Genomic DNA, 55910 nt, shown 5'->3' with positions numbered 1-55910 from the left:
CTCGCTTGTTGCAACTATGATATCGTTTCGCCCCAGATACTCGTCCCGCCGATCGAAGTCCCCTGTGGCAATACTGACCCGGAGCCCTTTACCCGAGAACTCCTCAAACTTCTCGCTTGCCAGAGCCCGGAGGGGGACGATGTAGAGGCATTTACCGCCCTTTGCCACCTGTTGGTGCATCGCCATCTCGGCCACCAGGGTCTTGCCGCTTGCCGTGGGTATGGCGATGAGGAGATTTTTGCCCGAAAAAAGCCCTGCCTCGACGCAGGCCGCCTGCGGCGGGTATAACTCCCTGATCCCGCGTTCGATGTAAATGGCCGCAAGTTGCCCCGGGAGAGGGAGGTCGGCTATCTCCATGTGTACCCCTTCATTTCCACTGCAAACGGTATAATTTCCCGTATCGTTACAACCCCGGACGGAGACGGGTCATCCACACCCCATCATCATGAGTAGTACTCCAGCATCGCCTGCCGGGCTTCCTTCTTCTTCCGATCGAGGAAATTATAGACATTCTCGTGAGGCACGCCCTGGATCAGCATCTCCACCGCTTTCCTCGCGATCTCAACCTGTTCTGGAGGCCCGATAATCGCCACCGTCTTGCCGTAGACCGAGATCTCTGTCCCGGTCATATCCTCGATCTGGGCGCGGGAGGTGCCAGACTTCCCTATGATCCGGCCCCGCAACCGTTCGAGGTGTCGGGTTGTTTCCGCCATGTCAGTGAGGTCGATGAGATCGAGGATCATATCTTCATCGTCGAGGAGCTTGAATGCGCGCTCAGGTGAGAAGCCCCGGCCGATCGCGGCGACAACGTTCGTTGCCGTCATTACCCCGACCGGGTCATCCCCCTCGATCTTCACCAACCCCTCCTCGCTGTCGATCAGGAGTGTTATTCCGGTTCTCTCCTCTATCTCACGTTTCGTGGACCCCCCCTTGCCGATGAGCGCACCGATCCTTGATGTTGAAACTTTTATCTCCTGTGTTGCCATGGTATCAATCCGTCCTCAGGTCTTCACACCTCTTCTCTACCGACCAATGTCGCGATGATCTCCCCTTCATCCCGCACATCACAGTAGCGGGAGAAGTAGCGATTCAGGTTTCTGATATCTCTGACCAGAAACGTGTGCGCCTGCGGGTGATCCAGGGTTACCGCCTGCCCCATATCGATCAGGTATGGTTTCACGTGGTACAGGATATTGTATTCGGAGAGGTCGGCGTGAACCAGGCGGGCCTCTCTGTATAGTCGATCCACATACCCGAGTATCTCGTTGTAGACCGCCCCGTAATCACCGACCTCAGCGTTCCGGAGTTGCGGGTATGGTATCTCGTCTTCGCCGAGGAACTCCATCAGGAGTATGTTTCGGTCGAACGCCAGCGGTTCCGGGGTCGGAACCCCGGCTTCGTGTGCCCTGGCAAGGTTGCTGAACTCCTTCTTCGTCCAGGCGAAGATTATACCCTTGCGTGTCCCTCGCACGCTGGAAAACCGGCGGTCTCCTGCAAGGTAATCGGTCATCGCCTTGAAATTCCCTGTCTGGATCCGGTAGATCTTGATCGCTATCCCCTGACCGTCACGTTCGCCATAGAAGACGTTTGCCTCCTTCCCTGTGCTGATCGGCCCGCCGATGGCCGAGATCAACTTCCTGTGGACGAGTTTGTAGAGCGCGATCAGGGTGACCTCGTCGAAGACGTCGTCCCGTACCTTCAGTGAGTCTGCGTCTTTTATTTTGACGCCCATCTCCGCGATCTCGCGGTCGAACCGTTCAAACTCTTCGTTGCGGCTCACGGCCGGATCACCTGTTACAGACGTAATCGTGCACGGGGGCGAGGATCTCTATGAGGTGGTTGGCGGCGGCCGTCTTGAGGTCCAGGGGATGGATCTCCGCGGCGGCGTAGGCGCGTTCGAGGTCTTCGTAGGTGGCAAACTCCCGATCGCCGCCGAACTTCGCTGGCCGCTGGATGGTGACCCTCCCGCTCCGCGGGAAGACGTGGTAGCGCAGGATCTCAAGCACCGGGTTGTTCTCGATCTCGGGCGGGCAGAACGCTTTCTTCATCTTCCGCCGAATCTCCTCCTCGGAGTCGGCGACCGATATCACGTTCCCGGCCGATGATGACATCTTCTTCCCATCAAGGCCGCTTATGATCGGTGTATGGATACATACGGGTGCCGGATACCCGATCGCTGGTAGGTGCTCCCGCGCTAGCATGTGGATCTTCCGCTGATCGATCCCGCCCACGGCGGTGTCCACCCCCAGGGTCGCTATATCGACCATCTGCATGATCGGGTAGATCATCTGGGAGACCATCGGGTTCTCCATCTGCCGCCCGACCTCGTCCATGCTCCTCTTTGCGCGGTTAAGGGTGACCCTCTGGGAGAGTTCGAGGACGGCAAGTTCGTAGTCCGGTGTCAACTGCACCGCCGAGCCCAGGACGTATCTTGCGCCTGAAAGTCCGAGACCCTCAAAGCATCGGCGGTTGTACTCGGCTATCTCCCGGATCTCCTCCATCGTCCCCTTGCGGTTCAGGAACGCATGGAGGTCGGCTATAAGCACGGTTACCTCGAACCCCGCCTGCTGCAGGTCCATCAGTTTGTTCACCGTCACCATGTGGCCGAGGTGAATCTCCCCGCTTGGTTCGTAGCCGGTGTAGACCTGTTTTGCCGGGCGGTCGAGGAGCGCACGAAGTTCCTCCTCGGTTACGACCTCAACAGTGTTACGGGTCGCCAGTTCGTATGGATCCATTAAAAAAGATTGGTTTGCCGTGGAGTTAATCCTTCTTCTCTCCCCGGGTTCTGCTGTTCAGCCGATGGGAACGAGACCGAGCGCCTCGTTTGTCATCCGGATGGACTCTTCTGGATCCTTCACCGTTCCGAGCATCGCACGGATGCAATCGATGTTCTCGGGGACGACATCGGCCTCCTGGTGGATCGCCTGGAAGCAGTAGAACTCTTTCCCGTTCAGAACGGCGACCGACTCCTCAAAGACGCCGTTCTCCCAGAGGTCGGTTCTTGGCCGGCCAAGGTCCTGGGTGTACTCCCGGAGCTGGGCGTTGCTCGTGATCCCGGTTGTCTTGCGGACGATCCCGATCCGGTTGTGTCCCTCAAAGACCTTCAGTACCTCTTCTCGCGTGGTCGCGGATTTGAGGTCCATCTGTACCATGTGCATGTGCATAAACGTCGTGGGGACGATCATCGCCAGGGTGACTATATCGATGTGCGGCAGGACGGTCTTAACGTCGGGACCGTGATGGCTCGGGATGGTTGCCGGGTTGAGAACTATGGCATCAACAGGTCCCCGTTTCACATCGTCAGGGTCAGCAGCCCTCCGAACCATCACCGCCCGGACGCGCTCGACACCGAAGGCCTGATCCAGGGCGTGGATGAGCCGTATGAGCCCGGTGGAGTTGCACGAGACAACCCTGGCAAACTGTTTTCCTCTGGCCTCCCCGTAGTTTGCGTGGGCGTTGAAGGAGAACCCGGCGACCTCGTGTTCCTCGCCACCCTGGAAGATCGCCTTTTTGCCGAGACGTTCATAGATCGGCCGATTCTTCGCTCCGACTCCTCCAGGAGTGGCGTCCACAACGATATCGGCGGCCCCGATCATGGCCTCGACATTTCCGGCCACATCAAGACCGGCCTTCTCGAATGCCGGTTTCCTGCTGAGGTCTGCGACGTAGAGAGGGTAACCACGCTCTTTTGCGATGTATGCCTCGGCGGAGACGCTGGTCTTGGAGACCCCGATAACCTCCATATCGGGTTGTGCGGCGACTGCATCGGCGACCCGTTTGCCGATGGTGCCGTAACCGTTGATAGCGACTTTGATCATGCAAGAGGGAATACAGAACAAGAATTAATAAAGGTTGCTCTTCCGCGAGGAAGAAGGCGGGACACTTCTGATGGAAAGTGTGGGGTCTTCGGTTTCTGGTGGATCAAGGATGGCCTGATCCTGCCGGTTCAATCAGTGCACTCCTGCCATCCTGAAGATGTATCACACTGCTGTTCGAAGAGGTGTGGGGGAATGTGGACAGGGTGGGTTCACATCCTCGCTCTTTCACTCCTGACTCAAAAGGCTGCTCCTATCTTCAAACCAGGTCCTTTCGCTGGATTGACCGCCGCCTGACGAACCACTGTGGCGCAGGTGGCTTTACGGCCCCCGTCTGACGAAAGCGGCGTAACCGTGGTAACCACCTTCGGTGGCGGTTCTAAAGACACGGACGTCTTTAGCACCCCGCATCTCCAGTTGCCTGGCGTAGGCCCATGCGGCCTGCTGGGTCTCATAGAGCCTGTCGGCGTAGTAGTCCTGCCCGTCGATTACCCGCCGCTGCCGTATACGGATCCACTCTGCCTTCGAGCCTCGATTCATCTTTTAGTTGTTATCGGCGAAAAGGTGATAGATGTTGCGCATCCGCGGTATATCCCCCGGATCTAACGGTTTGCCTTTTTCTCAGCCCAGTAGGCCTCCGCCTCCTCCTCCATCTCTTCGAGTCTCTCGTAGTAGTCCGGGAACTCGTTTAAGTGTGCGAGCGCGATCTTTGCCGTCGTCAGGAGGTCGTCGTTGGTGACGTTTGTCACCGGGTCGTGGAGACCGTGCTCGAGTTCAACTACCATCCCCCGCCGGAACTCCTCTACGTCGAACTCGTCCCATGTGATGCCGAGGCGTTCGCCCATCGCCTTTGCTTCGTCCAGTGTTACGTCTCTTCGTGCCATTGGGTATCTCCATCTCGAATGATCTCTTCGCAGTGTTAAGAGCCTGACGGAAAAGGTATCCGCCCTATTCCCTCGTTGCCGGGCCGTCTGGAACGCCTCAAATCATCCTCGGCAGGCCTGAAGTAAGGTTTATGCCGGTTGTTCGCGTAATGCGAAAAGTGTAGCAGACTCATCGAGAGGAGTTGAAAACCCCGTGACGACCGTGATTGCCGTTGACCTCGGCGGAACCAACCTGCGCGCCGCCCTGGTGGACTCCGATGCGGAGATCCTTGCCCACGAAACCGCTCCAACGCCGGTGGCCGGGCTTTCAGGTGAGGTGATCACCGACGCGATCACGGCGCTGGTGGAGAATCTCCTCGCGTTGCCGGAGGGGAAGGATGTTCTGGCCATCGGTGTTGCATCGGCAGGCCCGCTGGACACCGTTCACGGACGGATCGTCAACTCGCCGAACATCGCCTTCCCTCTCGTCGAGGTAGTCGAGCCGCTCAGGAAGCGGTTCGGGTTACCCGTCACCCTTATCAACGACGCACGGGCCGGTGTCCTGGGCGAACGGTGGGCGGGTGCCGCCAGGGGGTCTGAGAACGTCGTCTATATCACCCTCTCGACCGGCATCGGTGGCGGTGCTGTGGTGAACGGATCCCTCATCCTCGGGATGGGCGGGAACGCCGGGGAGATCGGACATATACCCGTCGATACCCGCTATAACCTGATCTGTGGGTGCGGGTTTGCCGGCCACTGGGAGGCCTACGCCTCCGCAAAGAATATACCTGCGTTCTTTGCGGCCTGGAGGGAGGCGGTAGATCTCCGGCGGGTTGGTTTCGACGCCTCCTCTACGCGGGCGATATTTGCGGCGGCCAGGGAGGAGGACGCGGTTGCCCTTGCTTTCATGGAGGCTCTCGGCGAGGTTAACGCCCGTGGAGTCTCTGCGGTCATCGTCGCCTACAACCCTGAGATAATCGTGTTTGACGGCCCGCTCGCACGTTACCATGGGGATATCGTGATCCGCTACATGGAACCGCACATCGACCGTTACCTCCCTCTTCCTGAACTTGTCGTCTCCACGTTGGGGGGCAGGGCACCGCTCTTTGGAGCAGCGGTATACGCGCTTGAGGCGCTCTGAGTGTTCGGGGAGAGAAGAATGATCGAGATCTACCCGAACCCCTATCATTGCCTGGCAGTCACCCATTCCCCGCTCGGCACGGTGCCTCCTGACCACCTCGAACACCTGGTTGCCCGCCGGGGAAACCGCCTGATGCTCAACCTGGTCGACTCCCGGAATCCCGCCGATATACCGAAGGAGGCGATCGACGCCGCCCTGGATTTCGTTCACCGTTGCCTCCAGGAAGGGCGGCCGGTGCTTGTCCACTGCGGGTTCGGGGTATCCCGCTCGGCGGCGATCGGACTTCTCTACCTGGTGGCATACACCGATGTCCTGCCCCGCGGGAGTCTGGCCGAGGCAGAGGAGGCACACCGCAGGATATACCCGCCATACAGGCCCTGTCGCCGGGATCAGGGGGTTTATGGAGGCGCACCGGGACGATTATGCAGGAAGGGGGCTACAACGTGACCGCCGAATCGCCGGGCGCTTGCCGTGTTCGGAGTCCGGCGATCGCGGTTCTACGCCCACCTATCCCTGGTCGAAGGGCCGGATGGCCTCGGCCCCATTTTCGCGGGGTCGTCATAGGGATGCATACCGGAATGCCGCACACCACTGTGCCGCCCATAAGGTGTGGGGACGTCGAGGAGTTCAAGAACGATGGCGAGGTCGGTCGACCCGGACGGGTGCTTCTCGCTCTCTTCAGAAAGCATGGTTTTGGGCGTTCCCACAGGCAGCGGCAACGTCGCACGGGCGTTTCGCGACGTCGGGGATCAACCGCTGGCGCGCTCGAGCAGGATCCTCCTCTCCCGAGATCGGGCATATCAAGCGTGGCAGGATAAAAGATATCATGATCCTGGCATGTCCCAGGTCTGCCACTTTTTCCGCGCTCTGGAGAGGAGTAGCGCCGCTGCCGGTATGAGGATGAGGGCTGCAAACGCGTATGAGGGGTCGAGGATCGAGGCGAAGATCAGGAGCAGCAGTGCCGGGCTTATAGCAAGGATGTAACGGAGGAAGACGCCGGCGGAGTAGAGCATCACGTTCGGGTGGAGTCCACAGAGATAGACCGTCACCGCCAGGGTGTACGCCGAGACCGAGACGAATGTAGCGAGGGCGGGAAGGAATGCCGCCGTCCATCTCGTTGTCGCCGCTGCGATCACGAGCACCGCCAGCGGGAGCAGGTTTGCAAGGGCGTAGGTCTTCAGTTTTGCATCGATCACCTCGCGGACCTCCACCGGAAGGAAGGCGTAGGACGTTAAAGAGTCAAACTCGGTCAGCCAGTTGTAGATGGTGGCCGATAACACCCCGAGCAGAACGGCAAAGACCACCAGGGGATCGATCCCCGGGATGAACCGGATCAGTACCTGGAGGCAGACCCAGATCAGGGCGAGCGGGAGGAGGAACGAGAAGACCACCTTCCCGACGCCCCCCTCGCTCCTGATGAGGTCGAGAACGTCCTTTGCGATGAAGTGCGCGCTTCCAAGGCCGTTCAGGTCTTCAGCCATGGGTTCAAACCGGTTTCTGAAACGTTTTGTCCGGTCCGGGTACTCCACTGTGACAAAGAGCACCGATATGGCTGCTGGAACCAGGATGAGGATCAGAGAGAGAATGAGCGGTTCCGGTGCCGGATCGAGGAAAAAGGCGTATGGCGGGAGGAGGGGCACCCCGAACCGCGAGGCTGCCACCCCCACTACGGTGAGCACCGCCACCGTTCCGGCCAGGATTGCAACAGAGCGTGCATAGAGCGTTGAGAGGAGACAGACGAGAGCGAGACCGAGGAGGAAGGCAAGCGCGAGCGAGAGAAATGCCAGGATAGCGTAGCCGGGGTCTAGCGAGATGAACGGTGTCGCTGCTGCAAACCCGATCGAGAACGGAAGGACGTAGAGCAGGATGTAGTATAACGTGTCTTTCGCCAGGAAAGCAGCGAATATCCGTTTATCCGAGACTGGCAGGCTCCGGGATGCGTAGGCAACCAGACTGGCCTGCCCGAACCTGCGGTTCATAAACTCCCGGCCCATGAGGCCAAACGATCCCACCATCACGCCCATTAGCAGGAAGACAATGTGCGCAAGGAGCGCGACGGCGTCATAGGGGAGAACGTCTGCAAAGATCGGGAGGGTGAGCGACCCCAGGAATGCAAAGACCGCAACCACCGCTGGAAAGAGCGCAAACCCCAGGTTCCCGAAGATCGTCGAGTGGATCCGCCATTCTTCCTTCATCATCGCGACAAAGAGTTCATGCACCGGCACCACCCCGAACCAGTTCAAGGAAGAAGTCTTCCAGGCTCCTGCCTCCAGACGCCGTGATCTCGTCGACACGACCGGTCTGGAGGAGCTTGCCGTTGTGGATGATCCCGACACGGTCGCAGATCTCTTCGGCGATCTCGAGGATATGGGTGGAGAAGAAGATCGTCCCCCCGTCCTGGACGTAACGCCGCAGGAAGTCCTTTACCGTCCGCTGCATGATCGGGTCAAGGTTGATCAGAGGCTCGTCGATGAGGGCGAGCGGCGGTTCGTGGAGGAAGGCCTGCGCAAACATCAGTTTCTGCCTGGTTCCCCGCGAGAGGTCCTTGCACAGGACGTCACGCTTATCCCCGAACTCCAGCAGGTCAAACCAGCGATCACACCGCTCCTCGATTGAATCCAGGTTGCGGATGCGGGCGACGAAATGGAGGTACTCCTCCGCGGTGAGGAAACTCGGCGGAGTCTCCTGCTCGGGGATGATCCCGACCAGTCTCCTGATCTCTACTGGATATTTCGTCACATCGATCCCCATCACTCTGGCCGAACCGGATGTCGGCTTTATCTGCCCGGTCAGCATCCGGATCATTGTCGTCTTCCCCGAACCGTTCGGCCCGAGAAGCCCGAAGAGTTCCCCCTCCACAACGGAGAGCGAGACGCTGTTCACAGCTACGGTGTTACCGTAATCCTTGGTGAGGTTCTCTGCCTCGATCATATTCCGCATGCTCAATTGTGCACCACCTGGCTTTTCAGTGAAAAGAACTTCTGGTGGAGATATCTATAAATCTTCCAATACCTTTCCGCTCTCTGATGGTACCATTCATTCCAGGCGCTTCACAAGTCAGACGATTTTTAGCGGCTCTTTATCCATGCGCGCCGGTCTCACAGACAGAAGATCTTATCAGGTGCAACACGCAATGCCTCACGAGATGAAGACGGAGATACCCTATGACCGGTTCGCCCATGTCCCGGAGCGAATCTTCGGTCTTGTCGACCTCGCCTACAACCTCTGGTGGAGCTGGCACTCCTCGGCCAGCGTGTTATTCAAGATGTTGAACCGGGCGGAATGGAAGATGAGCCGTCACAACCCGGTCAGGATGCTCCTGGATACCCCGCCGAGTTTCCTTGAACGGGCCGCGGCGACACCTGAATTCCTCCGCCGCTACGATATCATACTGAACCGGTTTCGGGAGTACATGACTCCAGGGACAAGCTGGTTTGCACAACACTACCCTCTGCGGGAGCCCCTCACGATCGCCTATTTCTCAAGTGAGTTCGGACTGCATCAGTCGCTGCCGTTCTACGCGGGGGGGCTCGGCGTCCTGGCTGGCGACCACATAAAGGCGTCGAGCGATCTCGGCGTCCCGACGGTAGCCGCCGGGTTCATGTATGCGGAGGGGTATCTCCACCAGCACATCGAGGCGGACGGCTGGCAGAGGAACGTCGCCGAGATCCTGGACCGTGATGCCGCCCCGGTTCTCCGGGTGCTCGATGATGACGGTAAGCAGGTTGTGGTGCAGGTTCCCCTGATTGATCCGCCGATCTACGTCGCCGTCTGGAAGGTACAGGTAGGGCGGGTCCCTCTCTACCTCCTCGATACCCATATCGACAAGAACGTGCCTGAGAACCGTAGCATATCATCCAGGCTTTATACCAGCGATCTGGAGCAACGCCTCCGGCAGGAACTGGTGCTCGGACTCGGTGGGCGAAAGGTCCTCCACACGCTGGGTGCGGAGTATTCGGCGATGCACTTAAACGAGGGGCACTCTGCATTCGCCCTCCTCGAACGGCTCAGGGAGCGGCTCGAAGCTGGCATGTCGTTTGAAGAGGCACGTGAACAGGTCCGGGACACCTCACTCTTCACAACCCATACCCCTGTCGCTGCTGCCCATGATGTATTTCCAGACAGTCTGATGGCGAAGTATTTCCGCGGTTATTCTGAGTCGCTCGGATTATCCTGGGGTGATTTCATGGCGTTAGGGAGAGACCCATGTCAGCCTGGAGCAGGTTTCAACATGACGGCGTTTGCGCTCCGGATGAGCCAGTTCCACAACGCCGTCTCCCGGCGTCATGGCGAGGTTGCAAGGGAGATGTGGCAGCCCCTCTGGCCGGATCTACCGGTTGAACAGGTCCCGATCGATTACATCACGAACGGTGTTCACCTCCCGACCTGGCTGAACCACCGGATCGAATCGCTCTTTGACAAGTATGTGGATCCAGTCTACCCCGACTGGCGGGAGAACTACGACAATCCGATCATCTGGGAGGTTGTCGACGAGATCCCGGATGAAGACCTCTGGCGTGAACACCAGTGGCTGAAGATGAAACTCTTTGCCCGTATAAGAGAGCGGAAACGCCTCAAGTGGGCAGGACACCGGGACGAACCCGCTAACCTCGCGGCTGAGGGGCTCATGCTTGACACCGCGGCGCTTACGATCGGGTTTGCCCGCCGGTTTGCCGAGTATAAGCGCGCGGATCTCATCTTCACGGACCCTGACCGGCTTGAAAGGATTGTGAATAATCGCTGGAGGCCGGTGCAGTTCATCTTTGCCGGGAAGGCTCACCCAGCTGACGAGCAGGGTAAACGGATCCTCCAGAAGATCTACCGCTATTCCCAGGATCCAAGGTTCGGCGGCAGGATAGCATTCGTCGAGGATTACGACGAGCAGGTTGCACATTACATGGTTCAGGGTGTCGACATCTGGCTAAACACACCCATCCCGCCCATGGAGGCGTGCGGCACGAGCGGAATGAAGGCGGGGATGAACGGGGTGCTGAACCTCTCGGTTCTGGATGGCTGGTGGGTCGAGGGCTACAACGGCTGGAACGGCTGGGCGTTTGAGAGCCGCGCGACCGCGTCCGGAGATAACCGTGAGGACGCGGCGATGATCTATGACCTGATCGAGAACGAGATCGCCCCGCTCTACTACTCGCGGACGATGGACGACGTTCCGCACAGGTGGGTCAAGATGATGAAAGAATCGATGAAAAGCATCGCGCCGCAGTACTGCGCCCTCCGGATGCTCAAGGAGTACGTTACCAGGTACTACCCTACCGTCTGCAGGTTTGCGGTCGGGTCGCGGGGGCAGATGGCAGGGCTTGGGGGGGTATGTCCGCCGGGTCCGGCGCCCGAAAAGAAGTGATCTGGAGTCGGCGACGCACAGCGGCCGGGATGCGTCTGAAAGGAGCCTTTGAAGGGCATGCACTTTGATGAGGGGGGTGCTGCCCCCCCGTTCTACCCGTCATTGAACCTTTCTGAAAGGTCAATCCCTCAGCCCCGTGGGGTTAACGTTTTCTATGCGCCGGTTATAAACAATCACTACCGGAAGACCGTCTGTCCGGGGTCTGGGGTATGGAGTGGAAGGACGTCGTCCCGGTTCTTGCAGGTGCGATCATAATCCTGGTCGTCGCATTTGTAGTGAAACCCGCGTTTCTCGGGGAGCAGACCCCCTCCGGTTCCGAACCGGTGGTAGTTCGAAACCCCCCTGTCTACGTTCCTCCGGATCCGGTAGCGACACCGACACCATACCCGGATGACGGTCCTGTATATACGCGGAGTTTCCGGTGGACGGCGATCGATGGCGGCGTCCAGACAACAGTTGTCCGGATTCCGGAGGCGTTGTTCCACGAACAGCGGGAGACGCCGCGGCTAAGCGACTACCATATCTGGGGAAGGTACGCCCTGGCCGACGCTGACAGACCGATCCTCGAAGACCTTGCCCGCAGGATCGTGCCACCAACCGCCAACCCGGAGGAGGGCTACTTACGGTTGATGAACCTTGTCTTCTTCGTCCAGCAGATCCCCTACGATACGGACGACAACGCGGCCTCCTACATCGAGGGCACCCTGCCGCCGCATGTCATGTATCTAAAGGGCGGCTTGGAGTATCCCAAATACCCCGCCGAGATGCTTGTCGATGGGAGGGGAGACTGCGAGGATGCCGCCATACTGATGGGAGGGCTCCTCGATGCCCTTGGCTACGATACCGTGCTGCTGAGATACTCTGATCATATGGCCCTCGGTATCCGGATGAATGAGTTCAACCCCTACTACGCGACTTATTCACCGAGTTACTTTGAGTATAAGGGAAAGCATTACTATTACGTGGAGGGGACTGATTTTGAGGTGGAGAACGTCTCGGAAAACACAACAGCGGTCATCGGGAGACCCTACCCGATCGGGAATACCAGGGATATCTCTATCCCGAGCGTGAGAACAGAGACCCCTGAGATCATCCCGCTCCGCTACCTCCCCATACCGAAAGAACACTACATCCGCCCGGCAAGGCTACCGGTGGCGGGGGGAGCGTGAGGTGCCAGGGGCATGGCTCTACCCGCGCTTCCAGGTATAAAGATCCCGAAGATCGCCCCTGACCGGAAGAAGGCGTTCCTTGCGGTCGGGGTTGTGATAGTCGCGATGCTGCTGCTGGTTTTTGGCTGGACGCTGTTTGTGAGTTACAGCGAAGAGCGGCAGGTCGAGGTGTTCCGCGACCATATCGCGGCGTCAGAAGCAGATCTTGGCCAGGTCTCTGCGAGGATCATCGCGCACATGAGCACCCCGATAGATGATCTCTCACTCGCAGAATGCGATGCCTACGTGCGGGAGTTTGCGGCCATCGCGAGTTACGGGAGAGCGGTGACAGCCTACCATCAGCAGATCATTGCGGCCGATACCGTCCCGGAGGCCTACGTAGGGGCACAGGCCGCCTACCTGCGGGCGCTCGATAACCTCAACCGTGCGTTCACCTTCTGGCTTTCGGCGGCGACCGCCTACGAGATGCGTGACTACACCGCCGCCGAACAGAACCTCGCCCGTGCCGATGAGGCGTGGCGGGATTACATAGCCGCGATCGGGGACTACGAGGCAGAACTCCGTGTAGCAGAGGAGGGAGGGGAGGTCACTTCCCCCTAGACCAGGTACTTCTCCGGGACAAGGATCCTGATATCGAGGGTTTTCAGCGATTCCGAGCGGATGATGAAGTAGTAGTCGCCATACCCTTCTCGAATGGTCAATTCCTCTGACTTTCTTGCTTCACTTTCTGTGGTGTTGTTATCAACGGAGAAGTTGGATAGTATATCGCCCCTCGAGTAGTGGAGTTCCTCAACCATCCTGTTGGGGTCGTTTGCATCTCTGATCTCAATCTTGAGCCAGGGGTAATCATTCATCGGTGTTGCACTCACCTTGATCGCCCAGTATGGGAATGGGATATGGTAGACCTCGGTGGCGAGAATGCGGGGCGGATAATCGCATGATACCACCGCATACTCAACCATATTACTGGAGACACGGAGATCGTCTGGCGGTCTCATCATCGTTGGCATGGGTGTCGGGGTCGGGATGCGGTATGTTGCGGGGTCGACGAATACCAGACTCCGAGGGACCTCCTCCCCGCGGGTAGGTACCGGAGGTGTTGGTGCCGGCAGACTCCCTCCAACTGGCTGCGTCTCATCTGGTGGAGTAGCAGCGGTTGCGGTTGGGGTCGGTTGCGTCTCCTCGCTCTCCTCACCAGGTGTCATGCACCCGCTGGCAATGGTGGCGACTACCAGGAGGATCAGGAGCAGGATGTTGTAGCGCCGGTGCATACAGTTCTCTTGTTTTGCGTGTCCTATAAAAAAGATGCATCGCGAGGATCAGCATGGATCATCTCAGTGCCCCGATGGGATAGGTGGTTAAGGTTGTGCGAAAGATCCATCACTCCGAGATCTTTCGAAGGCCGGATGCAGTGGATTGAGCTGGAAAAGGGTGGTTGATGGGCGATATGAATAGGATCGTATAAATATCGCGTGGATCATCTAATTACGTGGGGAACTAATACCCCGGTGACATGAGAGAACTGTAGATGCGAGTGTCGCACGTCCCGGTGGGACGTGCCGGTATTCACTCGTCGCGTGCGGAGTTCGCCGCGTTCGGGTGGTCGGGCGGGCATCCACCCCCTGCACCCCCTCTGGGGTCGTAGCCCTTTCTTCTTCGTTCCGATAAGCGCAGTCTGACCTCTTCATCCACAAACCGGAGAGGGATCCCCTCTTCCCGTGCTATTGCTGCAAGATCTTCGTACTCAGGTTTCTCGGCGATCAGGTGACCGTCTATGGTCGAGGTCTTAACCCGGATGGAACGCTCCGTCTCCCCGACCTGGATTGGCATTGTCTCCCTCTGACGGGCGGCCACAACCTTCCGGAACTCATACACCCGCACCCCCAGAGTACCGGTCTCCTCCATTAGAACCCTGATCAGGTTCCCCTCCTCCCCTGCCGTTGTCATCACTGAGATGACACTGACGGGCCGGTTTTTCTTCCCGAGCGCCGGGGTGATAAAGACGTCCACCGCCCCTTCTGCGAAGAGGCGCTCGACCGCATACCCGATCACCTCCCCCGAGGCGTCGTCGAGGTTTGTCTCGAGGATGAGCATGTGTTCCTCCCCGGCGGGGAGACTCTCTCCCTCTACAACCCTGATCAGGTCCGGCCGTCCGGGAATCTCACGGCCGCCGCTGCCGTAGCCGACCCTGACTGGAACCATGGTCGGGTATTGTTGTATCGCACGCCCGGCAAGAGCGGTGAGCAGCGCCGCCCCCGTCGGCGTTGTCATCTCCATCCCGATGGGCGCGGTGGTGAAGGGGAAACGGTGTCTTGCCAGGATCTCGATGGTGGCAGGTGACGGCGCCGGGATCTCGCCGTATGCCGTTTCGATCACCCCGCAACCAAGCACCGGAGGCGTCGTGACGATTGTTCCCTCGAGAAACGCCGCTCTATCGAGGAGGAGCATCGTCCCGACGACTGAAAAGACCGTCTCCGCCGGTGGATACCCTGACCGACCGAGGTCACCCATGACACTGAGGGCCCTGGAGTAAGCGGTCGATGAGAGGCCTGCTGCACCGGCGGCAGTGGCCATCGCATCCGGGAGATCTCCTGATCTCCCCCCTTCAACCTCGACCATGAGCCTGGTTGCTCTGGTCCCGCCGATATTCAGAGTCTCAGCGCTGTAGTCAAACTCCCGGCAGAGCCCCAGATCCAGGATTACATCCGCAAGCGGGTCGAGAGCCGATGGTTCACCAAGGAGGTCGATTAGGGCAGCAGGGAGCATATACCCTGCAACCCCTGCGACCATAGGGTCGATGACGAGGATTTTCATGCCCCGCCGGCACCTCAAGATGTTTCAGTTGATGGCTCGTTGAGGCCCTTAGAGATCTCCTGCGCAAGTTTAGCGACCTGTTCTGCCACCTTCTGGCCGCCGAGGATTGCGTTTGTCAGGCGCGCGCCAGTTACCGCCTTCTTTGCCGCTACTGTCGGATCGGTGCCAAGCGCTGCCGCTACCGCGGCAGGTACGGTCATGTTGATGATGGTTTGGCCGCTATACTGTAGTTCCTGCGTGAGGACAGCGCCAACAAAGATGGCGGTGCCCATATCCGGGTCGTCCCTGCCTTTCCCCTGGAGCGCATACTCCGGAACCACCCTGGCGGTGAGGTTCTCGATATGGTAATCTTTCCCGTCGATGGTTATGTCATAGGAGATCTTCGGGTCAAACCCCCAGTATTTTGCAGTAAAGGAGTCTGTTCTCCGTGCATGGGGTGCGATCTCCGTGAATCGGAACCTGATCTCCTTCCCCGTGAACCCGGAGAGGGCTGCGGAACCTCGCTCTTCAACGAGAGCCCTGCGCTCCTCATCGAGGGTTCTTGCCGCTTCTTCCACTGACCGTCCTGCCTTGAGCATCTCGTAGACCTTCACGGCCCGCCGGTAGACAGCGCGGTCGCGTACCGGTTCGCTCGCCCGGATGCAGGCCTCCGTTACCATTCCTCTGTTCACGACCTCTGCCTTGCGGGCGATCGTGTTTAAGCCACAGAGAGCGAGTTCTGGGTCGATGAAGGACTGCATCTTGTAGTCCCGGATCGCGGTCGCGGTTGCCTCGACGTCGCCACCGTTCGAGAAGAGCAGTCGCAGTGCCGGGAGGATGTCGCCGGCGAGGTGGCCGAGCGGGACGTTCACCGGCCCGCCAGAGAATCCAGCCCCGATGATGGCGGACTCCTGGAAACCTGCGAAGATCTCGTTTACCACCATGGACCCGATCACCGAGGGGCCACCGACATCTTTTAAGATCAGCCCGAAATCACCGATGATCCGGGCGGTGTCATACTCTTCTCCGGTACCACGCATATGGAGTTTGTCGGGGAGTTTCGCCGCCTCGACTGCCCCCTTCCCGGCCATGTAGGCCGAGTCAATCTCCCCGAACTTCCCGAACTCTTCACCCAGGAGAGCGTCGGGGTGGACGAGTTCCATTGTTACTGCTGCGGCGATCAGTGCTGGCCAGAGGGGGTATGGCGTTGTTCCGGCACCCTCCATGCTCCGCATCATCGCCTCGGTCCCTATCTTTGCGGCGTTTCTGGCGAGTTCTGGTATGTTGTAGTCCTCTCCGAGCGAGGCGTGGCCCATGACACCTCCACCGGCGACGAATGGTGGCAGGACTGCACCATCAAGGTGAGTCAGTTCTTTCTTCATCAGGGCCTGGTAGATCGCAAGGTAGGCGGGAAACGCCGGGACACGGTGGGTGAACTTGTTCGTTGTCAGGGCGATTGCGCTAGTCCTGTCCGCGCCGGCGTGTATCCGCGCGATGGCGCCGAGTTTGCGGTTTCCGAGCGGCACGCCAGCGCGGGCACAGCTTCCGGAGAAGTAGGCAAGCGTCGCAACAATCAGAGCTGCGTTTGCCGGTTCTGCCCCGCCCCGCTTCGCCTCGCCCACCGCTTTCCCGACGATCGCATCGAGCGGCAGGTAGGGGACCGAAGCATCGATCAGCGTCATGTTCATGAGGCGCATCTCGGGTGCGCCGACATTGCAGAAGATATCCTCGGCCAGTGAGTTCGCCGCGGCAAATGCCGGGATGACAAGCGCCCCGTGTCCTCGTGTTGCCGCCTCAAGTTTGTCGACGGTCATGTAATCGGGTTTGTAGGTCGCCGCATGGGCTGCAGCCAGGATAACCCTCTCCCTTTCGGTGTTCATCTTCTGGTAACCTCCTATCTCTGACTGCGAGATCATGGTTGAATATATAAAAAGGTGCTGTTTGGGGAAGACGGCGACGGCTCAAAATTGTCTCTCCGTTTTTTGGTGAGCGAAGTGACTGCTTGAGCGATGTATGAGGTGTAGCCTCATCTGAAGGGCGCAGGGGATGTCTCACATGTAAAGCGCCTGGATGGCGATGACCTCGGCGCTGTCCTTTGCCCCGGCGTATTCTTCCAGGGGTTCGGCGTTAACCTCAAGGAACCGGAGCCCCCATCCAAACGGCGCGAGTATGGTCCTTGCCTGCTCCTTCTCCCCCAGGATGTAGAGCGCCGCTGCCATCGCCTCCACCGTTGTCAACCGGAAAGGTCGGCCGAAATTCACCGGGTTTGCGGCCACCAGGAAAGGGAGAGCCCGGCGGTTGCGCCAGGAGGCTACCGCTCCTGTATCGAGAACCTCCCAGGAGCAGTCGAGCGCTGTTATCGAGGGGAGGTTACGGTCGGCGGGAGAGAGTGCTCTCTCGGCGGTAGGGTCGAGGAGGAGGGTCGAACGCGGGATCTTTGCGATTGCCGGGACGATCCGGACAAGTCCGCGCCTTCCAAGTTTCTTTGCCGTGCACTTCCCCGGGTCGCATGTGTTGTCCCTGTAGATGTAGAGCGGTATCATCTCTCTTGTTATGGTAGGCCGCCAAGGTACTATCAATGTACGTGCTTCTCGCTCCCTGTATCCTTGATCCCGCCTGCCGTGCCCGCGGAATAACGAGCGGGGAGGACATTCACTCCTTCCGCCGTGCCGTAGAGCGCTGCCGACGTTTCTCGATCGAGATGGTCCCATTCCCCTGTCCTGAGACGATATACCTTGGCGCCGACCGGGAACCGGGCTCGTTCATGGAGCGGCTCGCAACCGATGAGTTTTCAGCCCTCCTTGATGCGCTTGAGGCAGATCTTCGTAGCGCGATCAGGGAACGCGCGGAGTCGCCGCTTGCGATAGTGGGGGTGGACTCCTCACCCGTCTGTGGGGTCAATACAACCTACCTATCCACTGAAAAAGAGCCAGGGCGCGGGGCGTTTATCGCCAGGTTCCCGGATATCCGGGCAGTCGACGTTAAGGAGTTTGCACGCTACCGCATCTACCTCGCCGCTCCTCTCTTCTCGGAAGCGGAGCGGGCGTACAACCTGGTGCTCCGCGATCTCCTCGAGACACACCTCTTTGATGTCTACCTTCCTCAGGAGGTGGGGGATACCAGTCACACCCGGTGCCGGGACGAGCACAGGGCGATATTCTCAAGGCATCTTGCGGCGCTCCGCGACGCTGACCTCGTCGTTGCGGTCATCGACGGTGCGGATGCAGACTCGGGTACATCCTGGGAGATGGGGTATGCGTATGCCCATGACAAACCTCTCGTCGCGCTCCGCACCGACTTTCGTATTGCCGGGCACCACGAACTGGTCAACCTGATGCTCGAAGAGTCCGCAGACGTGGTAACGGCGAAAGAAGATCTCCCCCGCGCCCTGGGCTCCCTTCTATCAGGTGCCGGCAAATCATGAGTCATGGGCGCCGGGAGGGGTACAATGTTCAGGATTACCTCTTTTCAAGGAGCAAAAAAGGAGTATTGGAGGGTGTGTGATAACCATGCGATGCCTGCAGGTGTTTTCCGGGACGGTTGTGCCGTCCGCCCCGCTGCCGCCGGGCATCACGGAGGTTTAGTGTTCAGAGAGGTGTGCCCTGGTGTACCCGATTCCGGGTGCACCCGATTTTAATACAGTCAGCGTGGTGAATGTTTCCGCTCACCATTCCCAGCCAGACCGGATCACCTGTGCCCGCATGACCCGGTGTCTGTCGGAGAGATTCCATTTCTCCTGACCCTGGGGATCATATATTGATCCGAGCACATTATAAAGTTTTTTATTATTGCCATGCATTGTGGTCTGGCGTTATCTGCTAACATCGTTGAATGGCAAATCATAAAACGCTATATCCCCGGCCGATAAACAGATCTCTACGCATGGGCTCCACTACCGATCCACTCTCTCTCCTGCTTGCCACCCTCAAAGAGAACCCCCGCGGGATGTCGGTCTCCGACCTCGCAGCAGCCGTCGGGATCAACCGGAACACCGTCTCCCGCTACCTCGACGTCCTCCTGGTGGCCGGGCAGGTGGAGATGAAGACCTACGGTAAGGCCAAGGTCTTTTACCCCTCTCAGCGGGTTCCAATCGCCGCCATGCTCAACTTCTCCTCGGATCTTGTGCTGGTGCTCGACCGGGATCGTAGAGTGGTACAGGCAAACGATGCCATATGTGCGTTTGCCGGGAGAGAACGGGATGAGATCATCGGAAAACCCATCGAGACGTCACCGCTTGCTGCGTTTGACCATCCCCTGATACGGAGCCGGATCAACGACGCCCTGAACAGCCGCGAATCCACGGAGGAACTCCGGTTCCTTCGGCACAGCGAGGAACTCTTCTTCCGGGTCAAGTTCCTACCAACGGTCTTCAACGACGGCACACCCGGCGTCACCATCATCCTTGAGAACATCACCGATGCGCGGCGTGCCGAGGACGCTTTGCGCGAGAGCGAGTCACTCTTTCGCAGCCTGGTTGAGAACATCAGCGACCTGATCCTGAACGTTGACGGCGACCGCACCTTCTCCTACGTCAGCCCAAAAAGCATGGAGATCCTCGGCTACACCCCGGAAGAGATGCTCCAGAAGATGCCATTCGATTTCATGACGCCGGAGGACGCCAGAAAGGTAAGAGAGCAGTTTGATGCCATCTTCGCCGATCCGAGGCCACGTGTTCTCTTTGAGTGGACGATGCTCCATCGTGACGGGAACCCTGTAGTTCTTGAGGTGAGCGGGACACCGATCTACGATATGATCGGGGACTTCACCGGTTACAGGATGGTCTGTCGCGACGTAACCGAACGGGCGCGTGCCTTAAAGCAGGTAGCGCAGTGGAAGTCATTCCTTTACTCTGTGGTCAACAACATCCCGAGCATGGTCTTTGTCCGGGAGATCGAGAGAGACAGGTTCGTCTTTGCAAACAAAGCCACCGAGTTCTTCCTCGGGGTTACGCAGGAGGAGATGGCAGGAAAACGGGCGGATGAGATCTTCCCGCACGAGATAGCGGCGTTCTTTGCGGGCGGTGACCGCGAGATCGCTGAGCGTTCTGTGCCCCTGGAGGGGCGGGTCTCTCTCTCCAGTGGCCGGACACTCCTGCTGAAGAGGATCCCGGTCTACAATTCGCGGGGTGTGCTGAGGTACATTCTCGGGATCGCCGAGGATATCACAGATCGCGTAGCCGCCGAGAACCGCCTTGTCACCGAGCGCGACAGGGCCAAGGGTTACGTTGAGGCTGCGGGTGTTATGATCGCTGTGATCGGGGCGGATGGGACAATCGATCTCGTCAACAGGAAGGGAAACGAGATCCTGGGCTATGCCGAGGGGGAACTCACCGGGAAGAACTGGTTTGCGACGGTCGTTCCGGAGCGTCTGCGCGAGAGGCTCGAGCGGAACTTCCAGCGTCTGGTGGCCGGCGGGATCGAGCCTCCTCCATCTGAGAAGAGTCCGGTAGTCAGCCGTGATGGTCGGGAACTGCAGATCCTCTGGCACAACGCCCTCCTCCGCGATACGGATGGCAGGGTCGTGGCGATGGTGAGTTCCGGCGAGGAGATCGTAGAAGGTCTGGATTACCGGGAGCATGCTTCATACGCCTGACCCGGTCTCATCTTTTACACCGGCGGTATTACTGCATATTTACGCAACAGTAATGGTTATCCCTTAAATACGCTGCAGGGCACACAGTTTAGTGGTGGCAGACTTTGGATATAATCTCCATAATCCTCATTGTCGTGGTGGTGGTGCTCGTCATTGGCGTCGTCGCGGCGTCAATCAGCATCTACAACCGGTTCTTCTCCCTGAAAAACTCTGCTGAGGCGACGCTCGGGCAGGTAAAGGTCGCGATGAAGAAGCGACTGGACATGATCGAGCAGCTCCTCGGCGCTGTAAAGAGCTATGCGACGTTCGAGAAGGAGACCCTTACCGGTGTGACCGGGATGCGGGCGCGTATCGGCAGTGCCGGCCCCGGGGATTTGAGCGAACTTGACCAGGAGTCCCGCTCGGTTCTGGGACGGCTTATCGCTGTTGCGGAGAACTACCCAGACCTCAAGACCTCACAGACGGTGAAGGACCTGATGGGCGCGGTGAAAGGTGTCGAGGACGAGATCGCACGACACCGTTACACCTACAACAACATCGCCCAGCAGTATAACACCATGATCGATACGATCCCTTCGAACCTTATCGCCAGGATGATGGGCTTCACGAAGGTTGATTACCTGGAGTTTGGCGAGGAGACCGAACGGGTTCCGAAGATAACGTTCTGATACAGATAGACCATGCGGATGACCGAACGACAGCAGATATTCACCCTGGTCGTCATCACCCTCTTAATAGGGGTCATGGCGGCCGTTGGAGCGAACGCGCTCCCGGACTTCTTTGCGGGGGGTCTGGAGGTTGAGCACTACGACGCTGTCTTCTACGAGAACGGAACCCTAATCGAGCGTTATACCTACCACGTCCGCGAGCCCGGGGAATACCGGATGCTCTTCCGCTATTGGGACGCGCCGCTTTCCTTTGCTTCCATCGACCAGCCACATATCGAGTTTGCCGGGTTGAGCGCTCCTCCAGGAACCATCGGCTACGTCAGGGATTATCGGGGAGAGGTCAGGACGGCCGCAGGGACCCCGCTTATCGGCGAGATCGAGACGATCCGTAGCCTTGCGCTCGAGAACGAGGTCGGCATCTTCAACCCGAATTACTTCGCTCCCGGCACCTACACGGTGGAGTATCGCTACGTTGTCCGGCCGCCAATCGAATACGACGGAGAATGGGCGCACCTGAACCTGAAACTTCTGGATGAACACGTTCCATTCCGGGACATCCAGATCACGCTGCCGTTTGCCGATATGATCGAGGAGGTCTACACTCATCCCCCGACCCTCGTGGTAGAGCGGACGGGAGAGGCTGTCGTCATAACCGGGAGCGCTCCTGAGAACGATGCCCTGAACATCGAGATGATCCTCGATCCGGTGTTCATGGAGGGGATCAGCGGTTTCCCGACATATCTCAGTGACGTGCGGCAACAGGCGGCCGACGCCAACCGCTGGCCACCGATCCTGTATAAGGTCGCGGCTCTCTTTTACGATCTTTCGAGCGTTCTCGTGCTCCTGATGCCGTTCATCCTCCTTGGAGTATACCTCCGTTACGGCAGGGAGAGGTCCTTCACCGTCCCGGAGTATCTCAGTTTCACGCCGAACACCGCGCTAAAGCCCTGGCAGGTGAACCTTCTCTTCAAAGGGGACGCACTTGAGTTCGATGAGGATGGCTTCTACGCGACGCTCCTTGACCTTCACCGGCAGAAGAAGATCCTGGTGACCGAAAAACCTGAGGGCAAGGGGGTTACGGTCAGGATACTCTCGACCGAGTCCACCGACCCTTACGAGCAGCGGGTTTTAAACTTCCTTGCAAATCTCGCCGACGACGATGTTGTTGACACCGCCGACCTTGAGGACCTTGCCAGAGCCGCCCGGGGGGGTCCGGGTTACCAGCACCGTATCGTGAAGTACCAACAGTCGCTTGCGGCACTGACCCGCGATGTGGATCCCTCGTTTGCCTACCGCTACATCAAAGATGGCAGGACGCTGATCCTGCCGCTCACCTTCCTCGGCGCCATACCCTGTGGTTTGTCCATCCTTCTGCTCCTCCTCGCACCCGGTGCGGCCTATCTCCTGGTACCCGCCGCTGTCCTCTCGCTCATAGCTGCCGTCCAGGTCGGGATCGCGGCCCTCTTCCCATCAACCCTCTTCGGGCACTGGAGGGGCGACGGTTATCGGGAGAAACTCGAGTGGGATGCGTTTGCCCGGTTCCTCTCCGATCTTGCACTGATCGGAGACTACTCGCCAGAGGACCTCTCCATGTGGGGGGAGTGGCTGGTCTACGGGACAGCGCTTGGTCTCGGGGATAAGGTAGAAGCGGCGATGAAGAGTCTGAATGTGAACCTCCAGGACGTTGGGGTCCCGCTCTACTCGAGCGTGCCGGTGATCTTTTCCCCGATACTCTTCTTCGCCCCGCCATCAGGCGGAGGCGGTGGTGGGTTTGGCGGAAGTGGCGGGTCGTTCGGTGGTGGTGGCGGTTTTGGTGGCGGCGGCGTCGGGGGACGGTGAGACCCCCGGAGCCACACAAAATCCTGGAACCACTCCATCATATCTCTGCTGGCGAATAGGTCCGAATTTCTTCGTAGTTAAGGCAATCTACTTACCTGGAGGGGTAGAATGGATCCCTGTTGATGCCTATGACGGAATCAAGTACAAAATACCTGGTTGTTCTGGTCACCCTCTTTGGGGCCATCCTGGCCTGCGGGTGCATGGCTACCGGGGGTGATGAGACGGTTAACGTTCGTGCCTCTGGTAATGGCACGATCGTCTTCATCGACCTTGAGGGTGGTTTCTACGGGATAGTTACCGACGACGGTGAACGTTACCTTCCCCTTGACCTTCCTGCGGACTACCGGAATGATGGTCTTCGCGTCCGGTTCTCTGCCGATGTTGCGAACGATACGGCGACGATCCAGCAGTGGGGGACACCTGTGGAGATTGTCGAGATCGAGAGGATTGATGACTCCAGGCAGGTGGTTACCGGGAGCGGGACCGTGACCTACATCGACCTTGAGGGCGGGTTTTACGGGATCATCGCTGATAAAGGGGGTCGCTATCTCCCGCTCAACCTGAACGAGTCCTACCGGGTTGACGGAATGCGCCTTACCTTCGTCGGAGAGGTGAAGAGGGATACCGCGACGATCCAGCAGTGGGGAACACCGCTTGAGATCATCGACATTCCCTGGGCGTGCGCCAAATGTGGCGGGAGCACCGGTATCGCAAACCCTGCTGCGGTCTGGTGCGTGGAGCAGGGGCACAAATACGAGATCCGTAAGAACCCAGACGGCAGTGAATACGGTGTCTGCATCTTTGAGAACGGCACCGAGATCGAGGAGTGGGAATACTACCGGGAGACCCACTGACCTCTCCTTAGCCTTCTCTGAAACTTCCCGGGGTGTTGGGGGCTATCACGGGCTCGCCCACACCCCTGGATCGATCCAGACCCTCTACGGTTCCAGCCGCTCTTCTGGTAGGGGGAGGATCTCTTTCATCATCTTCACGGCGCAGAGGTCGCCGCACATCGAGCAGGTCTCAAGCCCACCGTCCCGCTCGTGGATCCGCCGGGCCTCATCCGGTATGAGGGCCAGTTCAAACTGTTTCTCCCAGTCGAGCGCCCTACGTGCCTCAGCCATCCGGATCTCGCGGTTCTTTGTGCGCGCGGTGGCGCGGGAGAGACTCCCCACATGCGCCGCGATCCTCGCTGCCCGCGTCCCTTCCACGATATCACGGAGATCTGGCAGTGCCAGGTGCTCGCTTGGTGAGACCATGCAGAGGAAGTCGGCGCCGTTCATACAGGCGATAACGCCACCGATCGCTCCGACCAGGTGGTCGTAACCCGGTGCCACGTCGGTCACGAGCGGCCCGAGCAGGTAGAGCGGCGCACCGCCGGTCAGTTCTTTGAGCATCCTGACGTTGTAGCCGATCTGATCGGCCGGGATATGCCCCGGCCCCTCGATCATCCGTTGTACCCCGGTAGCGAGCGCCCGTTTTGCAAGGTGTCCAAGCGTCAGGTACTCTACTGACTTCGCAAGGCGACCGGCGTCCACGAGTGCGCCCGGTCGCATACCGTCCCCCAGACTCGCGACAACGTCGTGTTCCGCCAGGATCTCGAGGAGGTAGTCATACTCGGCGTAGAGGGGATTTTCCTCACCGGTCGCCGCCATCATCGCCACATGAAACGCCCCGCCGCGGGAGACGACGCCCATCACCCTTGGATCAGCCTTGAGCGATGCCAGAGCGTCCAGGTTAACGCCGCAGTGCAGCGTCAGGAAGTCGACGCCCTGTTTGCAGTGTTCCCGGATGACGTTAAAGAGGAGGTCGGCATCCACGTCCGCAGCGTTCCCAGCCCGCCGGACAGCCTCGTAGACCGGGACAGTCCCGACAGGCGCATCAAACTCGAGTATCCGGCGGCGGATGCGGGCAAGGTCTCCGGCGGTCGAGAGGTCCATCAGGGTGTCTGCGCCCTCCCGGAGGGCGGCCTTCGCCTTCTCAACCTCGAGATCCCCGTCACATCGAATGCCCGACGTCCCGACGTTCACGTTTACCCGCACCCTGCACCCCTCTCCGATAGCGCAGAGCCGGTGCGGCCTGGCGGGATTTGCCGGGATGACGATCCGGCCGCGGGCGACAGCCCGTGCCGCGTTGTGAGGGGTGAGTTCCTCGTCGCGGGCGATCGTCTCTACCTCGGGAGGAACCCCGCGCAGGCACGCTTGAACAAGGGTGTGCATAAGAACCATTTGTCCGGAGGCCATATTAGTCTGCATGCATGTCCGGTGGATCACAGGCGACATGACCTATGCAAACTCGTTTGTTTACGGAAATATCCTGATCGATGCCGGGGTTCTCCCGATGGCAGTAAAGCCCTATGCCGCTGCTATCGATACGATCGTCATCACCCACGCTCATTACGACCATATCGCCCATCTTGCGGAGATCGCGGCCATGTGCGGTGATGCCACCGTATGCATCCACCACGCGGACGCGCAGGGCCTGATCGATGACTCCAGGAGTCTTGCGATGTATTTCGGTGCCCGGTCGCCCGGGATAGTCCCGGACGTCACCCTCGCAGACGGCGACCGGGTTGGAGACCTCCTTGTGATTCACACCCCCGGTCACACCCCCGGGGGGATCTGTCTCTACGACCAGGAGGCGAGGTCACTCTTCTCAGGAGACACTGTATTTACCGGAGGTTCGTTTGGCCGCTACGACTTCCCGGGAGGCGACCTCAATGCACTTGCGGCATCCGTCGAGCGCCTCAGCACCCTGGAGGTCGAGGCTCTCTACCCTGGGCACGGCGAGCCCGTCCAGCATGACGGCTGGCGGCATATAGCAGCCGCACGGGAGGCGCTCCGGTTGTATGGATAGGGGTGTATACGCCCTCGTCCTTGAGAACCTCTGTTGCAGGGCTCGGATCGGCGCCCTGGGGGTGCGGGAGTTCGCGCCGGGTTACCACATCTACATAGGATCGGCGCAGGGGAGTGGGGGCCTTGCCCGCGCAGACCGGCACGTCAACCTGGCGTTCAGGCGCGACCGCCCTCCCCGCTGGCATATCGACCACCTCCTCCTCGACCCGCACTTTAGCCCTGTCGCTGTTATCACCGCTGTCACCGGGCGTGACTGCGAGTGTGACCTTGCAACCGCGCTGGGTGACCCATCCGTTCCGGGGTTCGGGTGCAGTGACTGCAACTGCTCCTCCCACCTCTTCCATCGCCCGGATGACCCACTCCCCGAGATCCTGGCGGCTTTCCGGGGTCTCGATCTGGATGCCCTGATCAGAAGAATCAAGAACACGGGGGATAAGCATAGGGTATGACTGTTCTTGGAATCTCCGGAAGCCTGCGCAAGAGCGGCAACACCGCGACGCTCGTCAACACCATCCTTGAGCGCGTGCGGGAGGCGGGTGTCGAGACGGAGTACATATCGCTTGCCGGTATGGAGATCCGACCCTGCACCGGGTGCGAGACCTGCAGGGAGACGAAGTGGTGTGTGACAGAGGACGATGACTGGGGTTTTGTCGCGCAGAGGATGGTCGCGTGTGAGGTGCTTGTTCTCGGCGCTCCAACCTACTACTACGACATCAACGGCCAGACGAAGAACCTGATCGACCGTACGTATTCTCTCTTCCACGACAGGAAACTCTCAGGAAGGAGAGCGGTTGCGGTTGCGGTCTGTGCTGACCGGGGATGCGAGCGCACTCTGGAGACAATAGAGGGGTTCCTGAACGCTCACGAGTTCTCGTATCTCGGCTACGTCTGTGGCAGGGGGTATGCCGCGGGCGATGTCCGTAATGACGAGCGGGCAATGACGCGGGCAAGAGAGGTTGCGGATACGATAGTCCGCTACATCCGCCCGGAGGATTGAGGTCCAGCTGTCACTTCCACATCGGATTTGAGCGAGACTGCGGTGGTATCCCCGGATCCGGAATGATTCGAGGCCACGTTTGCAACCCTGCCGTGTATCCCGCTCTCGGAACAAGCCGTCGGCGAACTCTGTTGATGAGTTACAGCCTGCAGGGGCAATGTAGCCTGATTTTCCCTCTTCCTTCATCGGTATCAGCAGGGTCTTCCGGGGTTAATCCCTTCCTTGGATGATTCAATCTGCAAGAAGGGTGTAAGTCGTCGTCCGTCGCCGGAGCGTCCTGCCCAGGTCTTCTGCGATCCTGCGCATCTCCACCGGGTCAAGGTAGTCGGTGTCCTTCGCGCCTGCCTCTCGCGAGATGCTCTCCTCAAAGAGTGTTCCACCCAGATCGTCGGCACCTGCAAGAAGCGCCAGACCCGCCATCTTTGTCCCTATCTTCACCCAGGATGCCTGGATGTGGTCGAAGTTGTCAAGGAAGAGTCTGGATACCGCAAACAAGAGCAGATCCTCCCTGCCTGTTGCACCCGGCCGGGCAATCCCCGCACGGTAGAGCGGCGTATTAGGGTGGACGAACGAGAGCGGGACGAACTCCGTGAACCCGCCGGTCTCGTCCTGTATCTCGCGGAGGATCTCAAGGTGTCTTGCGCGGTCAGCCTCGCTCTCAAAGGATCCGTGCATGATCGTCGCGGTCGACCGGATGCCCATCCCATGCGCCTCCTTTATGATCCGGATCCATGTCGCAGTATCGATCTTGTCCGGGCAGATCACCCGCCGAACGTCATCGACAAGGATCTCGGCCGCCGTCCCGCAGAGAGTCGATAGCCCTGCCTCCCTCATCATCTCCAGCACCTCCCGGGTGGTGATGCCACTCCTCCTCGCGGCGTAGGCAACCTCCATCGGGTTACTTGCATGGATATGGACATCAGGGGCCTCTTCCTTTATCCAGGAGTAGATGTTGGCGTAGGACTCTACGTCAAAGTCGGGGTGGAGACCGCTAACCGTGCAGATCTCGGTGACGCCACGTTCGCGTGCAGCGCGGGCTTTCTCTCTCACCACGGTCTCGTCGTGACAGAAACAATCGGTGTCTCCTGGTTTCCGCGAAAACCCGCAGAACCCGCAGGCGTTCACGCAGATGTTGGTGACGTTGATGTTCTGGTTCCTGACGTAGGTTACAACGTCTCCGACTTTTCGCTCGCGGAGTTCGTCTGCGGCAGCGGCTATCTTCCAGACGTCCCGCCCGCGCGTGGAGAGCAGTCGGACAGCCTCTTCCTCGGTTAGCCGGTGGCCGGCAAGCACGTCGTCGAGCACCTGTTGCAGTGGTTGTGTCATGCTCCAGATTCGCCTTCCACTATATGATTGGACTGATCTGGCGGGGTCAGGAGAAGAACTTTCGGGTCTCCCGGTGGGTCTCGGTGGTGATAACTATAGTAAGAGCGTTTCAGGGGCACCGTGAAGAGCGTGGTGCCCCCCTCCAGATTCAGTCGGGGGTAGTTGACGCAACAATCTCATATCTTGTCGTCCGCTGTCGCAGAGTCCTGCCGAGGTCCTCTGCGATCCTGCGCATCTCCGAGGGGTCAAGGTAGTCTGCATCCTCAGCCCCGGCATCGACCGAGACGTCGTCGCAGAACATCGTCCCGCCAAGATCGTCGCCGCCCGCCAGCAGCCCGAGCTCTGCCATCTTCGTTCCGACCTTGCCCCAGGAGATCTGGATGTGGTCAAAGTTGTCGAGGAAGAGGCGCGCGACCGCAAAGAGCAGCAGGTCTTCGCGTCCCGTGGCGCCGGCGGGCGCAAGTCCCTGGCGGTAGAGTGGGGTGTTCTCATAGAGGTAGGAGAGCGGCACAAGTTCCGTGAACCCGCCGGTCTCGTCCTGTATCTCGCGGAGGATCCCAAGGTGTCTCGCGCGGTCAGCCTCGCTCTCGCAGGAACCGTACATGATCGTCGCGGTCGACCGGATGCCCATCCTGTGTGCTTCCTTTATGACGCGGACCCAGGTTGCGGTGTCGCACTTGTTCGGGCAGATCACGCGCCGGACGTCGTCAACAAGGATCTCAGCCGCTGTCCCCTGGAGTGTGCCAAGACCCGCATCACGCAGTCTTTCGAGCGCCTCTTCTGTCGAGACGCCGCTTCGTTCCGCCGCCCAGGCGATCTCGTCAGGGCTTGCGGTATGGATATCCACACCGGGTGCCTCCTCCCGCACACATCTGATGAGGTCGATGTAGGAGTCAAGGGTGTAGTCGGGGTGGACGCCCGAGAGGATACAGATCTCGGTGACGTCATGATCGCGTGCGATCCTGGCCTTCTCCCGCACAGTATCAAGGTCGTCGCGGAACGCGCCGGGGTCGCCAGCCCGCCGTCCGAACCCGCAGAACCCGCAACGGTTCTTGCAGATGTTGGTGACGTGGATGTTCTGGTTCCTGACGTAGGTTACAACGTCTCCGACTTTTCGCTCGCGGAGTTCGTCTGCGGCAGCGGCTATCTTCCAGACGTCCCGCCCGCGCGTGGAGAGCAGTCGGACAGCCTCTTCCTCGGTTAGCCGGTGGCCGGCAAGCACGTCGTCAAGGAGGTCATGCAGCGGATATGCCATCTTAAACACTTCTTTTGTGGTTCAGGGTTATTCTTCTTTCCCTTTGCGGCGTTCAAGGATGAGATCGTGGACGAGGATGACCAGGATGACGGCAACGGCAAACTCTGGCAGGTGGAGCGGGAGGTAACCTATGAGCGGCACCGCTACCAGGGCTTTTCCAACGACCCACTCCTCCTTCACAGGTTCGATCACACCGATGCCGGAGATCCTGAGGTTTGGCTGGTCGGTGTAGGGGTTGTTGTCGCCTTTGGTGATGTAACCAGCATGTGGTTCATCGTAGTATGCGCCGAGTCCCGATTCGATCACGTCGTCGGTATCAAGGTAGATCATCGCCCGATGAATGATCGGGTGGACGGAGTCGGCACCGTTTGGCCGGTAGACGATCACGTCACCGTAGTCCCCGAAAGACGAGTATCCGATCATCTGACCTTCGACCCAGGTGACGGGATCTCCGAACCGGTTCTGGTCGACGACAAAAACCAGATCACCGACGTTCATGTGCGGGACCATGCTCTCCGACTCTATCGTGACCACCGCCGGCCAGGTACCGGCAAGGAGGTAGAGGAGAAGAGCGATGCCCCCAACCACCGCAACGACCCAGAGGATGTCCCTTGCGAGAGAGACCACAGGGTGCTCGCTCTCGCGGAACGCCCGCACGGCATTTGCTGCACGCTGCAGCCCATTTGTAGCCGCCATCTGTTATATGGAGATTAACCCTCCTTAATATACATAGGTTCCCCGGGTGGTCTCATCGGTTCTGCGGCGTGAAATGGAGAGGGGACGTTGCATGGATTCGACCGCAGCCACCGGCGTTTTGCGGATCTGGTGTTAAATCTCAGTTCCTGTCTCTATCACCCCGTGTGTGTGGAAGGGTAAAGCCCATATTGCCACAGGAGAATAACATGAAGTCCATGCTCGCTAACGCCGAGATCGTACGCCGGTTCCTTGAGACGAAACACCAGGTCCACCCCGACGTGGTGAACTACATCCGGGAGCAGGACGATCCCTCGCTCATCGACCGGATTGCGGCGGTGGCCGGCGACGCTCTGGTGGTCTCCACGGAGCATATTCCGGGACTAAAGAAGGTCAGGGATGGGACCAGGTTCCTGGTCGATCCCGAACTTGAGGTAATCATGGGGAGCGCCGGAAGCACGGGGAGCGTCTGCGGTCATGAGGACGCCGTTCATTACTTCCGGAACCGCTACAACACCCTCTCCTCGATGATCCGAACCCGGATGACCGCGATGCCGATCGAGGCGTTGCTGAAGTCCCCCGGCCGTTACCGCGAAGAGGAGTGCAGCATCATCGGGATGGTTATAGAGGTGCGGACGACCCCGAAAGGCCACAGGCTCGTTGAGGTGGAGGACCCCAGCGGGGTGATACGGGTGCTCTTTAACAGGGGGCGGGACGAGGTTTTCGAGGAGGCCGAACGTATACTCCCTGACGATGTGATCGGGGTCAAGGGGAAACTCTCAGTTGATGGCGGCCTCCTCTTTGCTGAGCAACTCTTTCGTCCGGACGTCCCCATCAACAACGCCCCTTTCAAGAGCGATCGTCCGGGAAAGGCTGTCCTGATCTCCGATGTCCATGTCGGGAGCAACACCTTCCTCCTGGATGCCTGGAACAGGTTTGCCGACTGGCTCCAGGACTCCGATGCCTCCTACCTCCTGATCGCCGGTGACCTCGTCGATGGCATCGGCATCTACCCCGGACAGGAGAACGAACTGACGATAAAGAACATCTATGAGCAGTATGACGTATTTGCCGGGATGCTCCGCGACCTCCCCTCAAGGATCCGGATCGTCGCCGCACCCGGGAACCACGATGTAGTCAGGATGGCCGAGCCGCAGCCTGCGATCCCCCCGGAATTTGCAGCGAATTTCCCGTCAAACTGCACCCTTGTCGAGAACCCCTGCCTGCTGAACCTCCAGGGCGTCCGCGTCCTGATGTATCACGGCCGGTCGATAGACGATATGATAGGGCTCATTCCCGGCGCAAGTTACGAGCGCCCCGGCGAGATCATGGTTGAGATGCTCAAACGCAGGCTTCTGGCTGCCCCTTATGGAATGCGGACACCCATCGCCGCGATGAAGACCGACAGGCTTGTCATCGACCCGCTTCCCGAGATCCTCCTTACGGGGCACATCCACATCTGCGGTGTCACCCGTTACCGGGGCGTTCTCGGTTTAAACGCCGGCACCTGGCAGTCGCAGACGTCGTTTCAGAAACAGATGAACGTCCACCCCACCCCCGCGCGGGCCTTTGTCGTTGACCTCCAGACGCTCCAGCCCGAAGTGATCGATTTTAGCTAAACATTTTACTCCATCTTCAGGGAGTTTTTTTTCCACATCTTTAAAAACGTTGAATTCCTCTCTATATGGTACTCAATCGGAGGAATGCTGAGAGATGGATCTGGTGTATCTGGCACCCATCGGTGCCATCCTGGCTCTCCTGTTCGCAGGATACTCATATCTGAGTCTCAGGCGGGAGGGCACCGGTACCGAACTGATGCAGAAGATTGCTGCCGCCATCCACACGGGAGCAATGGTCTACCTGAACAGACAGTATCGTGCAATAGCGGTATTCGTTATTGTGCTTGCCGTTGTGCTGGCGCTCGCGATCAATCCCCTCACGGCAGCATGTTTCGTCCTCGGCGCGGCGCTCTCGGCGACCGCAGGCTACATTGGCATGTTCACAGCCACTGCCGCCAACGTCCGGACGACTAACGCCGCACGGCGCGGGGTCGCTGAGGCCTTCCGAGTCTCTTTTGCGAGCGGTTCGGTCATGGGAATGGCTGTGGTCGGGCTCGGGCTTCTCGGGCTCTCGACCGCCTATGTGGTCATAAGCACCGTAACCGGGCTTCCCCAGGCCGAGGTTCTCACCGTTTTGACCGGGTTTGGTCTCGGTGCAAGTTCGATCGCCCTCTTTGCCCGTGTCGGTGGCGGTATCTTTACCAAGGCCGCGGACGTCGGGGCCGACCTGGTCGGGAAGGTTGAGGCCGGCATCCCGGAGGACGACCCCCGGAACCCCGCGGTCATCGCCGACAACGTCGGCGACAACGTCGGCGACGTCGCCGGCATGGGTGCCGACCTCTACGAGTCCTACGTCGGTTCGATCATCGCGGCGATGGTCCTTGGTGTCTCAGTCGCTGCCACAGTGTTCCCGAACGTCGAGGCGATGAGCGTGATCCTCCTGCCACTGTTGATCGCCACGGTCGGGATTGTCGCGTCAATCATTGGCTCGTTCTTTGTTCGGACCAACAAGACAGAGAGCAGCGCCATCCACATGGCATTCAACAAGGGGTTGCTTGCCGCGATCGTTGTAACCGTCATTGCTACCTACTTCCTTGTGACCACGCTTCTGGGTGCGGAATACATCGGAGTCTTCTACGCCGCCGTCGCCGGACTCGTCGCCGGGTTCGCCATCGGTCTGATCACGGAGTACTACACCTCCTTTGAACGTAAACCCACCCAGGCCATTGTAAAGTCGACCGAGACCGGGGCTGCGACCACCATCATCACCGGGTTTGCGAAGGGGATGGAGAGTACCATCTGGCCGGTTCTCTTCATCGCCATCGCGATCTTCGTCTCATACCAGGTTGCCGGGCTCTACGGTATCGCGATCGCCGCTGTCGGCATGCTCGCGACGCTCGGTATCTCCCTCTCAGTCGACGCTTACGGTCCTGTCGCCGACAATGCTGGTGGTATCGCTGAGATGTCCCACCAGGATCCGGAGGTCCGTGAGATCACTGACACCCTGGACGCCGTCGGCAACACCACCGCCGCCATCGGCAAGGGGTTCGCCATCGGGTCAGCGGCGCTGACCGCACTTGCGCTCTTCTCCGCATACAGTCAGGCGGTCGGCCTCTCGGTCATCGATGTCTCCATCCCGAATGTCTTCATAGGCGTCCTTATAGGTGCAATGCTGCCTTTCCTCTTCTGTTCCATCACGATGATGGCAGTTGGTAAGGCGGCATACAGCATCGTCCATGAGGTCCGCCGCCAGTTCAGGGAGATCACGGGGCTCATGGAGGGAAAAGCCGATCCGGATTACGCCACCTGCATCGCTATCTCCACGCACTCGGCACTGCGCGAGATGATCGCGCCCGGTGTTCTTGCCGTTGCCGCCCCGCTTGTTGTCGGTTTTGTCCTCGGGAAGGAGGCGCTTGGCGGTTTGCTCGTGGGCTCACTTGCAACCGGGTTCCTCCTTGCTGTGACGATGGCAAACTCCGGCGGGGCCTGGGACAATGCAAAGAAGTACATCGAGCAGGGTCACCTTGGCGGGAAGGGATCGGAGGCGCATAAGGCTGCCGTCGTCGGCGACACCGTGGGCGACCCATTCAAGGACACCTCGGGGCCGTCGCTGAACATTCTCATAAAACTGATGTCCATGGTCGCGCTGGTCTTCGCGCCGCTGATCCTGGTCGTCTGACCTAATCTTTATTTTTTTCACGGCGTTATCATCGCCATCGTTTAGCCGGCAATTGGCCGGGCAGGGGTTTGCCCTTCTGAAGATCAAAAACTTTATCCTCCATAATATTCATTATTAATCATGTAAAATCCGTAGCGTTCGCGCCCGGCTGGTTGAAGGCCGGTGGGTGGTTAAACCGATGGAAACCGGCATGTTCCGGTGACCTGTGCATGATGAAGGCAACTACGAGTCCCGGGAGGGACCCGGGAGATGAATAAGAACGGAATGAGGAGAAATGGCTGATTCGTTCGCCGTGAAACTGGAAGAGAAGAAGTACTACCCGGACCCGCAACTCAAGGCTGGCGCCTGGGTGCCTGACTACACGCAGGCATACCAGGAGTTCCTGCGCGACCCGGAGGGGTTCTGGGACGGGATCGCCCGTGACCTCTCCTGGTTTGAGCCCTGGGATCGCGTCCTGGAATGGAAATATCCCTACGCCAGATGGTTTGTCAATGGGAAACTAAACATCACCTATAACTGCCTGGACCGGCACGTAGCCGGCGGTCTGAAGGATAAACCGGCGATCATCTGGCATGGAGAGAGCGGAGAGAATCGTGTCCTCACATACGAAGACCTCTATCGTGAGGTGATGCGGTTTGCAAACGGGCTTTTGAGCCTCGGGATCAGAAAAGGCGACCGTGTTTGCATCTACATGCCGCTCGTCCCCGAGCAGATGATCGCGATGCTCGCCTGCGCCCGTATCGGTGCCGTTCATTCGGTTGTCTTCGGTGGATTCGGACCGGAGGCGCTTTCGATGCGGATCAACGATGCCGAGGCGAAGGTTCTGATCACCGCTGACGTCGGTTACCGGCGGGGAAAGACCGTCCCCCTCAGGGAGATCGCGCTTGAAGCCATCGCCCGGACACCCTCAATCGAGCGTGTTGTCGTCCTCCGGCGTGCGAGTCCGGCCGTAGAACTTGACCCAGTCAGGGATGTCGACTATGCCGAACTTATGGCCCGCTCCGCGCCAGAATGCCCCCTGGAGGTGATGGACGCGGAGGATCCGCTCTTCATCCTCTACACAAGCGGTTCGACCGGCGCACCTAAAGGGATTGTACATACCTGCGGCGGTTATGCGGTGGGGACGTATTACACGACGAAATGCGTCTTCGACATCAAGGAGAACGATATCTACTGGTGCACCGCTGACACCGGCTGGATCACCGGCCACAGTTACATCGTCTACGGCCCGCTTGCGGTTGGCACAACAGTCGTTATCGCTGAAGGCACGCCCGACTACCCCGATCCCGGCATCTACTGGCGGATTATCCAGGATCTGGGGGTGACGATCTTCTACACCGCGCCCACAGCCATCAGGATGTTCATGCGCTACGGCGAGGGGTGGCCTAAGAAATACGATCTCTCATCGCTCCGCGTCCTGGGCTCGGTCGGGGAACCGCTCAACCCTGAGGCGTTTGAATGGTTCTACCACGTCATCGGTGGTGGCAGGTGCCCGATCGTCGATACCTGGTGGCAGACAGAGACCGGAATGCACATGGTCACCACGATGATCGGCGAACCTATGAAACCCGGGTTTGCTGGAAAACCAATCCCCGGCGCTGTGGTTGACGTGGTCAACCGCCACGGCGACCCGGTCGCTCCCGGCACCGGCGGGTTCCTGGTCATAAAGGAACCGTGGCCTGCGATGCTCCGGACGGTCCACAGGAACGATGAGCGTTACCGTGTCTACTGGAATACCATCCCCGGGTGCTACACCACAGGCGATCTGGCGGTGAAGGACGAGGAAGGCTACATCATGGTCCTTGGCCGTGCAGACGACTTGATAGTCGTTGCCGGGCACAACATCGGGACGGCCGAGGTCGAGAGTGCGCTCGTCTCTCACGACGCTGTGGCCGAGGCTGCGGTCATCGGAAAACCCGATCCCCTTAAAGGAAACGTAATCAAGGCCTTCGTCACTCTCTGTGTGGGGGTGAATCCCGGAGACGGCCTCACGGACGAACTCGCACGCCATGTCAGGAAGACTCTGGGAGCGATCGCTGTACCGGCCGAGATCGAGTATGTGGATAGGCTCCCGAAGACCCGTAGCGGCAAGATCATGCGCCGTGTCCTGAAAGCCCGTGAACTCGGCATGGACCCGGGTGACATCTCCACACTGGAGGAGTAGGTATACATGCCTGATACAGTACCAGCGATCTTTGGCATGCCCGCAGAGAAGGGACGGTGGGGACTCGTCGCTCTGGGGCTGATCATTAACCTCTGTCTCGGGAGCATATACGCCTGGAGTGTCTTCACAGCGCCCCTTGCCGCGCACTTCACGGAGGTGCTCGGCCGGCATGTGACGGCCGGGGAGGTCCTCCTCCCATTCTCTGTCTTCCTGGCCTTCTTTGCGATAGCGATGCCACTTGCCGGGAAGTACATCGAACGTTACGGCCCAAGGAACGTGACGATAGTCGGCGGGATCCTCACCGGTTTCGGCTGGCTCCTGGCATCTACGGTCTCTTCGGTCGAGGCCCTCTACATAGTCTACGGGGTGATCGGTGGCGTCGGGGTGGGTATCACCTATGGTGTGCCGGTCGCCGTGGCCACCCAGTGGTTCCCTGACCGCAGGGGGTTTGCTGTCGGGCTCACCCTGCTCGGGTTCGGGTTTTCGGCCTTTATCACCGCAAACATTGCGGGGGCCCTGATCGCTGCCTACGGTGTTATGACGACGTTCCGGATCTTCGGGTTCGCTTTCATCGTCCTGCTGGTCATCTCGGCCCTGCCGCTACGTTTCCCGCCGGCGGGCTGGCGACCCATGGGCTGGACGCCTCCACCGCCCGGTAGTGGGAGCGCACCGGTCTGCGAGTGCGACCGGGGCACGATGCTCAGGACGGGGACGTTCTACGGGCTCTTTGCCTGTTACTTCATCGGCTGTCTGGCCGGGTTGATGGCCATCTCGATAGCGCAGCCGGTTGGAACGGAGGTTGCCGGGGTCAGCGCCGCACTTGCGACGGCTCTCGTCGGGTTCTTCGCCATATTCAACGGTCTTGGCCGCCCGGTCTTCGGGAGCCTCACTGACCGTATAACCCCTCAAAAGACCGCGATGCTGACGTTTGCGCTCATAGCGGTGGCATCTCTCCTGATCTGGCTTGTGCCGGGGGTGCCATCCTACATCGTTGCGTTCGCCATACTCTGGGGATGTCTTGGCGGCTGGCTCGCCATCGCGCCGACGGCGACGGCCTCGTACTTCGGGACGTGCGACTACTCGCGCTGCTACGGGGTCGTCTTCCTGGCCTACGGGGCGGGGGCCATCGCCGGGCCACAGGTTGCCGGTTTCATCCGGACGGTGAGCGGGACATACCTTGGTGTCTTTCCGCTGGTTGCAGCCCTCGCCGTCATCGGTTTCATCATTGCCTGGCTCTTGATGCGCCCTCCGACCGGGGTTGCCGGCGCCAGGGAAGGAAAAAGGGGATGACCTTTAAATCTTTCCAATGAACCCGAGCCGTCGGAGCACATCCGCGGCCATCTCCATACCGCCGTCCAGGTAGACAGCGCCTATGAGCGCTTCCAGACACTCGGCGAGAACCCGGCCGGATGTCCAGACCCTCTGGGCGCCCTCACCCTTTCCCCATCGGACGTGGTCGGCAAGACCGATCTCTTCTGCAAGGGCGCGGAGCCTGGACATGTTCACCATGTTCATCTTCCGGTTGGTGATCGCGCCTTTATCGTGCACTCCCGCCGCCACAATAGCATCCACGACCACGACGTTAATGACGGCGTCGCCGAGGGTTGCAAGGGCGTCCATGTGCATCTCCGGGGGGAGACCGGTCTCCAGGGTGTAGGCAAGGCGGGTTAGCGCACGGTCAAGCAGGTATGGTTTGCGGAATGTGTAGCCGATCCGCTCCTCGACCGTCCGCAGGTGGCGGTTGCCGCTCTCTCTCTGATTCATTGCTCCACGACTTCGGCCTTCGTTATCCGGACGGCGACCCTGGGTCTGTCGTTGGAGTCCGTCCTCACCTTCCCGATCCTGTCAACGACGTCCATCCCCTTGACCACCTCGCCGAAGACCGGGTGGGCGCTCGGCGTCCCGGGGTTGTCCCAGTCGAGGTAGGTGTTGTCGACAAGGTTGATGAAGAACTGGCTACCGCCGGTGTTCGGGCGGCCGGTGTTTGCCATCGCAACAGTCCCCCGGACGTTCGAGTGACCCTTTACAAACTCGTCGCGGATGGTGTAGCCCGGCCCGCCGGTCCCGGTGCCGGTGGGATCGCCACCCTGGATCATGAACCCGTCGATCACACGGTGAAATATAGTGCCGTCGTAGAAGCCCGAACGTACCAATTTTTCAAAGTTTCCGGCGGTCACCGGCATATCTTCGTAGAGCCGGATAGTGATATCGCCCATTGTCGTGTGGAGCACGACTCTCTTCTCTGCCATAGCCATTAACTCCGTATGATATTGTCCGCCACTCCTTATACTGCTGGCGGGTGATATTGAGGCAGGGCTGGTTGAGTTTGTTAATGACACACCTTAAACAACATTGGTGAGTAAAACTGATTTATACAAGCAGCCCAAAAACATATGTATGTATTCTGGAGCGAACGTCTACTCCTGCATCCGGCAGAGGAGGCGTCCCGGATGAGCGGCCGGGCGCCGGTCTTCATCATCACCGGCGAGCAGGGCCAGTGCAAGACGACGTTCCTGCACCATGTTCTGGGGCTTACCGTCGGCGCAAACGTTCGGGTTCGGGGGATCATCGCCCCCGGCCATGTGCGGGATGGTCTGAGGTCTGGTTTCACGCTGGTCGACCTGGCCACCGGTGAGCATGAGGAACTCTGTTCGATCGACCCTGACCCTCGTTGCGAGGTTCACGGCCGTTTCTACTTCCGGCCGGAAGCACTCGCGTTCGGGCGGAGAGCGCTCGCACCGCCCGATCCACGGTCTACCGATCTGCTGGTAGTCGACGAGGTTGGGAGGTTCGAGCTGCAGGGTGCGGTCTGGGCGGATCAGCTCGATCGACTTGTCGGTCATCCCCATCCACCGATGATCTGGACTGTCCGGCGCAGGTTACTCCACACGGTTGTCGAGCGCTGGAACATCCAGAACGCCGTTGTGGTGGACGTGGGGTCAGCGAGCGTCATGGCTACGGCCGATGCCGTGATGGATGCTGTATGGGAGTGGCGGGAGGCGCAGGCGTTTTCCAGAGTAATGCCAGCAGCACCGCAGGCGGATTGTATCGCCGGTGGTTCTCCGGTGCTCGCGGATGCGGCCGCCGCTGGAGCCTCGCAAAACAGCCCGATAATTCTCCGGAGATGCTATAGCCCATAAGGGGTGGTGGGGGTTTCCCCCTGGCCACTCGCGTGTCACGCTAGAGAGCGCAGGTGGCAACAATGACTGCTGCTGGGCATACCGCTCTTTTTTCCCCTATTTTGGTCGCGCATAAGGTGTTGTGAAGAGGCTGCAAGCATTAATGCAGTCTATCGATCGCAGGTGGTTCGGAGGAGAGATCCGACCTGCCGATGTAGCGACGGGCCGTGGATGGCAATCGTGTCCGGCCGCGCTGACCACCCTCGCTCCAGTAGCCTGTGCACCGGTGGCTGGAGGTGATGCCTCCGGGTATGCATGGTTCTACATCACGCCCGGAACGGGTTTCAACCAAACACTTTTACCATAGAAGTAAATGTTACATCATTTACATTAACCCAGAATTAAATAAACCTCATATACAAATATGATATGGGGTCGGTGCGTGAGATGACCTGCGGGAGAGAAACGATCACAGAAACGGGGCAGGAGTCAAGAAGGAACGTCACGATCAATCCTCCGCATTTAGTCTCCCGCAGCGAGGCACTGATCTCTGAGACCATCTTCCGTTTCATCCCCTTGGAGAGGGTGATCTACCTCCTCCCGATCGTCCTCTTCTTCATCTCCCTCTTCTTCGGGAGGTACATGATGGACCCGGTGGAGACCTTCCGGATCCTTGTAATAGGGTCGGCGAACACGTTCTTCGATTGGACATCAACCCTGCTCTCGACACTCTCGGGTCATCAGGTCCTCCTCCCATCCTTCGAGCAGACGTGGGGGGTGTCAGAGCAGACGGTCGTCTTCCGGATCAGGCTTCCGCGGGTGATAGCGGCGATGCTCGTCGGGGGAGGTCTCTCCCTCGCCGGCGCATCGTTCCAGGGTCTCTTCCGAAACCCTCTTGTCTCACCCGATATCCTCGGTGTGGCAGCTGGCGCCGGGTTCGGGGCGGCCCTAGGGATCCTCGTCTCGGGCAATCCCTGGGTCATCCAGGTATCGGCCTTCGTCTTCGGGATCGTCGCAGTCGCTGTCACCTACGGCATCGGCCGCGTCTACCACAACTCCTCGACCCTCATTCTTGTCCTCGCTGGAATCATCGTCGGTTCCCTCTTTTCCGCCCTTCTATCCCTCGCCAAATATGTCGCTGACCCCTACGACACCTTGCCCGCGATCGTCTTCTGGCTGATGGGAAGCCTCTCATCGGTCTCAAACACCGATATCATCGCGGTTGCCCCGCCGATCCTTCTCGGGAGTCTCTGCCTCTACCTCATCAGGTGGCGGATCAATCTCCTCTCGGTCGGCGAAGAGGAGGCGCAGGCGCTCGGCCTCGACACGAAGAGGATGACCGTGGTGCTCATAGTCGCTTCAACCATCATCACCGCCTCCGCGGTCTGCATCAGCGGGATTATCGGGTGGGTGGGCCTTGTTGTTCCGCATATTGGGAGAATGCTCGTCGGCCCTGATTTCCGCAAGCTTATCCCGGTGTCAGCCATTCTCGGGGCTTCGTTCCTCCTGGTAGTCGATGATATCGCGAGAACCCTGACCGCAACTGAGATCCCGCTCGGCATCCTTACAGCGCTCGTGGGGGCGCCGTTCTTTGCATACCTCTTAACACAAAAGAAGGTCGGCTGGGCATGATCCTGAACGTCAAGCACGCCTCGTTCTCATACGACGGCTTAATAAAGCAGTTTGAAGACGTCTCCTTCTCACTCGGGAGAGGAGAGGTTCTCTCTCTCCTCGGGAGGAACGGCACCGGAAAATCGACCCTGATCAAGTGCATCCTTAACATCCTCACACTCCAGAGTGGGGATGTGGAGATCAACGGCCGTCGGGTCAGCGAAATGCGGCCCAACGAGGTCGCGCGGGAGGTCGGCTACGTCCCCCAGGGCCACCGTTCCGTCTTCCCTTTTTCGGCGCTTGATTTCGTCCTCATGGGGAGGGCACCCCATATCTCGACCTTCTCCGTCCCAAAAGAGGAAGATTACGAGAAGGCGGAGGAGGCGTTTGCGCGGATCGGGATATCTCATCTTCGGGATAAACCCATCTCGGAGATGTCTGGGGGGGAGTCGCAGATGGTGATGATCGCCCGTGCGCTCGCCCAGCAACCCTCGCTTCTCATCCTCGACGAACCGACGTCGCACCTTGACATCGGCAACCAGATGAAGGTGATTGCGACGATCGACCGCCTCGCCGTCGATGGGATCGCCATCCTGATGAGCACTCACTTTCCCGACCATGCATTCATGGTCTCGCACTCGGTCGCCATCCTCGAGGGCGGCAGGCTGATCGCGCAGGGTCCGGCCGAGGACGTCATCACGAAGGAGAACCTCCGTGAAGCCTACGGTGTCGATATCTGTGTCCACTACATCGAAGAGGCAGATCGAATGGTCTGCGTCCCGATGAACCCTTGCAGCGGCCGCGGCAGGGGAGCGGCTTAATGACCCCGGCACCGCGGTCTGCCGTCTATGGCCGGTAGAACGACCGGTTCCCTAACACCGCGGTGGCGTCGGTCCCGTAAAACGTCCGGTAGAACCCCTCCTGTTCTGCAGCGAGGTCGAATCTGGCACGCTCAGGGTGGAGGGTGCTGGCGATGGCGGAGAGACCAAGAACCCAGCGTGGGTTTCCGAAGTCCCAGCCTGGCGGCATGGTGTAGACCTGGTGGTTCTCGATGGCATCGGCAGATAGCCCCTGTCTCCGGCATGCCGCAAGATAGTCTGAGACCGGTGCCGAGAGGAACCCGGATATGAATATATACTCGGGGTTGAGCGCGGCAAACTCTTCCGGGGTTATGTTGACGCCGGGCTTTCCGGCACGTTCGATCCTGCGGTTGACCGGGTCGCCGCCTGCTGCCTCCACAAGGTCCATCTCGAACCGTTCGGCGTTCAGGGCAAAGAGCGGCGTCCCCATCGAGTAGTAAACCCTGGGGCGGCGGCAACCCTCGACTGCCGACGAGACCGCCGCCAGACGGTCGCCGATGTAGGTTGTGAGCCTCTCTGCCGCTTCGGGGCGGCCGGCACGCTCCCCGAGTTCCCTGACGAGACCGAGGTATCCGTCTATCCGCTGGATCTTCCCGTGGAGGTCGTGGATAAAGTCGTCCCTTATCACGTCTGCCCAGATCCTGGCGAGTTCGGTGTCGGATTACACGCCGAGGCAGACCAGGATGGCGTGGACCATCTCAAGCGCCCTGGTGAACCGGTAGCCGCCCATCATACCGGGCTCGGCGTAGGGCCTTTCGCCGATACTTCCAGTTACAGGGAGTGAAAAACCGCAGGAGCACCGGGCGTCAGGCGGGATCGCGATTGTCCGTGCCCCCATCGGCCCGAAGAACTCACGTCTGACGACCGTCCCCCCACAGGAGGGGCATACTGTATTGAGGTATTCTGTTCCAGGCGAGTTGAAGAGGTAGACGTAGCGAAGTGTCTCACGTAGTTCATCACAGATCCGCTCCGACTCGGCGATCGTCGGTTCCCTCTCCGGCGGTTCGTCGCCGAACGGTATGAACCGCATAACGAGGAACGGTATATCTGGAGATATCTCCTCAATCCGGGCGGCAGCGGCGCGAAGTTCGTCTTCGGAACCCCGGGCGTAGATGCAGGATACCTCGACGTGGACACCCGCCTCAAAAAGCGTCCGCACCGTTCTGAAGGCCGGTTCGGCTGAGATCGCACCGCATGCGCGATAGCATGCATCGGAGACTCCTTTCAGCCCGATGTTTGCAAAATCGATTGCGGGTGCAAGATCGCGGAGGGATTCTTCGGTGTAGTAACCGTTTGTCGCGCATCCGACGAGGAGCCCGGCATCGTGCGCCGCCCTGGCAACCCGGAGGAAGGTCTGGTGCATGGCGGTCGGGTCGTTGAGGCAGAATGCGATCCCGCGGCACCCCCACTCCCGGGCACGCCTGACCAGCACATCGGGTGGAACATGCTTGAGAGCACCTGAGACGGCCTCTGCGTGGTGGGCAACCGTCTCTGATATGCACCCACCACAGGAGAAAGTACACCCGATACCGCTCGCCTGCAGGAATGTCTCCCTGGGATGGTAGTGGCACATCGGCATCGTCTCGATAGATATCGGCATCGTCGCGATGTAATGGTCGGGGAACCGTTCGACAATCTTCCCGCCCTCGTTTGCGTACATCCTGCACCGCCCCGTCCTGCCGGGTGGGATGGCACAACGGTTCTCGCAGATGGAACACTGCATGCCTACTCACTCTTCTCCATCATGACCCAGTACCCTGAATCGTCGCTGATGATCCGGTGAGGGAGCCCGAGGCCTGCGACGACCCCGGCGATCCGCGTCCGGTTGCCAGGGCCGAGATTTCTATCCCGGAAACTCTTCCAGTCTGGGTTCTCTTCTGTCATTGTGGCCGCGATCGAGTCTCTGAGTTCAGCGGTCCCGAACCCGCCGCCGATGTAGGTCTTCCCGCCGGGCGCGAGAACACGGTAGATCTCGGAGAATGCCCGGGCGAGGTCCTCCCAGAAGAAGAGCGAGCCGCGACTGACCACAAGGTCAACGGAGTCCGGAGGGAGCGGGATGTCGTGGACATCGCCTGCGAGGAGCGAGACGCGGCCCAAAAGCCCGTTCTTCCTGATGTTCTCTTTGGCGACCTCGAGCATATCCGGAGATGAGTCGAGGAGCGTGACCGTAAGGTCGCTTGCCTGTGCAAGCGCGATCCCGAGTGACCCCGGGCCACTGCCGACGTCGAGGCACCGACCACTTCTGATCCCGCACCGATCGAGGATCTGTTCCGCGATCACGGGGTAGACCGGGGCGAAAGCGGTCTTTGCGATCCGGTCCATACGCTCTGCTCCCTCACGGTCGAACCTGCCCATTTCATGTTCCATGCCAGATCAGGCCTCAGGGGTTCAGGATCTCCTGGATCTGGTCGTCGGAGAGCGATACATGGATGAAGAGGTCGTGATACTCCTTGACAAGCCCCTCTAAGTCCATATCCCCGAAGAGGTCGGGATAGAGGACTTTCGCGGTCCAGGGGATGCCGATGATCCGGTTGATCCCTGGTGGGCGGTCAAACCAGCAGAACGCCGTCCGCGGGATGAGATAGACCCGCTCTGTCTTCACGGCGGTGATATCCTGCCAGAGCGGGTCTGTCCAGACGGTGGCGTAGAATGCGGGGTCGCCTGCCAGTATGACGTCAGGGTCCCAGGAGATGATCTGCTCCATCGAGACCTCGGTCATCCCCATCCCGGGTGTGAGTGCGCAGTCTGCAATGTTTGTCCCACCACAGAGTTCGATGAGTTCGGAGTGTTGCGAGCCCGTGGGATCTGTCGCGAGCCCTTTCGGACCCTCGGCGTAGTAGACCCGAACCCGCTCGTCGTCCGGGATCGAGGCCACCCGTTCGGTCACGATGGTAAGCACCCCTTCGTAGAACGCGATCATCGCTTCGGCCTGTTCCTCCTCACCGAGGAGGTCGCCCATGAACCTGATGGGCTTGGAGTAGCCGGTGGCGTTGGTGGTATCCTCGACGGCGACGACAGGGATGGAACCCATCTTCTCCTGTCGTTCGGCGATGGTGGCACGCGCCGCCCCGCCATCGGTGGTGTAGCCCTCGATTACGATGTCGGGGTGCATCGATATGAAGGTCTCGTAGTTCCCGGTCTCTTTCCCGAACCATCCCCCGACGACCGGGAGCGCTGCATACTCATCAGGGATGTATTCTATCTCGGGCAGGAAGTTCCAGCCCCCAAGTCGATCGGGTGCGACCATGTAGACGAGCATCGTCGACGGCGGCGAGGTGCAGAGGACGCTCTCAATCTCTGACGGGACAACGACGGTCCGGCCCACCATATCGGTTATCGCGCGGGTTTCAGCGGTGGAGGGCGTTTCGGGGGCGGTTGTTGTGCACGCGGCGGAAGCGCAGAGGAGAACTGCACAGACACCAAGCATGACGAGCAGAAGATGACCCTGTTTTGTAATAATAACCACATCCATTCTGTCTTCTCCGATAGGCCTCTGTTTGGGAGGCCTGGAGGTGTTTGTTATCATAAATTTGGGAGCGGTCTATATTAAAGACACCTGCTTAACTAAGTGATGGTGTTAACAAGTATGGATTAAAAACAGTCTTCCTGGCCCCGGTAATGTCGACGGGGGACCGGGGGCATGCCCGTATCCTCCGGTTCTGTCAGGCCACCGTAGTAGTGGAAGCCTCACCTCGAGGGGGTTGGCCGTCCGTCCCGTATCGCCCCGATCACCACACCCGCCAGCCGCTCTATCTCGTCGAACCGCGGTTCTTCCATTCCGTTTTTCACGATCCCGCACTCGGTCGCGACGATGTGGAGGTCTGGTTCCACCCCGGTCTCCCGGAGTTTTTTAAGCGCACAGGTATCTTCACAGCCGTCCAGAGCGAGAACTCTGCCGCATGGCGGTCCCTGGAGCCGGGTTGCCGGGATACACTCCTCCACGCTATCTGGAAACCGCTGCATGACCACCATCCCGGCCCTGGCGGTCACCTTCCCCGTGCTGGAGAGCCCGGAGCATGTGACCAGGGTTATGGGCTCCATAGCGCAGCACCATCACTCCATCTCGAGTGCTCTCGCGGCCGCCAGCCCGATCAGTTCCGGTGGGATTGCCTCGTAGTCCTCCCCGTTGTAGCGGAGCGCCCGGCACTCTGTGTCCTCTTCACAGGTTATGCAGGCGCAGGAAGCGCAGGGTGTCGAGATCACCTCGACGCCTTCCAGCAGATCCTCGATCGGGATACCGTTGAAGAGGAGGGAGTTTGACTCCTCGACGGCCGTTGGTGGGAGCACCTTCTCGACCAGCCTGACGCTGACCCCCTCCATCTCAAGGAGGGTGCTGATCTCCGAGATGACTGCTTTGAGAGCCGTTCCGGTATCGTGGCACCGGTCACAGGTGGTATCAAGATCTTCTCCCACGTGTCTCCATTCGATGACGAGTTCCTTCTTCATGGTGCATCTCCTCCATTGGCATCGAGGGGACATCTTTCTGTCGTCTCCTCACCATACCACCGATCGCGGATCTTGAGTGCCACGTTCACCAGGGAAATGAGCACAGGAACCTCGATCAGCGGTCCTATGACGGTTGCAAAAGCCACGCCTGACCCGATCCCGAAGATCCCGATTGCAACAGCGATGGCGAGTTCGAAGTTGTTACTCGCCGCCGTAAATGATAGCGCTGTTGCTCTACAGTAATCTACCTTGAGTCTCCATGAGAGCCAGAACGAGACGAAGAACATCAACAGGAAGTAGATCACAAGCGGGATGGCGATCCGCAGGACATCCACGGGGAGTGCGACGATGTTCCCGCCCTGGGTTGAGAACATCACGACGATTGTAAATAGGAGGGCAAAGAGCGTGATCGGCGATATACTGGGGATAAACCGTGTATCATACCAGACGTGCCCTTTCAGCCGCAGGAGCGTAAAACGTGTCAGAATCCCGGCGATGAATGGGATGCCGAGGAAGACAAAGACTGTTGTCGCGACGCCTGCGATCGTTATCGGCACTGCCGTTCCTGCCGCTATACCGAGAAGCGGCGGGAGAACGGTGATGAAGACGTAAGCGTAGAGGGCGTAGAAGAATACCTGGAAGATAGAGTTCACACCCACGATCGCGGCGCAGTAGTCTCGGTCGCCGCATGCAAGGTCATTCCAGACGATCACCATCGCGATGCACCGGGCAAGTCCCACCAGGATCAGACCGTACATGAACTCCGGTCGGTCTGCAAGGAAGACCGCTGCCAGGAGGAACATCAACACCGGGCCGACGCCCCAGTTCAGAACGACGGAGAGACCGAGCACCTTTCTGTCCCGAAAGACCCGTCCCAGATCCTCGTAACGGACCTTTGCAAGCGGCGGGTAGATCATCAGGATAAGCCCGATGGCGATCGGGATGGATGTTGTCCCGACGGAGAACCCGGTGATTGCTGCAGGCACCCCCGGGAAGAAGTAGCCGATTGCGATGCCAACGCCCATCGCAAGGACGATCCAGAGGGTCAGGTAGCGGTTGAGGAGGGAAAGCCGGGAACCGGCGGCAGCCTCCGACTGTATCTGGCTACGGTCGCTCATCATCGGTCATCACCTCTGGCCGGAGTGAAACTCCTTCATGGGTGCGGTGGCATACAGCCCCATGGCACCGGGTGGGATGCAGTTATGTTCCCTCACCCTCGAAACCAGTTCCGCGCCGAGAGCGGTGTCGTCTCTGTTCTCAAGGGCAGCGACCTCTGCGAAGACCTCGTCAAACATCTTTAGCCTGACCCCGCCTACTTCGACCATCCTGGCCTGCTGCAGTGAGTCTGCGGCACAGCAGGTTATACCGTCTCTTTCCGGATTCATTCTATCTGCTCCACAACCTGATCAGATCATGCTGAGTAACTGGAAGAGGACACCGGCAAAGATGGCGACCGTGAGGATCGTCGCCACAAAGACGGCGACCAGCCTCCGCTCAAAGATTGCCGCAATAAGCGTCACCTCCGGAATGCTCGCCCCGGCGCCGCCGATGATCAGTGCCATCACAGCGCCGGTTCCCATCCCCTTTTCAAGGAGGACAGCGCTCACCGGTATGAGCGTCTCAACCCGGATGTACATCGGTATCCCTATAACAGCCGCCACCGGGATGGCAAAGGGGTTCTCAGGTCCAGCAAGCGCGACGATCAGGTCGCCGGGGATGAACCCGTAGATGAACGCTCCGATCCCGGCGCCCAGGATGAGGTAGGGGAAGACCTGTTTGAAGAGGTTGACCGCGAATGAGAATGCTCTCCGGATCCGGACGCCGTGGCTGCTTGCACAATCGCAGGGTTCCGGGCGTCCTTCGACCATCACGTCCTTGACGTAACTCCCGTAGCCGAACCGCTCCAGGAGCAGGCCTATAATGACTGCGGAGGTAAATGTGACGGCGCAGTAGATCACCGTCGGGACCACTCCCACAAGCGCGAGCAGGAGCGCCAGGATCACCGGGCTTAAGAGCGGGGAGGCAAAGAGGAACGACATGCAGACCCCGAACGGGATCCCAACCTCAAGGAGCCCCAGCAGGATGGGGATTGTCGAGCAGGAGCAGAACGGGGTGAGTGCCCCGAACCCTGCAGCGACGATATTCCCCACACCCTGCTGCCTTCCGGCAAGGGCACGCCGTATCCGCTCTTCAGGGATGTAGGCCTGAAGCAGCCCGACGAGGAAGGTGATGCCGATAAAGAGCAGGATAAGTTCGGCGGCTATCTCAACGAAGAACTGTCCGGCGATGGCAAGTGTGGTCAGGATGTCCACAGGTGACTCCGCTGCCGGGTGTTTACTCTTCTTTCGTCGCCGGGCCTTCCTTCTTATCCTTCGGGACGATCCTGGTGCCGCAGCAGCCCTCGCCGCAGCCACATTCGGATGAAAAAATGGTCTTCAGCCTTGATCCGATTCCGCCAGTATTTTTATTCTCATTTTTGTCTGTCATGATTATCCCGTCCGCTCCGGCAGGTTTACCGGGTGTTTCAATTTTGTTTGAATTAATTGTGCGGCACATGGATATCAAGGTTGCTATTTCAACAAAAGTTGAACTGCGAAACTGCTATCCTGATGCCCCGAATGTCGAATGGATCCATGCGGTGATATCGTCCCGGATACGCCGGATTCCAGCCATTATCTCCTCCTCGGTGCCGGAAAGTCTCGAGGGGTCAGGGAACTCACGGTGAATCTCTTCCTTTGCCCATGGAAACACCGGACAGAGACCGCCTTCGCATATGGCCACAAGGTAGTCCATCTCCTCTCCATCGAACTCGGAGATGTCTTTTGCGCGGTGGCCGGAGATATCGATCCCGATCTCGGCCATGGCACTGACGGCGTAAGGATTCAGTCTTCCGGGTTTGGTGCCGGCGGAGAAGCCCTGATAACGGTCGCCGTACCTGGCGTTAAGGTAGCCCTCCGCCATCTGTGAACGGGCGGCGTTGTGGGTGCAGACAAAGAGCACTCTCTTCTTCATCGCATACTCACCTCTTACCTACTTTCGTATGAAAGTGACCCCTGATTTTCATCCGGTATGCCTGTAGCTCTAACGGGCATCATGTGGTTTTTATAAGGGAGTGTCTCCGGATAGGGTTTTTGCCTCACCGGAGGACCGTGGGTGTAGATCGGCGAACTGTCCTGGCGAAGGTATATACTGCCTCTTTTCATACCACTGTGAATCGGGAAGATTACAGTGGTGGCAAAGAAACGAGAGTCCGTGGAAGAGCCCCTACCCCTTCCTCAGGAGGTTGCGGAGGCGCTGGAGCGGTGCGGCGGGATCATGGGGCTGACCGGAAGCCTTCCGCGCGATGAGGCGCTGGAGCGGGAGAGCGCTCTTTACCGCGCACTTGCCGATCCCATCAGGCTCAAGATCCTGGTGATGCTTGCCATCCAGCCTCTCTGCGTCTGCGTAATCAGGGTGGTGCTCGGGATATCTGACTCAAAACTCTCCTACCACCTCGGCGTCCTGAAGAGGGCCGGGCTTATCGCTGGCGAGGCCCAGGGTAACTGGATCATCTACAGCCTCACTGAGATGGGGCGTAGGGTCCTTGGCCGGCGGATAGATCTCGGCGAGGGTTGAAAATAGGGCCGCGAGCGCGGCATGCCTTATACCTCGAGCCCCTGAAGAAACATCCGGTGCAGTCGAAGATCCCCGCCGAGTTCTGGGTGGAAGGCAAACGCCATATGCCGCCCGCTTCTTGCGGCGACGATCCCCTCAGGGATGCGGGCGAGCACCTCGACACCGGGGCCTACCTCCGTTGCCACCGGTGCCCGGATGAAGACAGCCCTGAATGGTTCTGCAAGCCCCTTCACCTCCAGCAGCGCCTCGCGGGAGTCCACCTGCCGCCCGAAGGCGTTGCGCTCGACGCGCATGGGAATGAGGCCGAGAGGCCGCACACGGGTGTCGTCAACCCTATCCGCAGTAAGGACCATGCCTGCGCAGGTCGCAAATACGCCGCCCTCAAACTCTCTGAGTGCCTCGTACAGCCCGTTCTTCACGATCAGTCGGGAGATGGTGGTCGACTCGCCGCCCGGTATCGCGAGCGCGTCAAGCCCTGCCAGGTCTGCAGCCTTTCGGAGGGGGACAACAGAAGAGCCCGGTCTATCGCTGAGAGCATCTCGAAATGCCGCGATGTGCTCGGCGACATCGCCCTGGAGCGCGAGAACGCCAACCTTAACGCCCACGGGTCTGCAGCACCTCTTCTTCCCTGAGCGTGTGGACGTCGAGGCCCTTCATCGCCTCGCCAAGACCCCTGCTCACCCCGGCGATGACCTTCGGGTCGTCGTAGTGGTTCACCGCCTCCACGATCGCCCTGGCGGTCGCCTCCGGGTTTGAGGATTTGAAGATCCCCGACCCGACGAATACCCCGTCAGCCCCAAGCTGCATCATCAACGCGGCGTCAGCAGGGGTCGCGATACCGCCGGCGGAGAAGTTCACCACCGGGAGTCTGCCGAGTTTCGCACACTCGATGACCAGGTCCGCCGGCGCCTCGATCTCGCGGGCACGGGCAATGAGTTCCTGGTTGTCCATCCCTTTCAGCGCCCGGATCCCGCCCATGATCGCCCGCATGTGGCGGACTGCCTCAACCACGTTGCCGGTCCCTGCCTCTCCCTTTGTCCGGATCATCGCCGCTCCCTCGTTGATCCGGCGCAGCGCCTCTCCGAGATCGCGGGCTCCGCAGACGAACGGTATCGAGAACCTGGTCTTATCGATATGGAACTGCTCGTCTGCCGGGGTCAGCACTTCACTCTCGTCGATCATATCCACGCCGAGGGCCTCCAGAACCTGCGCCTCGACGAAATGGCCGATCCGGACTTTCCCCATAACCGGGATGGAGACCGCATCCATGATCTCGATTATCTTCTGTGGGTCGGCCATGCGGGCCACGCCACCGGTTGCTCTGATATCGGCCGGGACGCGCTCAAGTGCCATGACGGCGACGGCACCGGCATCCTCAGCGACATGCGCCTGCTCTGCGTTGACCACGTCCATGATGACGCCTCCCTTCTGCATCGACGCAAAGCCGCGCTTGATGAGCTCGGTGCCAAATCTGAGTTCCTCCAGTTTCATTGTTCATGTATGGTTCATTAACCACAATAAAAATAGTGTGGCGATCTCAAGGATGGTAAAGACGATCACCGCTGCCCTGACCGCAGAGACGATATCGGCACCTGCTTCCTCAAGTGTTTTCTCGGGGTTACCTATGGTGTAGACACCGGGTTTCTCGAACCTGATCCCAACCCCGCCGGCTATGATGGCCATCGGGATCCCCCCATTGAACCCGGGTCGATTCTTTGCATCCCGGCGGAGCACCTCCAGCGCCGGCGTGAACCGGCCTTTTGCCCCAAAGTAGGCGAGAAGGACCAGCCCCGTCAGCCGCGCAGGGATGAAGTTTGCGATATCATCGGCACGGGCCGGAAACCATCCCAGTCGGAGCCGTTCGTCCCGGTAACCCAGCATCGCGTCCATGGTGTTGATCGCCCGGAATACCGCGGCGCCCGTAAGTCCGAATAGACCAAAGTAGAAGAGCGGTGAGATGATGCTGTCGACAAGGTTCTCGGTCATCGACTCATAGGCGGCCGAGAGGACGTGTTCCTGGTCGAGGTGCGCCGTATCCCGACTCACCATCATCCCGGCCCGTGCCCGGCCGGCATCGACCCCCCCTTCCTCGAGCGCCCGAACCACGGCCGTGGTATGCTCCTCGAGCGCTCGCCAGGCAAGGCAGACCTTCAGCAGGAAGGGTGCGATGATTAGGTATACCCACATCGGCGCCGCAACCTGGACGAGGGCAAACGGAGCGGCAAATAGCGCAGCGGTCAGAACGGCTCCGGCGACCCCCGCTGCTCGCTGAAGGCCCCGTGGGTAACGCATCGGAACACCCCAAAAGCCGATGAACCGGCCCAGGAGCGCCACCGGGTGGTATCGGGACTGCGGATCACCGACCAGACGGTCCACCAGCAGCGCCGCGGCAACTACGAACGCTGCCGCAGCCATGCAAGGATGACTCCGAGGAGCAGCGCCACGAAAGCAGCGGCGTTCAGGATATCAGCCCTGTAGACAACCCAGAGCCCGTAGAGTACAGCGGCAGCAATAACGAGAATGATTACAGGGAGAGAGTAATTCAAACTCCTCGATGTAGCAAGTTCGGCAGCCTGAGCGGGTGTCCTTGCCGGTTCGGGGGCCGGTACCGGCCGTCCCCTGACGACGACCCGGAACTCCTGTCGTCGGGTGCCGTATCCGGTGACAACCTGAACTGTAAAGACGCCGGGGGAGGCGTTCTCCCTGATGGGGATGCGAAACTCCTCTGTCCCGTTCACGTAGAGATTCTCGTGGAAGAATCCGGTGAAGGTCGAGGAGTTCGTCGAGGCGAGTGTGATGTGCAGCGGCGAACCGTGGTTTATGAGATTCAGAACGAGATCACTCCCCGCTGTTACCTCAACCTCATGCGGCACCTCAATGGAATTGATCCCCCGACGGTTTAGATGAATCTCAGGCATCTGCTATCTTTCAGTCCTCGCATCCTGTTTGCGGGAGGAGGTTCGGGATACCCTCGCTTATGGGGTAATCAACGCCGCACGCTGTACACCTGAGGCTGCCCTCAAGCACCTCCTCCTCTCTCTCTTCGGTCACGGAGAGTGTGAGTTCACCCTTGCAGACAGGACAGCAGAGGATCTCCATCAGGCTTCTTCTCATACTTCACCCCGTAGATCGATGATCTGGGATAGTTCAGGCCCGGTCGAGATCAGGGTGACAGGCCTGCCAATATCCTCTTCTGCCTGCTCGATGAACGCCTTCGCCGTTTTTGTCAGCCGCTCATACTCCGTTACGCCAAAACAGGCCGGGTCTATACGGTCTATGCCTGTGATTGCCGCCTGGGTGCAGCCGTTGATCATCGCCGAGTAGCGTGCCATCTCTCCATCCCAGGTGCCGATACGCCGCTGACGGTGTGTGACTGTACCGAACTCCTCGATCCCGAGTTCATGCGACCGCTCTGCTGGCATCTCGGTGGAGAACGGCCCTTCACCGACCCGGGTCGGGTAGGCCTTGAAGACGACGATGACGTCGTCGATCCTGGTGGGGCCGACACCATTGTCGGCGGCGATCTGCGAGGCGGAGGTGTCCTTGCTCGTTACAAATGGGTAAGTCCCGAAGTAGAGCGAGATCCCGAATCCCTGGGTCCCCTCCAGGAGAACCACCTCGTCATTATCCAGGGCGCGGTTGATCCTCTCGGCAACGTCGGTGACAAAATCTGCGAGTTCTGGGAGGTCTTTTGCCTGCCTCGCCAGTCGGAGGACACGATCCGCGTTTGCAGGGCCGCATCCCGTCCCGGTGCTCCCAATCCTGTTCCTGAGATGCTCGCTTCCCCTGTCGCGTGCAATATGTTCCTCCTCGATGACGCCACAGCGGCCGTCGACGAAGATCCTGTCACGAACACCGACCAGGTCGATCTCATGAAGGAAGACCCGGGGGTCGACGAGCACGCCACTCCCGATCATGAGGGTTGCGCCCGGGTATACGAACCCCGATGGGACCATCCTGACACCGTATTCTTTCTCTCCTATTCTAACGGTATGCCCAGCATTTGGACCGACACCGCCCCTGGAGATGATGGATGGTCTATCGTGGTGAGCGATGTGGGCCACGATCTTTCCTTTCCCCTCGTCACCAAAGAACCCGCCGACGATAATACTACAACTCATTCTTCTATCAAGTAGGATAGAGCGATACATGCTGATAAAAACATCGAATGTGCCTGGCCTGTGCCGGGTTTAATTGCACTTTTCGCGTTTGTTTGCGTCTTTCCCCGATGGGAAAAATGCCTGAAACGCTCAGGATGACCCCGGCGACCGTGGCGGGGAGAGCGTAGCCCGCCTGACACGGATGAGCCGCTCGATCGCGGTGGCATTCGTCGCGATCGCCAGGACTACGAGCGCCGGGAGGATGAGGCCGGTCAGGAGGCCAATGATGATGACCACGATCCGCTCCGCACGGGCAAAGAGACCGGCCCGGCAGTCTATCCCGATCCCCTCCGCCCTGGCGCGGGCGTAACTCACCATCAGTGAGCCTATAGCGGCGGCAAACGCAGCCTCTACACCCCACGCGTTCGCGGCGCCGGCGTAGTAGACGAGCAGCCCCGCATATACCACGGCCTCAGCGTAGCGGTCCAGGAATGAGTCGAGGAAGGCACCGAAAGGGGAGATGGCACCGGTAGTCCTGGCAAGTGCCCCGTCCAGGGCGTCAAAGAGACTGGATGCTGCAACGAAGAGGCCAGCGGCGACAAAAGATCCCCGTGCACAGAGGAGACCTGCGACCGCCATCCCGAGAAACCCTGTCACCGTGAGTGCGTTTGGGCTAACCCCTGTTCGGCCGATGAGGGCTGCCAGCCATGTCAGCATGCCGTTCGTCCATCCGCGAAGGGTAGCCTCGATCACGCTCACCTCACCCCTATAAAGCGATCAGAGCGTTTCCACGGCCGCAACATGAGGAGAGATCTTCGCTCTCTGGTGATAAATAAGAGTGTCTGTGAGGTCTTACCACTCCCGGGCGACGCTCATCAAACCGGGGCATCGCCTGAAGGAACTGGATTGATGGCCTCCCTGGACGCGTATCGGAGAATCCTTCATGGGAGGAACCCATGATCAGGCGACACCATAACGAAATTTTCGGTCAGGGCACCGGCACACCTATACTCTGCGGAATTCGGTGCCCTTCTTACTCAGCAGGCCGATTTTCCTGAGGTCTTCAAGGACGCCTTTCACAAACTCCGGGGAAAGATTCAGTGATATCGTCCATATTCCGTCGGGATCTTCTATAACGCTCTCTTTCAGGATCTCGGCAACCTCTTCCGGAGTCAGGGTTCCGCGATCCTCGATGGCCTCCTGCACTCTCGTGGCAACAAGTTGTTTCAGGAAGACCGTCTCGCGAAACGTTGCGTGGGTGTCAGGATCGAGATCGAGTTGCAATGCAAGATCGTCGATATCCTCGAGATCCGCTTCAAGGACCGCCTCAGGATCGAACAGCAGCCGGTATTCTGGAACCGAAGAGACGGTCATGTTCGCAGTTATTCCGCGCTCTTTGAGGATCTCGGGGTCGATACCATCTATGATATCCTCCGGAAGAGCCATCAAGAGGCTGTCCGGGTCTGCACGCTTCTGCAGGATCACCCTGCCGCCCTCTTCTCCGGCCAGACCGTTCCCCTTCAGCGTCGAGATTACTATGAACCACTGCATCTCATCCTTCCAGGGAGGCGGCTGTACGGTCTCCCCGCCCATCACGGGAAAACCCGTCCTGGGTAGAGGATCGCCCGGCTGGTATTGTTCCATTATCCCGGCGGTGATCCCGGCGACCCTCTCCACGATCTCAAGGTTGGCCCTCTGGAGGTTTTCGGTGCCTTCATCCTCTCCATTGAAGTTCGCGAGCCGCTCTTTCAAAAGCGATTTGTAACAGGTCAGGACCCCCTTCACCACACGTTGCTCTTACACACGTTGCTCTTACCCACCACATCAAAATCCCCCATTTCTGAAAATACGCCCATACAACCGTTAGATCTTTATATAATGAGCGATAAATA

At 59.4% G+C, this 55910-nt stretch carries 60 protein-coding genes (1 of these 60 running past the window's edge); 21 read left to right on the top strand and 39 right to left on the bottom strand.

The features are described from left to right. From QMC91_RS04950 to QMC91_RS04920, 7 genes are all read right to left on the bottom strand, one after another. Positions 1 to 357 carry the start of an ATP-dependent DNA helicase gene (locus tag QMC91_RS04950; protein ID WP_300236222.1) on the bottom strand. It extends 1785 nt beyond the left edge of the window, so only the first 357 of its 2142 coding nucleotides appear in the window; its start codon is at positions 355 to 357; its stop codon lies off the left edge, out of view. Between the two features lie 86 nt (positions 358 to 443). Further along, positions 444 to 986 carry a KH domain-containing protein gene (locus tag QMC91_RS04945; protein ID WP_300236219.1) on the bottom strand — a complete coding sequence of 181 codons (543 nt, stop codon included), beginning with the start codon at positions 984 to 986 and terminating at the stop codon, positions 444 to 446. 23 nt (positions 987 to 1009) lie between these two features. Then, positions 1010 to 1780, bottom strand: a complete 771-nt coding sequence (locus QMC91_RS04940; protein WP_300236216.1) for a serine protein kinase RIO — start codon at positions 1778 to 1780, stop codon at positions 1010 to 1012. A gap of 7 nt (positions 1781 to 1787) precedes the next feature. Continuing rightward, positions 1788 to 2735: a tyrosine--tRNA ligase gene (locus QMC91_RS04935; protein WP_300236213.1), complete on the bottom strand. Its 948-nt coding sequence runs from the start codon at positions 2733 to 2735 to the stop codon at positions 1788 to 1790. Between the two features lie 57 nt (positions 2736 to 2792). Continuing rightward, a complete protein-coding gene (locus QMC91_RS04930; RefSeq protein WP_300236210.1) occupies positions 2793 to 3818 on the bottom strand; it encodes a type II glyceraldehyde-3-phosphate dehydrogenase in 1026 nt (341 codons plus the stop codon). Positions 3819 to 4136: 318 nt separating this feature from the next. After that, a complete protein-coding gene (locus QMC91_RS04925) occupies positions 4137 to 4355 on the bottom strand; it encodes a hypothetical protein (RefSeq protein WP_300236207.1) in 219 nt (72 codons plus the stop codon). 62 nt (positions 4356 to 4417) lie between these two features. After that, positions 4418 to 4699, bottom strand: a complete 282-nt coding sequence (locus tag QMC91_RS04920) for a DUF5661 family protein (RefSeq protein WP_300236205.1) — start codon at positions 4697 to 4699, stop codon at positions 4418 to 4420. A gap of 193 nt (positions 4700 to 4892) precedes the next feature. Between QMC91_RS04920 and QMC91_RS04915 the strand changes: the two genes are divergently transcribed. Both QMC91_RS04915 and QMC91_RS04910 read left to right on the top strand, forming a co-directional pair. Further along, positions 4893 to 5819 (top strand): ROK family protein, encoded by a 927-nt coding sequence (locus QMC91_RS04915; protein ID WP_300236202.1) that lies wholly within the window; start codon positions 4893 to 4895, stop codon positions 5817 to 5819. Between the two features lie 18 nt (positions 5820 to 5837). After that, on the top strand, positions 5838 to 6266 hold the full coding sequence (locus QMC91_RS04910; protein ID WP_300236200.1) for a dual specificity protein phosphatase: 429 nt from the start codon (positions 5838 to 5840) through the stop codon (positions 6264 to 6266). A gap of 50 nt (positions 6267 to 6316) precedes the next feature. Here QMC91_RS04910 and QMC91_RS04905 read toward each other — a convergent pair whose 3' ends face one another. The 3 genes from QMC91_RS04905 to QMC91_RS04895 form a co-directional block, all read right to left on the bottom strand. Beyond that, a complete protein-coding gene (locus tag QMC91_RS04905; RefSeq protein ID WP_300236197.1) occupies positions 6317 to 6508 on the bottom strand; it encodes a hypothetical protein in 192 nt (63 codons plus the stop codon). 135 nt (positions 6509 to 6643) lie between these two features. Next, on the bottom strand, positions 6644 to 8062 hold the full coding sequence (locus QMC91_RS04900; protein WP_300236194.1) for a hypothetical protein: 1419 nt from the start codon (positions 8060 to 8062) through the stop codon (positions 6644 to 6646). Continuing rightward, positions 8031 to 8759, bottom strand: a complete 729-nt coding sequence (locus tag QMC91_RS04895) for an ABC transporter ATP-binding protein (RefSeq protein ID WP_300236277.1) — start codon at positions 8757 to 8759, stop codon at positions 8031 to 8033. The genes QMC91_RS04900 and QMC91_RS04895 overlap by 32 nt, the downstream gene beginning before the upstream one ends. 205 nt (positions 8760 to 8964) lie before the next feature. Here QMC91_RS04895 and glgP point away from each other — a divergent pair, with 205 nt between their 5' ends. The 3 genes from glgP (at position 8965) to QMC91_RS04880 (ending at position 12947) form a co-directional block, all read left to right on the top strand. Further along, positions 8965 to 11178 (top strand): alpha-glucan family phosphorylase, encoded by a 2214-nt coding sequence (gene glgP, locus QMC91_RS04890; protein ID WP_300236191.1) that lies wholly within the window; start codon positions 8965 to 8967, stop codon positions 11176 to 11178. 209 nt (positions 11179 to 11387) lie between these two features. Then, complete coding sequence (locus QMC91_RS04885) at positions 11388 to 12347, top strand: hypothetical protein (RefSeq protein ID WP_300236188.1); 960 nt, start codon at positions 11388 to 11390, stop codon at positions 12345 to 12347. Between the two features lie 12 nt (positions 12348 to 12359). Next, positions 12360 to 12947 carry a hypothetical protein gene (locus tag QMC91_RS04880; RefSeq protein ID WP_300236186.1) on the top strand — a complete coding sequence of 196 codons (588 nt, stop codon included), beginning with the start codon at positions 12360 to 12362 and terminating at the stop codon, positions 12945 to 12947. On the opposite strand, the gene QMC91_RS04875 is transcribed toward QMC91_RS04880, so the two are convergent. The 4 genes from QMC91_RS04875 to QMC91_RS04860 all read right to left on the bottom strand — a co-directional run bounded on the left by QMC91_RS04875 (position 12944) and on the right by QMC91_RS04860 (position 17683). Then, a complete protein-coding gene (locus tag QMC91_RS04875) occupies positions 12944 to 13618 on the bottom strand; it encodes a hypothetical protein (protein WP_300236183.1) in 675 nt (224 codons plus the stop codon). The two genes, QMC91_RS04880 and QMC91_RS04875, sit on opposite strands and share 4 nt — an antisense overlap. Positions 13619 to 13913: 295 nt before the next feature. Beyond that, the gene (locus QMC91_RS04870) at positions 13914 to 15161 is read right to left on the bottom strand and encodes a LarC family nickel insertion protein (protein ID WP_300236180.1); all 1248 of its coding nucleotides are present in this window, start codon (positions 15159 to 15161) and stop codon (positions 13914 to 13916) included. A gap of 14 nt (positions 15162 to 15175) precedes the next feature. After that, the gene (locus QMC91_RS04865) at positions 15176 to 17056 is read right to left on the bottom strand and encodes a hypothetical protein (RefSeq protein ID WP_300236177.1); all 1881 of its coding nucleotides are present in this window, start codon (positions 17054 to 17056) and stop codon (positions 15176 to 15178) included. 135 nt (positions 17057 to 17191) lie between these two features. Continuing rightward, positions 17192 to 17683, bottom strand: a complete 492-nt coding sequence (locus tag QMC91_RS04860) for a DUF367 family protein (protein ID WP_300236174.1) — start codon at positions 17681 to 17683, stop codon at positions 17192 to 17194. Between the two features lie 35 nt (positions 17684 to 17718). Here QMC91_RS04860 and QMC91_RS04855 point away from each other — a divergent pair, with 35 nt between their 5' ends. From QMC91_RS04855 to QMC91_RS04835, 5 genes are all read left to right on the top strand, one after another. Continuing rightward, positions 17719 to 18564 (top strand): nucleoside 2-deoxyribosyltransferase, encoded by an 846-nt coding sequence (locus QMC91_RS04855; protein WP_300236170.1) that lies wholly within the window; start codon positions 17719 to 17721, stop codon positions 18562 to 18564. Between the two features lie 458 nt (positions 18565 to 19022). Beyond that, positions 19023 to 20732, top strand: a complete 1710-nt coding sequence (locus QMC91_RS04850; protein ID WP_300236168.1) for a PAS domain S-box protein — start codon at positions 19023 to 19025, stop codon at positions 20730 to 20732. 104 nt (positions 20733 to 20836) lie between these two features. Continuing rightward, on the top strand, positions 20837 to 21400 hold the full coding sequence (locus tag QMC91_RS04845; protein WP_300236166.1) for a LemA family protein: 564 nt from the start codon (positions 20837 to 20839) through the stop codon (positions 21398 to 21400). A 12-nt stretch (positions 21401 to 21412) separates the two neighbouring features. After that, on the top strand, positions 21413 to 23239 hold the full coding sequence (locus QMC91_RS04840) for a DUF2207 domain-containing protein (RefSeq protein ID WP_300236164.1): 1827 nt from the start codon (positions 21413 to 21415) through the stop codon (positions 23237 to 23239). A gap of 122 nt (positions 23240 to 23361) precedes the next feature. Next, complete coding sequence (locus QMC91_RS04835; RefSeq protein ID WP_300236163.1) at positions 23362 to 24093, top strand: DUF333 domain-containing protein; 732 nt, start codon at positions 23362 to 23364, stop codon at positions 24091 to 24093. 84 nt (positions 24094 to 24177) lie between these two features. On the opposite strand, the gene thiC is transcribed toward QMC91_RS04835, so the two are convergent. Continuing rightward, positions 24178 to 25467, bottom strand: coding sequence for a phosphomethylpyrimidine synthase ThiC (thiC, locus tag QMC91_RS04830; protein ID WP_300236274.1), 1290 nt, complete (start codon positions 25465 to 25467; stop codon positions 24178 to 24180). Between the two features lie 25 nt (positions 25468 to 25492). Between thiC and QMC91_RS04825 the strand changes: the two genes are divergently transcribed. The 3 genes from QMC91_RS04825 to QMC91_RS04815 are packed head-to-tail and all read left to right on the top strand — an operon-like array spanning position 25493 to position 27091. Next, positions 25493 to 26095, top strand: coding sequence for an MBL fold metallo-hydrolase (locus QMC91_RS04825; protein ID WP_300236161.1), 603 nt, complete (start codon positions 25493 to 25495; stop codon positions 26093 to 26095). Continuing rightward, positions 26088 to 26543 (top strand): DUF123 domain-containing protein, encoded by a 456-nt coding sequence (locus QMC91_RS04820; RefSeq protein WP_300236159.1) that lies wholly within the window; start codon positions 26088 to 26090, stop codon positions 26541 to 26543. Before QMC91_RS04825 ends, QMC91_RS04820 begins: the two co-directional genes overlap by 8 nt. Next, on the top strand, positions 26540 to 27091 hold the full coding sequence (locus tag QMC91_RS04815; protein ID WP_300236156.1) for a flavodoxin family protein: 552 nt from the start codon (positions 26540 to 26542) through the stop codon (positions 27089 to 27091). Before QMC91_RS04820 ends, QMC91_RS04815 begins: the two co-directional genes overlap by 4 nt. Before the next feature lie 231 nt (positions 27092 to 27322). On the opposite strand, the gene cofH (QMC91_RS04810) is transcribed toward QMC91_RS04815, so the two are convergent. The 3 genes from cofH (QMC91_RS04810) to QMC91_RS04800 form a co-directional block, all read right to left on the bottom strand. Further along, the gene (gene cofH, locus QMC91_RS04810) at positions 27323 to 28417 is read right to left on the bottom strand and encodes a 5-amino-6-(D-ribitylamino)uracil--L-tyrosine 4-hydroxyphenyl transferase CofH (protein WP_300236153.1); all 1095 of its coding nucleotides are present in this window, start codon (positions 28415 to 28417) and stop codon (positions 27323 to 27325) included. A gap of 148 nt (positions 28418 to 28565) precedes the next feature. Then, positions 28566 to 29672 (bottom strand): 5-amino-6-(D-ribitylamino)uracil--L-tyrosine 4-hydroxyphenyl transferase CofH, encoded by a 1107-nt coding sequence (gene cofH / locus QMC91_RS04805; RefSeq protein ID WP_300236150.1) that lies wholly within the window; start codon positions 29670 to 29672, stop codon positions 28566 to 28568. A gap of 27 nt (positions 29673 to 29699) precedes the next feature. After that, positions 29700 to 30368: a signal peptidase I gene (locus QMC91_RS04800; RefSeq protein WP_300236147.1), complete on the bottom strand. Its 669-nt coding sequence runs from the start codon at positions 30366 to 30368 to the stop codon at positions 29700 to 29702. Between the two features lie 215 nt (positions 30369 to 30583). On the opposite strand from QMC91_RS04800, the gene QMC91_RS04795 reads away from it, so the two are divergent. From QMC91_RS04795 to QMC91_RS04780, 4 genes are all read left to right on the top strand, one after another. Then, positions 30584 to 31984, top strand: a complete 1401-nt coding sequence (locus QMC91_RS04795) for a DNA-directed DNA polymerase II small subunit (RefSeq protein WP_300236271.1) — start codon at positions 30584 to 30586, stop codon at positions 31982 to 31984. A 94-nt stretch (positions 31985 to 32078) separates the two neighbouring features. Further along, on the top strand, positions 32079 to 34103 hold the full coding sequence (locus QMC91_RS04790; protein WP_300236144.1) for a sodium-translocating pyrophosphatase: 2025 nt from the start codon (positions 32079 to 32081) through the stop codon (positions 34101 to 34103). A gap of 274 nt (positions 34104 to 34377) precedes the next feature. Next, a complete protein-coding gene (acs, locus tag QMC91_RS04785) occupies positions 34378 to 36267 on the top strand; it encodes an acetate--CoA ligase (RefSeq protein WP_300236141.1) in 1890 nt (629 codons plus the stop codon). 6 nt (positions 36268 to 36273) lie between these two features. Continuing rightward, the gene (locus tag QMC91_RS04780) at positions 36274 to 37557 is read left to right on the top strand and encodes an OFA family MFS transporter (RefSeq protein WP_300236139.1); all 1284 of its coding nucleotides are present in this window, start codon (positions 36274 to 36276) and stop codon (positions 37555 to 37557) included. 3 nt (positions 37558 to 37560) lie between these two features. Here the strand turns inward: QMC91_RS04780 and QMC91_RS04775 are convergent, their stop codons facing one another. Both QMC91_RS04775 and QMC91_RS04770 read right to left on the bottom strand, forming a co-directional pair. Continuing rightward, positions 37561 to 38031: a ribonuclease III domain-containing protein gene (locus QMC91_RS04775; RefSeq protein ID WP_300236137.1), complete on the bottom strand. Its 471-nt coding sequence runs from the start codon at positions 38029 to 38031 to the stop codon at positions 37561 to 37563. After that, a complete protein-coding gene (locus QMC91_RS04770) occupies positions 38028 to 38516 on the bottom strand; it encodes a peptidylprolyl isomerase (RefSeq protein WP_300236134.1) in 489 nt (162 codons plus the stop codon). Before QMC91_RS04770 ends, QMC91_RS04775 begins: the two co-directional genes overlap by 4 nt. A gap of 144 nt (positions 38517 to 38660) precedes the next feature. Between QMC91_RS04770 and QMC91_RS04765 the strand changes: the two genes are divergently transcribed. The 3 genes from QMC91_RS04765 to QMC91_RS04755 all read left to right on the top strand — a co-directional run bounded on the left by QMC91_RS04765 (position 38661) and on the right by QMC91_RS04755 (position 41818). Further along, entirely contained in the window at positions 38661 to 39407 is a 747-nt protein-coding gene (locus QMC91_RS04765) for a nucleoside-triphosphatase (RefSeq protein ID WP_300236131.1), read from the top strand. A 426-nt stretch (positions 39408 to 39833) separates the two neighbouring features. Further along, on the top strand, positions 39834 to 41018 hold the full coding sequence (locus QMC91_RS04760; protein ID WP_300236129.1) for an iron ABC transporter permease: 1185 nt from the start codon (positions 39834 to 39836) through the stop codon (positions 41016 to 41018). Beyond that, complete coding sequence (locus QMC91_RS04755) at positions 41015 to 41818, top strand: ABC transporter ATP-binding protein (RefSeq protein WP_300236127.1); 804 nt, start codon at positions 41015 to 41017, stop codon at positions 41816 to 41818. Before QMC91_RS04760 ends, QMC91_RS04755 begins: the two co-directional genes overlap by 4 nt. Before the next feature lie 25 nt (positions 41819 to 41843). Here QMC91_RS04755 and QMC91_RS04750 read toward each other — a convergent pair whose 3' ends face one another. The 11 genes from QMC91_RS04750 to QMC91_RS04700 all read right to left on the bottom strand — a co-directional run bounded on the left by QMC91_RS04750 (position 41844) and on the right by QMC91_RS04700 (position 49315). Beyond that, entirely contained in the window at positions 41844 to 42485 is a 642-nt protein-coding gene (locus tag QMC91_RS04750; protein ID WP_300236124.1) for an ABC transporter substrate-binding protein, read from the bottom strand. 33 nt (positions 42486 to 42518) lie between these two features. Then, complete coding sequence (locus QMC91_RS04745) at positions 42519 to 43580, bottom strand: radical SAM protein (RefSeq protein WP_300236121.1); 1062 nt, start codon at positions 43578 to 43580, stop codon at positions 42519 to 42521. A 2-nt stretch (positions 43581 to 43582) separates the two neighbouring features. Beyond that, on the bottom strand, positions 43583 to 44224 hold the full coding sequence (locus QMC91_RS04740) for a class I SAM-dependent methyltransferase (RefSeq protein ID WP_300236118.1): 642 nt from the start codon (positions 44222 to 44224) through the stop codon (positions 43583 to 43585). A 13-nt stretch (positions 44225 to 44237) separates the two neighbouring features. Continuing rightward, positions 44238 to 45329 carry an iron ABC transporter substrate-binding protein gene (locus tag QMC91_RS04735; RefSeq protein WP_300236115.1) on the bottom strand — a complete coding sequence of 364 codons (1092 nt, stop codon included), beginning with the start codon at positions 45327 to 45329 and terminating at the stop codon, positions 44238 to 44240. A gap of 215 nt (positions 45330 to 45544) precedes the next feature. After that, on the bottom strand, positions 45545 to 45898 hold the full coding sequence (locus QMC91_RS04730; protein WP_300236112.1) for a putative zinc-binding protein: 354 nt from the start codon (positions 45896 to 45898) through the stop codon (positions 45545 to 45547). 12 nt (positions 45899 to 45910) lie between these two features. Next, a complete protein-coding gene (locus tag QMC91_RS04725) occupies positions 45911 to 46303 on the bottom strand; it encodes a DUF2703 domain-containing protein (RefSeq protein WP_300236109.1) in 393 nt (130 codons plus the stop codon). Next, complete coding sequence (arsB, locus tag QMC91_RS04720) at positions 46300 to 47421, bottom strand: ACR3 family arsenite efflux transporter (RefSeq protein ID WP_366944376.1); 1122 nt, start codon at positions 47419 to 47421, stop codon at positions 46300 to 46302. The genes QMC91_RS04725 and arsB overlap by 4 nt, the downstream gene beginning before the upstream one ends. 9 nt (positions 47422 to 47430) lie before the next feature. Next, positions 47431 to 47688 carry a hypothetical protein gene (locus QMC91_RS04715; RefSeq protein WP_300236103.1) on the bottom strand — a complete coding sequence of 86 codons (258 nt, stop codon included), beginning with the start codon at positions 47686 to 47688 and terminating at the stop codon, positions 47431 to 47433. A gap of 21 nt (positions 47689 to 47709) precedes the next feature. Continuing rightward, on the bottom strand, positions 47710 to 48615 hold the full coding sequence (locus QMC91_RS04710) for a permease (protein ID WP_300236100.1): 906 nt from the start codon (positions 48613 to 48615) through the stop codon (positions 47710 to 47712). 22 nt (positions 48616 to 48637) lie between these two features. Next, on the bottom strand, positions 48638 to 48790 hold the full coding sequence (locus QMC91_RS04705; RefSeq protein WP_300236098.1) for a hypothetical protein: 153 nt from the start codon (positions 48788 to 48790) through the stop codon (positions 48638 to 48640). Positions 48791 to 48904: 114 nt separating this feature from the next. Then, on the bottom strand, positions 48905 to 49315 hold the full coding sequence (locus tag QMC91_RS04700) for an arsenate reductase ArsC (protein WP_300236095.1): 411 nt from the start codon (positions 49313 to 49315) through the stop codon (positions 48905 to 48907). A gap of 219 nt (positions 49316 to 49534) precedes the next feature. Between QMC91_RS04700 and QMC91_RS04695 the strand changes: the two genes are divergently transcribed. Further along, a complete protein-coding gene (locus QMC91_RS04695; protein WP_300236092.1) occupies positions 49535 to 49918 on the top strand; it encodes a metalloregulator ArsR/SmtB family transcription factor in 384 nt (127 codons plus the stop codon). Between the two features lie 26 nt (positions 49919 to 49944). On the opposite strand, the gene pdxT is transcribed toward QMC91_RS04695, so the two are convergent. The 8 genes from pdxT to QMC91_RS04655 all read right to left on the bottom strand — a co-directional run bounded on the left by pdxT (position 49945) and on the right by QMC91_RS04655 (position 55806). Further along, complete coding sequence (gene pdxT / locus QMC91_RS04690; RefSeq protein WP_300236090.1) at positions 49945 to 50523, bottom strand: pyridoxal 5'-phosphate synthase glutaminase subunit PdxT; 579 nt, start codon at positions 50521 to 50523, stop codon at positions 49945 to 49947. Then, positions 50513 to 51409, bottom strand: a complete 897-nt coding sequence (gene pdxS, locus QMC91_RS04685) for a pyridoxal 5'-phosphate synthase lyase subunit PdxS (protein WP_300236087.1) — start codon at positions 51407 to 51409, stop codon at positions 50513 to 50515. The genes pdxT and pdxS overlap by 11 nt, the downstream gene beginning before the upstream one ends. 3 nt (positions 51410 to 51412) lie before the next feature. Continuing rightward, positions 51413 to 52333, bottom strand: a complete 921-nt coding sequence (gene cbiB, locus QMC91_RS04680) for an adenosylcobinamide-phosphate synthase CbiB (protein ID WP_300236084.1) — start codon at positions 52331 to 52333, stop codon at positions 51413 to 51415. Beyond that, positions 52312 to 52836 carry a hypothetical protein gene (locus tag QMC91_RS04675; RefSeq protein WP_300236081.1) on the bottom strand — a complete coding sequence of 175 codons (525 nt, stop codon included), beginning with the start codon at positions 52834 to 52836 and terminating at the stop codon, positions 52312 to 52314. Before QMC91_RS04675 ends, cbiB begins: the two co-directional genes overlap by 22 nt. A 10-nt stretch (positions 52837 to 52846) precedes the next feature. After that, entirely contained in the window at positions 52847 to 53032 is a 186-nt protein-coding gene (locus tag QMC91_RS04670) for a methytransferase partner Trm112 (RefSeq protein ID WP_300236078.1), read from the bottom strand. Continuing rightward, a complete protein-coding gene (locus QMC91_RS04665; protein WP_300236075.1) occupies positions 53029 to 54039 on the bottom strand; it encodes an adenylosuccinate synthetase in 1011 nt (336 codons plus the stop codon). The genes QMC91_RS04670 and QMC91_RS04665 overlap by 4 nt, the downstream gene beginning before the upstream one ends. Before the next feature lie 129 nt (positions 54040 to 54168). Next, entirely contained in the window at positions 54169 to 54771 is a 603-nt protein-coding gene (locus QMC91_RS04660) for a CDP-alcohol phosphatidyltransferase family protein (protein WP_300236072.1), read from the bottom strand. A 252-nt stretch (positions 54772 to 55023) separates the two neighbouring features. Then, positions 55024 to 55806, bottom strand: coding sequence for a hypothetical protein (locus QMC91_RS04655; RefSeq protein ID WP_300236069.1), 783 nt, complete (start codon positions 55804 to 55806; stop codon positions 55024 to 55026). Positions 55807 to 55910: the final 104 nt, after the last annotated feature.

Origin of the sequence: Methanoculleus sp. (genome assembly GCF_030019085.1) — an archaeon.
GTDB lineage: Archaea > Halobacteriota > Methanomicrobia > Methanomicrobiales > Methanoculleaceae > Methanoculleus.
The sequence above is the reverse complement of the archived record's forward strand: the minus strand, read 5'-3'. Positions and strand labels throughout refer to the sequence as shown.

Excerpts from the sequence above, each read along its gene's own strand:
- QMC91_RS04930 (WP_300236210.1), bottom strand. The coding sequence starts at position 3,818 with ATGATCAAAGTCGCTATCAACGGTTACGGCACCATCGGCAAACGGGTC.
- QMC91_RS04800 (WP_300236147.1), bottom strand. The coding sequence starts at position 30,368 with ATGGCGGCTACAAATGGGCTGCAGCGTGCAGCAAATGCCGTGCGGGCG.
- QMC91_RS04865 (WP_300236177.1), bottom strand. The coding sequence starts at position 17,056 with ATGATCTCGCAGTCAGAGATAGGAGGTTACCAGAAGATGAACACCGAA.
- cofH (WP_300236150.1), bottom strand. The coding sequence starts at position 29,672 with ATGGCATATCCGCTGCATGACCTCCTTGACGACGTGCTTGCCGGCCAC.
- QMC91_RS04855 (WP_300236170.1), top strand. The coding sequence starts at position 17,719 with ATGTACGTGCTTCTCGCTCCCTGTATCCTTGATCCCGCCTGCCGTGCC.
- QMC91_RS04795 (WP_300236271.1), top strand. The coding sequence starts at position 30,584 with ATGCTCGCTAACGCCGAGATCGTACGCCGGTTCCTTGAGACGAAACAC.
- QMC91_RS04860 (WP_300236174.1), bottom strand. The coding sequence starts at position 17,683 with ATGATACCGCTCTACATCTACAGGGACAACACATGCGACCCGGGGAAG.
- QMC91_RS04760 (WP_300236129.1), top strand. The coding sequence starts at position 39,834 with ATGACCTGCGGGAGAGAAACGATCACAGAAACGGGGCAGGAGTCAAGA.
- thiC (WP_300236274.1), bottom strand. The coding sequence starts at position 25,467 with ATGGTTCTTATGCACACCCTTGTTCAAGCGTGCCTGCGCGGGGTTCCT.
- QMC91_RS04895 (WP_300236277.1), bottom strand. The coding sequence starts at position 8,759 with ATGCGGAATATGATCGAGGCAGAGAACCTCACCAAGGATTACGGTAAC.
- QMC91_RS04935 (WP_300236213.1), bottom strand. The coding sequence starts at position 2,735 with ATGGATCCATACGAACTGGCGACCCGTAACACTGTTGAGGTCGTAACC.
- QMC91_RS04815 (WP_300236156.1), top strand. The coding sequence starts at position 26,540 with ATGACTGTTCTTGGAATCTCCGGAAGCCTGCGCAAGAGCGGCAACACC.
- QMC91_RS04780 (WP_300236139.1), top strand. The coding sequence starts at position 36,274 with ATGCCTGATACAGTACCAGCGATCTTTGGCATGCCCGCAGAGAAGGGA.
- QMC91_RS04945 (WP_300236219.1), bottom strand. The coding sequence starts at position 986 with ATGGCAACACAGGAGATAAAAGTTTCAACATCAAGGATCGGTGCGCTC.
- QMC91_RS04755 (WP_300236127.1), top strand. The coding sequence starts at position 41,015 with ATGATCCTGAACGTCAAGCACGCCTCGTTCTCATACGACGGCTTAATA.
- QMC91_RS04670 (WP_300236078.1), bottom strand. The coding sequence starts at position 53,032 with ATGAGAAGAAGCCTGATGGAGATCCTCTGCTGTCCTGTCTGCAAGGGT.
- QMC91_RS04820 (WP_300236159.1), top strand. The coding sequence starts at position 26,088 with ATGGATAGGGGTGTATACGCCCTCGTCCTTGAGAACCTCTGTTGCAGG.
- QMC91_RS04840 (WP_300236164.1), top strand. The coding sequence starts at position 21,413 with ATGCGGATGACCGAACGACAGCAGATATTCACCCTGGTCGTCATCACC.
- QMC91_RS04775 (WP_300236137.1), bottom strand. The coding sequence starts at position 38,031 with ATGAATCAGAGAGAGAGCGGCAACCGCCACCTGCGGACGGTCGAGGAG.
- QMC91_RS04770 (WP_300236134.1), bottom strand. The coding sequence starts at position 38,516 with ATGGCAGAGAAGAGAGTCGTGCTCCACACGACAATGGGCGATATCACT.
- QMC91_RS04885 (WP_300236188.1), top strand. The coding sequence starts at position 11,388 with ATGGAGTGGAAGGACGTCGTCCCGGTTCTTGCAGGTGCGATCATAATC.
- arsB (WP_366944376.1), bottom strand. The coding sequence starts at position 47,421 with ATGAGCGACCGTAGCCAGATACAGTCGGAGGCTGCCGCCGGTTCCCGG.
- QMC91_RS04740 (WP_300236118.1), bottom strand. The coding sequence starts at position 44,224 with ATGGAACATGAAATGGGCAGGTTCGACCGTGAGGGAGCAGAGCGTATG.
- QMC91_RS04745 (WP_300236121.1), bottom strand. The coding sequence starts at position 43,580 with ATGCAGTGTTCCATCTGCGAGAACCGTTGTGCCATCCCACCCGGCAGG.
- QMC91_RS04715 (WP_300236103.1), bottom strand. The coding sequence starts at position 47,688 with ATGAATCCGGAAAGAGACGGTATAACCTGCTGTGCCGCAGACTCACTG.
- QMC91_RS04790 (WP_300236144.1), top strand. The coding sequence starts at position 32,079 with ATGGATCTGGTGTATCTGGCACCCATCGGTGCCATCCTGGCTCTCCTG.
- QMC91_RS04665 (WP_300236075.1), bottom strand. The coding sequence starts at position 54,039 with ATGAGTTGTAGTATTATCGTCGGCGGGTTCTTTGGTGACGAGGGGAAA.
- QMC91_RS04725 (WP_300236109.1), bottom strand. The coding sequence starts at position 46,303 with ATGAAGAAGGAACTCGTCATCGAATGGAGACACGTGGGAGAAGATCTT.
- QMC91_RS04825 (WP_300236161.1), top strand. The coding sequence starts at position 25,493 with ATGCATGTCCGGTGGATCACAGGCGACATGACCTATGCAAACTCGTTT.
- QMC91_RS04850 (WP_300236168.1), top strand. The coding sequence starts at position 19,023 with ATGGGCTCCACTACCGATCCACTCTCTCTCCTGCTTGCCACCCTCAAA.
- QMC91_RS04875 (WP_300236183.1), bottom strand. The coding sequence starts at position 13,618 with ATGCACCGGCGCTACAACATCCTGCTCCTGATCCTCCTGGTAGTCGCC.
- QMC91_RS04835 (WP_300236163.1), top strand. The coding sequence starts at position 23,362 with ATGCCTATGACGGAATCAAGTACAAAATACCTGGTTGTTCTGGTCACC.
- QMC91_RS04870 (WP_300236180.1), bottom strand. The coding sequence starts at position 15,161 with ATGAAAATCCTCGTCATCGACCCTATGGTCGCAGGGGTTGCAGGGTAT.
- QMC91_RS04675 (WP_300236081.1), bottom strand. The coding sequence starts at position 52,836 with ATGCCTGAGATTCATCTAAACCGTCGGGGGATCAATTCCATTGAGGTG.
- glgP (WP_300236191.1), top strand. The coding sequence starts at position 8,965 with ATGAAGACGGAGATACCCTATGACCGGTTCGCCCATGTCCCGGAGCGA.
- QMC91_RS04700 (WP_300236095.1), bottom strand. The coding sequence starts at position 49,315 with ATGAAGAAGAGAGTGCTCTTTGTCTGCACCCACAACGCCGCCCGTTCA.
- QMC91_RS04730 (WP_300236112.1), bottom strand. The coding sequence starts at position 45,898 with ATGGAGCCCATAACCCTGGTCACATGCTCCGGGCTCTCCAGCACGGGG.
- cbiB (WP_300236084.1), bottom strand. The coding sequence starts at position 52,333 with ATGGCTGCGGCAGCGTTCGTAGTTGCCGCGGCGCTGCTGGTGGACCGT.
- QMC91_RS04910 (WP_300236200.1), top strand. The coding sequence starts at position 5,838 with ATGATCGAGATCTACCCGAACCCCTATCATTGCCTGGCAGTCACCCAT.
- QMC91_RS04765 (WP_300236131.1), top strand. The coding sequence starts at position 38,661 with ATGTATGTATTCTGGAGCGAACGTCTACTCCTGCATCCGGCAGAGGAG.
- QMC91_RS04735 (WP_300236115.1), bottom strand. The coding sequence starts at position 45,329 with ATGGATGTGGTTATTATTACAAAACAGGGTCATCTTCTGCTCGTCATG.
- QMC91_RS04905 (WP_300236197.1), bottom strand. The coding sequence starts at position 6,508 with ATGCTTTCTGAAGAGAGCGAGAAGCACCCGTCCGGGTCGACCGACCTC.
- QMC91_RS04920 (WP_300236205.1), bottom strand. The coding sequence starts at position 4,699 with ATGGCACGAAGAGACGTAACACTGGACGAAGCAAAGGCGATGGGCGAA.
- acs (WP_300236141.1), top strand. The coding sequence starts at position 34,378 with ATGGCTGATTCGTTCGCCGTGAAACTGGAAGAGAAGAAGTACTACCCG.
- QMC91_RS04925 (WP_300236207.1), bottom strand. The coding sequence starts at position 4,355 with ATGAATCGAGGCTCGAAGGCAGAGTGGATCCGTATACGGCAGCGGCGG.
- QMC91_RS04880 (WP_300236186.1), top strand. The coding sequence starts at position 12,360 with ATGGCTCTACCCGCGCTTCCAGGTATAAAGATCCCGAAGATCGCCCCT.
- pdxS (WP_300236087.1), bottom strand. The coding sequence starts at position 51,409 with ATGAAACTGGAGGAACTCAGATTTGGCACCGAGCTCATCAAGCGCGGC.
- cofH (WP_300236153.1), bottom strand. The coding sequence starts at position 28,417 with ATGACACAACCACTGCAACAGGTGCTCGACGACGTGCTTGCCGGCCAC.
- QMC91_RS04705 (WP_300236098.1), bottom strand. The coding sequence starts at position 48,790 with ATGACAGACAAAAATGAGAATAAAAATACTGGCGGAATCGGATCAAGG.